Here is a 57671-nt window from a genome sequence, read left to right as displayed (position 1 = left end):
TGACTTGCGTTTCCGGCAGCATGGTCGGCATCAATCGGGCGCGCACAAAGGCGCTTTCTGCACTGAATATGGGCAGCGCATCGATGGGAACAATTTGAGTATGGGCGTCGGCAGCAAGAATAAGAGAGGGGTAAAAAGTAAGCGCCAACTCACCCGAAGAGGCCGGTGACGGCAGCGGCTCTTCTTTAAGAGCGGAAACCGCCCACTGCTGATAGTCCATCCCCTGAGCCCGATCACCCAGCAAGCGCTGCTGTTGCATCAACCATTGGTCAACACTATGGACCTCATGCCACTGCTGCTCTGCAACACGGATTTCCAGCATTGGCAACAGCATCCAGCTACGGATAACCCAATAGCTGGCCGCCAGTACCAATACCAGTACCAGCGACAGCAGTAATACCAAACGCTTTAAGGTCATCGCGCCCCCACACCCAAGCTCGTCTTAAAGTGTGGCAGCAAATGACAGAATTTACAGAGTTCTTACCTGATAGTAATCCTGATCCGCCAGCAAGTTGTCAGCAGCAAAGCCCGCCTCAGCCAATCGAGCTCGGGTTGCATCGACCATATTGGGTGAACCGGTCACCACCACCTTGGCGCGGCTGCGCTCTTTGGGAGTCATCCAGGTAAGGCCCTTTAAGGCGGTATCGACCACGGTGCCTTTAGCAAACGTCCACTCATCGCTTGGACGATCCAGGGTTAGGTCGGCCATAAAGCGCTTGTCTTTGCTCCATTGAGTAAGCTGCTCCAATGGAAACAGCTCTCGCTCATCACCGCCGCCCCAACACAGGTAGACCGGCTGTGCGGAACCAGACGCCAGTCTGGCTTCAATGAAGCTGCGCGCCTGACTGATGCCGCAACCTGCCACCAACAACACCAACGGTACCTTGTCCCACTCAGGGGTGTAAAAGATCTTGCCATTGGCAGCCAAGGTCACCTCGGCACCTTCTTGAGTGGCTTCAATTACCCGAATGTTGGCATCTCCTTCGGGAAGATGCTGCACGTACAACTCCAGTAATTGTGACTGGGTTGGGTCATTGCCCACGGAGTAAGGCACACACCAGCCGTTATCCAGACACACTTCCAGATACTGCCCTGGCTTAATGTCCACCTCAGTCAACGGCTTAAAGCCGATATGGTGCACATCATGATTTAGAGTTCGATGGAAGGCCACCACCGCAGGATACGTTTGCATATCAACCACACATGAGACTAGCGAAGCGGGCAGTCTACCCTACTCCTCATGATGCGACAGTGGACTGTGCCACAATTGCTAAAGGAGATTCAGGGTATACTGTGGCAAAACCCAGTGAATGGATCCCGAGATGATCGACGTATGTTGTGGCCTCATTATTGATGGCGACCAAATTCTATTGGCCCGGCGCCACCCCGAGGGTTCTCAAGGAGGACTGTGGGAGTTCGCCGGTGGCAAACAGGAACCTGGAGAGTCTTTAGCGCAGGCGCTGGCACGAGAGCTCAAGGAGGAGCTGTGCATCGACTTAAGCGTCGGTGACTACCTTGGTTACAGTGATCATCACTATGGTGATAAATCGGTGCGTCTCCATGGCTTTATCTGCCCTTGGTTGCCTCAAAAAATCGTCTTGACCGGCAGCCATGATCGCTACCAATGGCAAGCTATTACTCAGGTGGACACCACGACCCTAGCACCTGCCGACATTCCTCTGTTACACCGCTTGCAAAGCCAGCGAATGGCATTGACCTAACTCACTTTTCCTCCTAGCCTTGGGCAACTTGATTGATAAGGGGCTTATTATGACCAACGCCGTATCCGATATTTTTGATCCTAAATTGTGGGATGAGGTAGAGGGCTTCGACTTTGAAGACATCACCTATCACCGCGCCAAAGATCAAGGCACCGTGCGCATCGCCATCGATCGCGCCGACTGCCTAAACGCGTTCCGCCCCAAAACCGTGGATGAACTCTACATCGCTCTGGATCACGCTCGCCAATGGTCTGACGTTGGCTGCGTACTGCTGACCGGCAATGGTCCATCCGCCAAAGGCCAGTGGGCATTCTCCTCCGGTGGCGATCAACGTATCCGTGGCAAAGATGGCTATAAATATGAAGGCGCCGAAGCCGGTACCGCCGACATCGCTCGCATGGGGCGTCTACACATCCTTGAAGTGCAGCGCCTGATCCGCTTTATGCCCAAGGTGGTGATCGCGGTAGTGCCTGGCTGGGCCGTCGGTGGTGGCCATAGCTTGCACGTAGTGTGTGACCTGACTTTGGCGTCCAAAGAGCACGCCATCTTCAAACAGACCGATCCCGATGTGGCCAGCTTCGACTCTGGCTACGGCTCCGCCTATCTGGCGAAAATGATCGGTCAAAAACGTGCTCGAGAGATCTTCTTCTGCGGCTTTAACTACAGCGCCGATGAAGCCTTTGATATGGGCATGGTAAACCGTTCAATTCCTCACGCTGAGCTAGAAACCGAAGCCCTGCGCTGGGCCAAAGAGATCAACTCCAAGTCGCCAACGGCGATGCGTATGCTCAAATATGGTTTCAACCTGCCCGATGACGGCTTAGTCGGTCAACAGCTGTTCGCCGGTGAAGCCACACGTTTGGCCTATGGCACCGACGAAGCTCAGGAAGGGCGAGACGCCTTCCTTGAAAAGCGCGATCAGGACTTTGGCAAGTTCCCTTGGCATTACTAAGTCACGCCCAAAACCGAGGCAAAAACTAAAACTAAGTGCTGCTATTTGCAGCACTTTTTTTATGTTGGTAGGTTGGGGTTATTACAAATACTACGCAAGGACTGCTATGACCTCTCGCCCCTATTTACAGGCTGCTACGCTCGCCTCATTTTTTGGCCTTAGCCTTACAACTCAGGCTTCAGACATGCTGCTATTCGACCTAAGCCCGCAGCAGCAGCCTCACTCACCTGTCAAAGTGTCAGATCACAAGGGTTACAACAACCAACCGGCGTTCAGTCACGACAGCCAGTACCTGCTGTTCTCCAGTAATCGTTCCATGGAGCAGATGGACATCTATCGCCATAAGCTCGGTGAAACAGGGCTAACCAACCTCACTAACACCCCAACAGAGAACGAGTTTTCCCCTCAGAGCCCCAAGGCGGGGGTGATCACCTATGTGGTTCAGGAAGGGGTTCCTCACCAAAGCGTATGGCAGAAAAACCTTGGCGAACCCAGACGCCGAGGCATCAACAGCATGATTCCCGCAGGTTACTACGCCCAAAAGACCGAGGTTGGCACCCTAATCTGGGCACGCTATGGCTACAACCTCTATTTCGAACCACTAGGAGACGCTGCCGATGAGCGTCACTTTGTGCAAGCCAACGTTGGTCGCAGCCTGCACGTCATTCCAAACAGCAACCAATTCAGTTTTGTCCGCAAACAGGTAGACGGTACTTGGGTAATCAAAGCCTTCGATCCTGCTGAAAAGACAATGAAATCGCTGATCGCCATTAATCCCATCAGTGAGGATTACACTTGGCATCCCAATGGCAGCATCTTTGCAGGCCGAGGCAGCGAACTGGTGCGCTGGCAACCCGGTGAGAAGGATTGGTCGGTAGTGGCCGATCTGGCGCCGTTTGGGGTAAACAACATCGGCCGCTTGGCCATCAGCCCAGACGGGAAGCACTTGGCATTGGTGGATAAGAATTAGGGTCTGTTGACCTTTTGTGCTTACTTTTACACTGTAGATCGACGATCTCTGGCATAAAAAAAGCGCCCTATTGGGCGCTTTTTGATGATTTAGCCGTTGAGTTTACTCAACCACTTCCATCTCTTCGATCAGGTTTTCAGCACCGTCTAGGTACTTCATTACCCACAACATATAGCGGCTGTCTACGTGAATAGAACGGCTCTTCTCGATGTTGAAGTCCCAATCGGCAGTGATTGACTCATACACACCGTCAAACAACAGACCAACCAGCTCGCCACGGGCGTTCATGGTTGGGGAACCAGAGTTACCACCGGTGCTGTCCAGGTTAGTCAGGAAGTTAACTGGCACGCTGCCCAATACGTCACTCTTGTATGGACCGTAGATCTTATCTTTAATCAGCTTCAGCTGCTTCTCAGAGGCATCAAACGGCTCAACGCCGGTGGCTTTCGCTGCCAGTCCTTCCAGTGAGGTGAAAGGCACCGCAACCAAACCATCCTGCGGAGAGTAAGGAATCACACTGCCGAAGGTCAGGCGCAGGCTCGAGTTTGCATCGGCGTAGACAGGCAGGCCTTTGCTCTGGTTGTAAGCGATGATGGCGGCCATGTAGTCAGGGCGAACCTGAAGCATGCGACCGGCCAGGTCTTTGTCTTTGTGCTCTGCTTCCATGCGAGTGTCGTACATGGCAACCGCATAACGGATGAATGGGTCGTTGCTGGCTTTAAAGGCGTCAACGGACTTGTCCATCCACGCCAAACGGGTATCCAGATCACCCAGATCGGTGGTGGCGTACATGCTGTCCAGTTTGGTCGCCAACGCGTCAGCGTCGAACTTACCGCTCAAACCGAAGATGCGATCCAGCTCTTCAATGCGCTCAGACTGTGGCAGGGCTGCGTACTTCTCTAGCTGATGAGCCAGAATCGCTTTATCCACAGCGATGTCGAAACGACGGTCAACACGCTTCATGCTGGCTTCGATGCCATCCCAATCACGCTCCTGATAGCCAGGCTCACGATCCAGATCCGCTTTCTGCTTCTCATGAGCCAGACGGTACAGACGATTGGCAATGCCGGTCATCTGGTTGTAGCGCAAATAACCAAGGATGATGTCACGCTCGCCGTGGGCATTGCCCTCTTTAGCCAGCTCATTCACGCGCTCAATCACACCGCCATACTTGGCTGCGCGATCGCCTTCGCCGTCAACCCAGTCAGTCAGTGCTTTTTCGTCATCCAGCTTAGCCTGCAGGATGCCAGTTTTCTGGTAACCCTCAACCATGGATTGGAAGTTCTTAGCGTAGTTGGCCAAGCTGGCCAAAGTGCCTTCGTACTTGATGCGAGCATCGCTGCCATCGGGAGCGGTCTCTTTGATCAGTTCGATAAGCTCTTCACGGGCAACGCGAGATTTCGGGTAGGTAAACTCGAAGGCGTTCTGCACTTCGTAGCTGGTGCGATAACGGTTGGTACGGCCTGGGTAGCCTGCAACCATCACGAAGTCACCGTTTTCAACGCCCTTGGCACTCACTTTCAAGAAGCGCTTTGGCTCATAAGGGACGTTGTCTTCGCTGTAGTCCGCAGGGCGACCATCTTTGCCAACGTAGGCACGGAAGAAGGAGTAATCACCAGTGTGACGAGGCCACATCCAGTTGTCGATGTCGCCGCCGTACTTACCGACAGACATCGCTGGGGTGTAGGTCAAACGAACGTCACGAATCTCAAGCTCTTTGATCAGGAAGTACTGAGCGCCGCGGTGGAAGTTATAAACGCTGCAACGGTAGTCGTCGCTGACTTCACACTCGGCAACCAGAGCCTTGCGGTTGTTCTGAACTTGTTTGTAGTAAGCTTCGCCGCTCTGGCTTGGGGAGGTTCCCGCCAGCACTTTGTCGGTCACATCCACCATGGACTCGGTTACCCAGATCTTATAACCCGGAACCGGTTTCTTCTCTTCCCCTTTGGTCTTAGCCAGGAAGCCATTTTCCAGAATGTTGTCTTCTGGAGTGGAGTGATACGCAATGGCTCCGTAACCACAGTGGTGGTTGGTGACAACCAAGCCTTCTGGAGAAACGAAAGACGCAGTACAGCCACCAAAGTTGATGATGGCGTTCATCGGGAACGCATCTAGGTTGGACATGCTGTTGGCATCCAACTCTAGGCCCATCGCCTTGAGCTTATCTTCTAGGGCTGGCACCTGATATGGCTGCCACATCCCCTCATCTGCGATTGCGGTCATCGGCAACGTGATTGCTGCCAAAGCTAACCATTTTTTCATTATTATTTCCTTGAATATGGCCCGTCTTTCGCGGGCGATTTCTCGTTGCTTTCAGGTGTTACCAAAAAGTTATCCCGACAACTGTATCACAGCGGTCGGGATTCCTTGAGCGCCGTTACGGTGGTTTTCTCCCCTAACGACTTAAAAACCGTAATTATTTAATAACAAAATATTACAGCAGCTGAGCAATAACGATTAATCCCCCTGCAACGGTCGCCAGCGCCATGGCACCTTTCCCCCCAGCGACTTGATATCCTTGGCTTGCTTCACGGCTCTTCAGGGCCATCGCCACCGGCAAGAACACAATCAGTACCGCTAGCGGAATGGCGGCAAAACCCAGTACCGCAATGAAGCCTTTTGGCATTGCCAGCGCCAGTACCAGCGGCGGCGCGAAGGTAACCAGCCAGTTACCCACTCGACCCACTTCACCGCCACGCAGCTCTTTCAAGTACTCATACAGACTTAACGTCACGCCGACGAAAGAGGTGACCAACGCCAAGTCGGCAAACAAGGTGACCAAGGTGCCGATGCGGCCAGAGCCGGTCAGTTCTGTCATGGCGCCCACCAGATTGGCTAGGCCATCTCCTTGAGCCAGCAGCTTTAGTTGCTCGGCGCCTAGGGGCCCCATCACCGCCAGCAGCCACAGGCTGTAGCACAGCAGCGGCAGGCCACTTCCCAGCAAAAATGCCATGCGGATCTGCTTTAGATCGCCATCGAGGTATTTCACCAGCGGTGGAATACAAACGTGAAAACCAAAGGAGGTGAAGATCAGTGGCAACGCCGCCATCCACAGGGAACCATCGAAATAGGACAGGGCGAATTGAAGGTTAGCCACTTCGGTCTTAGGCACCAGCAGCGCCACTAGGATCATCAGGGCTACCATCTTCAAGGTGAAGAGACCTCGGGTCAGCAGATCCACATACTTCACCCCAAATGCAGCCACCAAGCCTAGGGTGCAAGCGAAGATTAAAGTGGAAGTCGTGGATTCCAGCTTGATATCCAATAGCGCTTGAGCCTTAACGCCAATCAAGGATGCGCCACCGGTCAGGTAGGCGGCGGTTAGGGCGTACAGCAGTGCAAGGAAACTGGCTGAACACAATACCTGGCCCACCGGCCCCAAGATATTGCCGACCATTTTGTGGAAATTCAGGCCCTTGCCTGTACGTAAGTTGGCTTCGGTAAGCAGCAGGGCGGTGTAACCAGACAGGCTCCAGATAAGCGCCATCAGGATCATCGCTGGCCAAAAGCCGATGTTCGCTACCGCGATAGGAAGGGCCAACATGCCAGCGCCGATACTGGTTCCGGCGACGATGAGGGTGGCGCCGATAAGCTTGCTATTCAAAATAGTGTTCCCGCAAAAAGTGTATGAGATAAATCTACAGCAGTCGGGGAAAAAAGAGAGGAAGGATTGCGCAGGTACACACACCACTTCGCCAATTGAATCCCGACGCTGCGTCGGTTCAATTAGCCCCAATGGCATATGGTTAACGAATTAGTTTACGCTCTCCAATGCCATTGAGGCTGGCAAAATCGAGCGATAAAACTGATGTAATGCATCATTTCTACCTGAATCAATCAAAAAGACAGCGGGATTCCGCTGCCTTTTTACGTTACCAATGGAGGGTAGCCAGAAACAAGGGATCCAGGTCACAGTTTTGTGAAACCCTGAATCCCATTTCCGATTAGCTTCGTTTCGCAATGGCTTGCTGAACACGCTCAGCGTAACCCGCATCCGCTTCAGCAAACTGAGCCAACATCCGCTGTTGCACCTCAACGGTCACCTGAGACAGCGTTGCCGCGATGGTATCTGCCAGCGCTTGCTGTTGAGACTCATCCATCAATCGATACAGATCACCGGCTTGAGCAAAGTTCTCTTCGGCAAAGCGGTCGTAACGGTCAAGGTCGCCACTTAAACGCAGTGGTGGCTCAGCGTATTGAGCGCTCTGCTCTGGGCCGCCCTGAGTATTTGGACCATAGTTCACCCCACTCTCTTTACTGTCGCCGTGATAAGGGCACGCGGTTCCGGCGAAGGCACCAGCACGCTGGTAGTGGTTAGCCTGACTGGCGTGTGGGCAGTTCACGGGCAGTTGGTTGTAGTTCGCACCGATGCGATAACGCTGTGCATCCGCATAGGCAAACAAGCGAGCCTGCAACATCTTGTCCGGAGACGCCCCCACACCGGGAACCAGATTGGACGGAGCAAAGGCTGCCTGTTCAATCTCATTAAAGTAGTTTTCAGCGTTACGGTTTAACTCCAGCACTCCAGCTTCAATCAATGGGTAGTCTTTGTGAGGCCACACCTTGGTGAGGTCGAAGGGATTGATGTCGTACTTCTCCGCATCCAACTCCGGCATGATCTGCAGATACAGGGTCCATCTCGGGCTATCGCCATCCTGAATTGAGCCATACAGATCCCGCTGAGCGTGGTCCGGATCGATGCCCTTAAGTTTATCCGCCTGCTCATTGCTGAGGTTTTGGATACCCTGCTGAGTTTTAAAGTGGAACTTAACCCAGAAACGTTCGCCGTTGTTATTCCACATGGAGAACGTATGCGAGCCATAGCCGTTCATATGACGGTAGCTGGCTGGAATGCCGCGGTCCGACATCAAGATGGTCACCTGATGCAGAGCTTCCGGATTCAGTGACCAGAAGTCCCACATCGCCTGAGGATCTTTAAGGTTAGTCGCCGGATTGCGCTTCTGGGTGTGGATAAAGTCTGGGAATTTGATGCCATCACGCAGGAAAAATACGGGAGTATTGTTGCCCACCACATCGTGGTTACCATTCTTGGTATAGAAGCGTACCGCGAAACCGCGAGGATCGCGCTCGGCATCTGCACTACCCGCTTCACCGCCTACGGTGGAGAAACGCACCACCACTTCGGTCTGCTTACCCACTTGTTGGAAATGGTCAGCGATGGTGTACTGAGACAGATCATTGGTGACGGTAAAGGTACCGTAAGCGCCGCTTCCCTTAGCGTGTACTACTCGCTCTGGAATGCGTTCGCGGTTAAAGTGAGCCAATTTTTCAATTAGATGCCAGTCTTGAAGAGCAACTGGGCCACGGGCTCCTGCGGTCAAACTGTTTTGGTCGTCGCTAATAGGTGCGCCATTTTGAGCTGTCAGTCGGTGAGTCATAATTGTTCTCCTGAGCGCTTACGCGCTGTTCAATCCATTCATAAAGGCCTTGCCACATAAGCGCCTCCTCAATCGTTGAAATCGATTATAGGGGCACCAGTCAATCGACGAAAACAAATAAGATAGACTGTGTTAATTAAACTTTCCGATTAAGAATCTCTAGGTTCAAGACACCATCTTCCATTGGCCACCCCACAGTTTAATGAGGAGAGAAACCCTAAAATACTCAGCAAATTATGCCTTTACATTGATTTACACCGCCCCATCACACGTCCGATATCGTTCCAATTACATTACTTTGGCGACGTTGACTGTTGTTTCAGCCAACGCCAGCAGATTCAACCAGTCATGCCGATACACACTTTGAAACCTCTATCACGCTCGTAGATTGCCTCCCTGTCCTAGGTTGAAAGAGAACCCATTTAAGAGGATCACAACATGAAACTGACTATCGCAACGCTATTGCTGGTAAGCACTCATACCTTTGCCATAGGAGGGCTAGGAGGCAATCCTGGTGCTGCTTCGGGCGCAGTTCAGGTTCGAGCAGCCCACTGTTTTAACGCCGAAGGGGTGCCGATTTATGGTTCAGAAGTCCTTAAAAAGCAGCGACAGTGCCCCATTACCGGGGTATTGAATGTGGATATCATCAATTCGGACAACTACTATGGCAATGAACCTAAGGGAGAAACCCTTAGCGATCTGCGCCGTCGCAGATGAACATCAACCCCAAACCAAGCAGGGAGTGACTATGCAGTTAGTGATGATGCATGGGCTTTATATGCACCACACCATCATGAAACCCCTATCCGCATTAATGGAAACTCTGGGGTGGCAAATTGAAGGGCTGAGCTACAACAGCTTAAACATCGATCTCAATGGGCTATTTGATCGCATCGAAGCACTGTGCTCCCCTGATACCCCTTGCTATCTGGTGGGCCACAGTCTTGGGGGCGTACTCGCCAGACAATACGCCGAGCAGCGCCCTCTACCTGAAGGCTCTCGCATCGTTAGCCTTGGCTCGCCCCATCAAGGAGCTCAGGTGGCCAAGCAACTGGCACAGTGGAATCTGCAGGGCTTTATGGGCAACGCCCATGAACACGGACTTATCAACGATGGCGAGCTTACCTACGGCGGCACGGCAGCCTTAGGTAGCTTAGCGGGAGATGCTGGAGTGGGGGTAGGTAACCTCTTCAATCAACTGCAAGGACAGCCCAATGACGGCACCGTCTTGGTTAGTGAAACCCAGATTGAAGGGATGAGCGATCATCTGGTGCTGCCGGTGAGTCACACCAGCATGCTGCTGTCGCCACAGGTCGCTCGACAGACCGACCACTTCCTTCGATACGGCCGCTTCGATCAAGGTTAGGGGCTGTTGAAATGAGTCGGTTCTCAGACAAGGCACTGCAGCGAAGCGCCAGTGGCCCTAGCCATTGCTATGACTCAGCGCTCAGCTTGTACGGCGTCTCTCACCCGTTGTCGCAGCTTCTGATGGCTGGGGTTCTGCTGCAGCGAACGATGGTACAACATGGAGATCGGTGCCATCTTCATCGGCATCGGGCATTCCAGTAACTTAACCCCAAGCTGCTTAGCAAAACGCGCCATCCGCTGCGGCACAATGGCAATGGCTTCGGAGTGAGCCACGTAAGCCAATTGGGAGACAAATGACGTTGCCGTATGGGCAATCACTCTGGGTTTCGGCTGTTCACACAGCAAGGTAAACAACACCTGTTTCTGATGACGGCTAGTGACCGCCACATGACGCTCACGATAAAACTGCGTCTCGCTGAGGTCATCCAAAATCCTTGGGTGCCCCTTCGCAACCGCCACCATGATCTTCTCCTCTAGCAACGGCTCGCAGATCACATTGGCGTCGATGGTGGTCACCAGATCCAGCACCAGGTCCACCTGACGGTTGCGAATATCAGCAAATACCTGCTCTTGCTCCGCCGGAGGAATGGCAACGTCGATGTCGAACTTAGCCAGCTCATAAGCCAACAGATCTGGGGCGTACACCCGATACTCCACCTTATGCAACGCCTCATTGAGCAGACCAAACGCAGGCTCCAATTTGGTCATCATGTAGTTGGCGTGAGCCGTGGCTTCAATCGAGCGTCCTTTGCGAACGAACAGCGGCTGCCCTAAGCTCTGCTCTAGCTGTTTAATGCGCATGCTCACCGCCGCCTGACTCAAGCCAAGCTGCTCCGCGGCCCGCGTGTATGACTTCAATTGATAAACCTTCACCAAGGTCGACAGCAGGTTCAAATCCATTATTCCCCCCCTAATTCATAAGCGCTACTGATGTTTTATATCAGTTTCAGGGCATTTATCCCAAACCGTGCTTATCTATACTGAGTGAAGTTCAAAAATCGACCAGGTCAACGCCGTACTAATGACGCTAGTGGGACATGAGGTCTCCACTCTGGTTGCCAACAGACAGTGAGGTCATCATGAATTCAACCAGAACTGGGGCTGCCGCTCTGCTGAGCACCGCACTTTTTATCACGCTCTCGCCATCCGCAATGTCAGACACCCATCATGACAAAGGCGGTGATGAACATGCGCTGACGCAAAGCTTTAACTACCAAGGCAAGCCCGCGACCCAAGCCACCATTGAAGCCAATCGCAAGTTTGCCAAAACCCTAGATTTCAGCAATCAAGACGGCTTCAAGCAGACTCGAAACAATCTGATCGCCAAATTTGATGCGAAAACCGCCGACATCCTATGGAACGACTATCGCTTCCTAGAGCAGGATGCACCAGACAGCGTCAACCCGTCGTTGTGGCGGCAGGGACAAGTCAACCACGAAGCCGCAGGGCTCTATCGAGTGACCGATGGCATCTATCAGATTCGCGGCACCGATCTGGCCAACATGAGTTTGATCCGTGGCGACAGCGGCTGGATCCTTCTTGATCCGTTAACCAGCCTAGAAACCGCTAAGGCCTCCCTGGAATTTGCCCTTAAACACCTGCCAGAAGGGAACGACCTGCCCGTTGTCGCCATGATCTACTCCCACTCTCACGGCGATCATTTTGGTGGTGCCAAAGGAGTGCAAGCACTGTTTCCCGAGGTGAAAGTCTACGGCTCAAAGAACATCACCAAAGAGATCGTCGACGAGAACGTCCTCGCTGGTAATGCCATGACCCGCCGAGTGAGCTACCAATACGGTACCGTGCTGCCCATCGGCGCAACTGGCATCGTTGATGCGGCGCTGTCTAACGGCCTGACGCCAGGTACCGTCAGTTACATCAAACCCATAGAAACCAACCACAACGCCGACATTGAGAGCTGGAAGATCGATGGCATCGAGTTCATCTTTATGGACGCATCTGGTACCGAAGCCACCTCAGAAGCCGTTGCCTATCTGCCGAAGTTCAATGCCATCTGGGGAGCAGAGCTCACCTACAAAGGGATGCACAACGTCTACACCCTTAGGGGCGCCAAAACCCGCGATGCTTTGAAATGGTCGAAGACCATCAACCGGGTGATTCACGAGTTTGGCGGCGATGCCGAGATTTTGTTTACCGCTCACTCGGCACCAATCTGGGGCAACCGCGAATTGACGCAGTTTCTCAAGCTGCAGCGCGACAACTACGGCTTTGTCCACAACCAGTCCCTTCGCTTAGCCAACAACGGGGTGGTGATGCAAGATATTGGCTGGGAGATTCAGAAGCTGCTGCCAGAAACCATCCAAAAAGCGTGGCATACCAACGGCTACCACGGTACCTACAGTCACAATGCCCGAGCGGTCTATAACCTCTATCTGGGCTATTTCGACATGAACCCCGCCAACTTAAATCCACTGCCTACCAAGGCTGAGGCCGTGAAGTTCGTTGAGTACATGGGAGGCAAACAGGCGGTGCTAGACAAAGCCAAGGCCGATTTCGATCAAGGGGAGTACCATTTTGTTGCCACCGTACTCAATAAGGTGGTCACCGCCGACCCCGACTTTGCCCCAGCTCGAGCGCTGTTAGCCGATACGTTTGAACAACTTGGCTACCAGAGTGAAGCCGCCGGCTGGCGTAATGTTTATCTCAGTGGCGCATTCGAACTGAGAAATGGCATCCAGAAGACCCGCATTAAAACCAATTCTCCAGACCTGCTCGGAGAGATGGAGGTCGGTGCCCTATTGGATTATCTAGCGGTAAGGGTGGATGCCACCGTAGCGCAGCATCTGAGTTTCAGTCTCAACCTGGTGCTGACGGACTTAGAAGAGACCTACTTTGTGGAGATGAGCAACGGCAACCTAAACAACATCAAGGTGGCAAAACCCCAACAGGCCGACGCCACTCTGACCTTGAGCAAACCCGCATTGTTTGCACTCAACCTAGGGCTGGCAACGCTGCCAGAGCTTATCAAAGGGGGCAAGGCAAAACTGGACGGTGATGCAGAAGTACTGACTAAACTAAACCGCTCTTTGACCGAGATGAACGACTCTTTCGCCATCGTCCCCTCCACTAACACGCTTTGATTTTGCTAGCGCCGCGCCAACTCGGAACCCACTCCAGTTGGCGCACCTTCACTTTGAATCTGAGTCTGAAGAGGGCACATCCGCAGGCATGCGGTAGATCTGAATCAAGTAGTAGATGTTGACCACCACGATAAAGGCGTTCACCAGCAACACAGGCAATGCCCAGATGGCCCAAGCATAAGCCACAAACAACGCCGCACCGGTGAGATTCCACCACCGCAACGCTTTGATATTAGACATGGTTAAGGAGATGGCCACCGCTATCGAGGCCGCATAGCCCACATACTCCCAATTGATCTCCATCCGCACTTCCTAAGCTGAGTTTTGTGCTTTTGAGTGTGGACGCCTGACACCAAGTTGCCAACTAAAAATGGTTAGCTTCCAACCAGTTTACGATTACAACCATCAAAATTACGTCAAAAAAACCGTCAAATATTCGGTTTTGCCGACCAGTTTTCAGTTTGGAATCCCGTCTGTTTACGGTTCAATTTTCGCTCAGTAGAGTAACGCCAACTTCCCATAGACCGATTTCAGGAGTGGCCAATGGAGCGCACCGTCCCAACCCAAATTCAGCCTGTCATCGACAGCTACCAAACGGCACTGAACCACTTAGGTATTCAGGGATTCTGGTATCAGGGCATTGCCAACAACAGCTACCATGACCTCAGTCAGCCCAGTGGCGGTGGCCTGTTCTCACTCACCGGCTTTAAGCACAATCGCGGCGTCATCTGCTCCTCTGATTTTGTGCATCAGCTATACAATACCTACGCGGCCCACTTCTTCAGACTGGACCCGAACTTTGTGCCAGCCTTAGAGCTATCTGGCCCCTACTGCTACCAATTCGATCTGCAGCCTCAGGCCGCAAAAACGCAGCGACTGTTTCAACAGCATGGTTATAGCCACATCTTAAGCTGGCCGGTGGTCATCGCCGACACTCCCCATTGGCAAGGGCGCTTCACTCTGCTGAGCAGCAAAGCCATCGAAGTACAGCAATATGAGCAGCTTACCCCGCTGCTGCAACGGATGCAGATGGAACTGCTGTTCTATGGCCGCGATTACGTCAATCCATTTCGGCAGCAAAAGCTGTTTAACCCTGTGAGTTTAAAGGTGCTGCAGATGACCGCCGATGGTCTGCACAACCGCGAGATTTCCGATCAGCTTCACATCACCATTCGTGGAGTCGAGTATCATCTGGAATCACTACGCACCAAGCTTGCGGCGAAAAATCGCGCCAACCTGATCCATCAAGCCCACCGACTCGAGTTGATTTAACATGCTGGTACTCCTTGTTGAAGACAATTGGCCCCTAGCCAATAACATCGTGCGCTATCTGGAGCTGAATCAGATCGAGTGCGACTACGCCGATTGTGCCCAACAAGCTCTGCGCTTGGCGGCCCAGCAGCAGTTTGATGCCATCATCCTCGATCTCAACCTGCCTGACGGCAACGGCATCGAGTTATGCCAACAGTGGCAGCGTGAAGGTAAGGGTACCCCCATCATCATGCTCACCGCTCGAGGCAGTCTGGACGAACGCCTCGAAGGCTTTGAGGCTGGCGCCGACGATTATCTGGTTAAACCCTTTGCCCTGCCGGAGTTGGTAGCTCGCCTGAAAGTGGTAAGCCAGCGTAAGCCGGCTCCAAAGTTGCTGCAACTGGGGGATCTGAAGCTGAACCTGGGCAGTCATCAAGCCCAGCGCCAAGGCCAATCATTGCCACTGTCTCGCACCGGTTGGCAAATTCTGTCTTTGCTGGCCAAGCGCCATCCTCAGGTGGTTACCCGAGAGGAGCTGGAGCGCAGCCTGTGGCCCGATACCCCTCCAGACAGTGACAGCCTGAGAAGCCATGTGCACCTGCTGCGCCGAATCGTGGATAAACCGTTTTCCAGCCCGATAATCAAAACCGTACGCGGTGTCGGGCTCACTCTGCATATCAGTGATAATGAAACCTGAATTAAGCCTTAAACGCACCTACCAGAAATATGGCTTGGCCTTTCTCGCCATCACCTTACTCATTAACAGCATTATTCCGTTATGTATGATGTGCACCGGCATGTTCAGCATGAATGAGATCACCATGAATAATGCCGCTCAAGGTGGCGTAAAATATTTAACGGATACTGGATTTGATTATTATCAAACGGAAAACATCGTGGTCGCTCCCCGTTGGAACCAACTGCCAAAACGGGTTCGAGATCTGCATCAAAATACCCCACTAACACCAGACCAAGGTATTTTATATTCCCATACGGACGGCCTCTATATTGACAGCTTAATGGCCTACCGCAGCAGTAATGATCGTATCTACTACGTGTGGCTTCACTATAACGCCACTCACGATCTGGTGTTCGCTCCGAAAAACATGACCGCCATTTTGCTGCTGGTGATCATGACTTTCACGGTCTCCGCCAGCTTGGCCTATTACATGCAGCGCCAAGTGATTCGGCCGGTACATCAGATCAGCGCCGCCATCAAACAACACGATTGGCGCACCATGCGTCACTTTGACTTTCCAACCCAATGTTACGCCGAGCTGCAGTCCATCGTCGATGCCCTAGACAATGCCCTAGAAAAGCTCAAGCAGGCCCAGCAGCGGGAGCTGGATTTCCTTCGCTATGCCAGTCATGAGCTACGCACTCCCATCGCCGTGTGTCAGTCCTCATTCGAGGTAATGAGCCTAGAACAAAATGGCCTAACTGGACCGGCACTGCACGCCAGTCGCGCCACGGAACAGATGCGATCCATCACAGAAACCTTGCTGTGGCTCACCAACAAAGACAGCACTGTCATCGAGAAAGAGTGGGTAACGCTAACACCACTGCTCCGAGAGGTGTGCGACTCCCAACAGCAAGCCCATGGACGTCAAGACGACATCCTCATTCGTGGTGACGACACCCAGGTATTAGCCGCCAGAGAACCCTTGGCCATCCTACTGACTAACTTGGTCCGCAACGCCCTACAGCACGGGGCGGGCGAGGTTCATATTGAGCAGCGCGGGCATCAAATAGAGATACGTAACTCCATTGCCAACCGAGCGACGACGGGGTTTGGGTTGGGACTCAGTTTGGTACAGCGACTGGCGGCCCAACTTAACTGGCAATACCAAAATGAGCAGATAGACGGGCAATTTGTCTCTAAAGTCACCATCTCAAAATAAACGGCTTCGGCCGTTTTTTTGATCTTTATCTAATAAAGTGAAATGCAGTTTTGACCTAATTTTGACAATGGGGTTTATCAGAATAAAAAAGTACTATCCCACAGAGGAAAAACTGCTAACCAATCTATATTAGCCAACCAAAAAAGTAAGATTTATTCGTTATTTTCCTAATACCACAGCATTACAACAATAAGCGTTCCAGACCGCTTTAGGTCACATTTATCTTAATAGAAATTCGTATTCTGACGCCTGACATAATTACGTTAGGGAATGAAGATGAAACGCACACTCTTGGCCGCCTCTTTGGCGCTACTCACTGGCTCTGCCTTTGCTGGCACCACGTTGGATCTGGGCTACAAGGCCCACACCTCCAGCACCAAAGATGATAACGGCGGCGCCTACGATCAGCCGTTTGTAAAGATCACCCATTTCAACAAAGCCGATTGGGGCACCCTACTGGCTTACCTGAAACTGGAAAACCCCGGTGAAATCGCCGATGCCCAGCACGGTAAAGACGGCAAGCTGACGGTGAAAAACTTGATGATCATCGACAAGCAGATCGGTGACAGCGCCTATAACTGGTGGCTACAAAACTTCTTGGTCAGCAACCGCACCGTCATGGAAGATAACCTCTACTTGGGCCTGACCACCAACCGTAAATTCGACAAACTGTTTATCAATGCTGGGGCTGGGCTCAACTACAGCGCCGCCCATTTTGACCCTACCGGTGCCAGCTTCGATGGCATCAGCGGTGGTGCCGTGGTGATCAACGCCATCTATCCAATGCAGGCGTTCAACCTAAAACACAGACTCAGCGTCAACTACGAAGGCCAGTTTGCTCGGGATGACGAGCACAAAAGCACATTGGGTTATGACAGCTACGGCCATCAGATCATCACCACCTTGAAAACCAGCTTAACCGACACCGTCTACACCAAGCTGCACCTGACCCACTTTGACAGCTGGGGCTCCAGCCCTAATGACGGCATCGAGTACGGCGTAGCCATCGGCTTCAATTTCTAACAGAGAGACCACAACATGCTTAAGAAAACCCTTATCGCCAGCGCCATGATGGCTCTGGTGGTTGGCTGTAGCGCCCAGCAAACGCCATCAACCGTTACCTCTACCGGCTCAGCCTTCGGTAAACACGGAGAAATTCAGGTTCAAACTGAGGTCACCGATGGCCAGCTCACTGACATTCAGGTGCTAAAGCAAAAGGAAAATAAGATCCTAGCCGCTTCGGTATTTACCGAAATGAAGCAAGCGATGATCGATGAGAACCGCACCGATGTGGATGGCATCAGTGGTGCGACCGTCACCTCAAAAGCCTTCAAAGAGGCGGTAGATAACTCCCTATCTGCAGGTGGTGCGGTGCTACTGGCTGGCGCTGCCAAAGCCAAAACCGACAAAGATTCCGTCAAAGCCGAACAGAAGTTTGACGTGGTCGTAGTGGGTTCCGGCGGTGCCGGCTTCAGTGCCGCCATTACCGCTAAGAATGCCGGTGCCAACGTGGTGATCATCGAGAAGATGCCAACCGTGGGCGGCAACAGCCTTATTACCGGCGGCCAGATGAACGTACCGGGCAACTGGGTTCAAAAGAAGATGGGCATCGAAGACAGCATCGACCAGTTCGTGAAAGACACCCTCAAAGGGGGCGACTATCTGGGCGATCCTGAAATGGTGCAGATTCTAGCAGAGCAATCTTTGCCTGCTGCGCAGTGGTTACGGGACTACATTAAGGTCGACTTCTATAAAGATCAGCTGTTCCAATTCGGCGGTCACAGCGTCAAGCGCGCCTTGATCCCGAAAAACCACACCGGTGCTGAATGGATCAGTAAGTTCATGGCCAAAGCGGACGAGCTACAGATCCCAATTCACACTCGCACTACTGCTAAGGCACTGATTCAAGATCAAAGTGGCCGCGTTATCGGTGTAGAAGCTGAAAAGAACGGTAAAACCATCACTTACCTGGCTAAAGACGGTGTGATTTTGGCTACTGGAGGTTTTGGTGCCAACGTAGAAATGCGTACCAAATACGTTCCTGAGCTGGACAGCCGTTATGGCACCACCAACGCTCGCGGCATCCAAGGTGACGGCATCAAGATGGCTGAAAAGCTGCATGCGAAGACCCACAACATGGAGTCAATCCAGACCTACCCGGTGTGCCACGTCGACTCTGGCGTTATCGCCCTAATTGGTGACTCCCGCTTCTTCGGTGCCATGCTGGTAAACAAAGAGGGCAACCGCTTCGTTGAAGAGCTGGAACGCCGTGACGTCATTAGCCGTGCCATTTTGTCGCAAACCAACCAACAGGCCTACCTGTTGTGGGGCAACGAGATTGAGCAGATCGCCGACGTCGTCAGCATCCACAAGGATGAGTTCAACGAGCTAAACCGTAAGGGTCAGATGTTCAAAGCCAACAGCATCGAAGAGCTAGCCGACAAATTTGGCATCGATAAAGCCCAGCTGATGGCTCAAGTTGAACGCATGAATGGTTTTGCGAAACAGGGCAAGGACACTCAGTTTAACCACCGCGGTAAACTGCAAACCATCATGCAGCCACCGTTCTACATGCTGGTGGCGAAGCCTTCCGTTCACCACACCATGGGTGGACTGGTTACCAACACCAAAGCTCAGGTTTTGGACGTAAACGACAAGATTATCCCAGGTCTATTTGCGGCGGGTGAAGTGACTGGTATGACCCACGGCTCGAACCGTTTGGGCGGTAACGCCATCACCGACGTGACTGTGTTTGGCCGCATTGCCGGTAAGCAAGCTGCCAACAACTAAAGCCTCGGCAATTTATCATCGCCCAAAGGCCAGCCTTCGCTGGCCTTTTTTAATGAAGACACTTTGGAGAGAACATCATGCGCTCCACACTCATTCTGGCTCTGCTGTTCGCGGCCTTATCGGTCGTAAGCGCCTGTGCCATGAACTCTGGGAGCCCCTTGGTACAGCTAACGGGTGCCACCATGGGAACCAGCTACGCCATCAGCTATGAACCCACAGCAAAAGCCGCAGATGCCAAAGCCGTGAAGCAGGCGGTCGAAGCCACCTTAGCGCGCATCAACCACAGCATGTCGGTGTTTGATCCGGCGTCGGAGATCTCGCTACTAAACCAAGCTGCCGAGCACCAAGCTATGGTTCTCAGCCCTGAGCTCTATCGATTGCTGGCATTGTCGGTGAAAGTGCATCAACAAACCCAAGGCGCTTTTGATATCAGCCTCGGCCCATTGATCGAGTTTTGGGGGTTCGCCACCCAAAAGCGGGATCTGGCCCATAAAGATCGTGGCCAGTTAGAGATGGTGCGCACCAAGGTTGGCCTTGATGGACTAACTCTGGATGCAACAACCACATCAGCAACCAAAACTGTGTCGGGGCTGCAACTGAACCCATCCGCCATCGCCAAAGGAGATGGCGTTGATGCCATCGCCCAAACCTTAAAAACGCTTGGCATCAACAATGCGCTGGTCGAAATCGGAGGCGAAATAAAGGCCATGGGCTTTCCCCCTCACAGAGCCCAGTGGCAAGTGGCAATTACTCAGCCCCAGGCCCTAAACCTTAAGATTCAAACCCTAGTGCCATTGACCAATCAGGCGATGGCCACCTCCGGCAATTACGCCAACTTCTTTGAGTCCAACGGTCAACGTTTTAGCCACATCATCGATCCGCGGACTGGCTATCCCAGTCAAAGCCCTATGGTGTCGGTCAGTGTCATTCACCCTAGCTGCGCCATCGCTGATGCTTATGCCACTGCACTGATGCTTTTTCAGCCAAAGCTGGCGCTGGCGTTTGCGAGTCAACATCGGCTGGCCATCAGCATTACCTTCCACACACCCACAGGGCTAAAAACCGTAACAAACCCAGAGTGGCCAAGGGTTAGAGCAAACATTGAATAAAAAAGTTTGGGTTCAAGATCCCACAATTAAGGGGGGTAACCATGTTAGATTTACTAAAAATTGATAATTGGATTCACTCAATCTCGAACAAAACGAGATCAAAACGGAGATGCCAGCACTGTTGGCACCATCATGGACAATATAAAACTGCAGGACCTGAAGATCTTCCTCACTGTCTATGAGCTGGGCAATTCCAAAGCCTGTGCCAAGACATTAAAACTGTCTGAAGCCAAGGTCAGCCGCTCCCTCAATGAACTTAGGCAGTGGTATGGCGACTCATTGTTTATTCGCAAACGCCACGGTTTTATTGCCACTGAAAAAGGCAAACTGATCTATCAGAACGTCAAACAGGCGATGCAACTGCTTGAACAGCAACAGCCAAAAGCCAATGGCGGTAAGCGGGTCATTACCGTGGGCATCTCAACCACTCTGTCGGTGGGTTTGCCGGAATACCTAAATCAATGTCTAAAAGGCCAGCTGGATAACTACACCATCGAAGTTCAGCCTCACCAGTTGATGGCTTGCAAAAAAGTCGCCAATGGCGAACTCGACATCACCTTATCCCACCGCCAATGTCAGCAGATGAAAGAGTGTTTGAGCCAACACAAATCCATTGTCGAATTCCAAAACATCGGCTCGGGGAATTTCCTTTACGTTATTGCAAGAGAAGACCACCCAGTCTGGCAACAGAGCCTGCTGCTTGAGAACATCACCCCCTACCCCTTTGTTGTCACTCAGGTCAGTGGTTTTAATAACCAAGTGGATCCCATGGAGATTTTCGCCGAAGAGAATCAACTGCCCTTTGAGATATCAACTAAGGTCACCAACCTGGCTAGCCTGATGGAGTGCCTGCTCTCATCCGATGGCGTTACCTTTTTAGGAACCCGTTGTGCCGCCGATTTTATGAACCGCATTAGCGGCTTGCGCGCAGAACGGTTGCCCGATGATCAGTATGAGCTGTTGCACCAATACGCCCCTCGCCCCCACTACGCCATCGTCAACCGCATCGACCCGATAACGTCGAAACTCAAAGACGACTTGGTTGCTTTTATTGAAAGGCAGATTCGTTAATAGGATTAAAGCGAAAATAAAAAAGGCCTGCAGATGATGAGTATGCAGGCCTTTCGCAGGGAAATTATCGATCTCTGGCTCAACCTCTAACTTCATCTTCCGTTATAAAGTTGCAAGCTGTTCAATGGACCGTCGCCAATACGTTTTTCAGTACGACCGAGCCTGAAAAAGGGCATATAACAAGGCGCCAGCTATCGATGGGGTAAGAGTAAAATATCGGCAAAATTAAAGAAAGATTCTTCAATTAAAGTCGAGAGTCTTGCAGTAATTCTCAAACTTGCATAAGAGAATTTTAAATTCTGCAATTCTCATCATGCGATTAATTTATATGACTTTTTATAGGAAATTGTAGCGTTAACGCCTTGTGAATTCGACTGGGCATCTCCCAACGTGGCTCGTATACTAAGCGCGAATAAAACAGATAAGAGAGCAGAACCATGGCCCACACCTACCCCATCGGCACCCCAGGGCAACCCTGGACTCACACCGAACGTCTACAGTGGCTAAACCACACCAAAATCAAGCGCAGTTATTCGCAGCAAGTACTTCAAAAACTGGACGCCTTGCACGAGCAATTTGATGCGGTTCAATACGGAGCACTGCCCATCGATTCCGAACGCTACCCACTGTGGGCCTTTAAAACTCGCCACTGGGATTCGACCAAACCCATTGCGCTGATTACCGGTGGCGTTCATGGCTATGAAACCAGTGGTGTTCATGGTGCGATTCGCTTTCTTGAAAACAAAGCCAGCCATTACAGCAGTAAATTCAACATTGTCGTGGCGCCCTGCGTCAGCCCTTGGGGCTATGAAACCATCAATCGCTGGAACCCCAACGCCATCGATCCCAACCGCAGTTTCTATGTGAATAGCCCATCGGAAGAGTGCGCCTACCTGCTGCAATTCTTGAGTGAGTTAGAGGGGGAGATCCTACTGCACGTGGATCTGCACGAAACCACCGACACCGACGAACAAGAATTTCGCCCCGCGCTGGCCGCAAGAGATGGCAAAGACTATATCCCAGGCAGTGTGCCAGATGGCTTTTATCTAGTGGGCGATACCGAGTTGCCGCAGCCAGAGTTCCAGCGTCACATTATCGACGCAGTGAAGCAGGTCACTCACATCGCCCCTGCTGATGCAAACGGCAACATCATCGGTAGCCCAGTGGTGCAGCACGGCGTCATCAACTATGCCACCAAGGCACTGTTCCTGTGTGCCGGAATGACCAATGCTCAGTATGTCACCACCACCGAAGTGTATCCCGATAGCGCCAACGCGACCGATGAACAGTGCAACGCCGCTCAGGTGGCCGCGGTGACCTCAGCACTGGAGTTTGTAATGGGTCAGCACAACCTCTGATTCTGACAACAAAGCTCAGGCGCTGAGGCGACTCAGCGTCTTACTTAAAATGCTGCACTCGCTCTTGATAGAGTTTTTCCAGAGCTTGGTGCACACTCAGCTCCTGATCTCTTTCCATGTATCGTTTGACCGCATTCACCACATAACGGCGAGACTGATTGTGCTCTTTGGCAAACGCCCCACACAAACGCCCCAGTTCTCGTTCCAATGACGCCTGCTGCTGCTCCCGCTGCAGATGAAGAATGACCGCCTCTAAATTGTTGTTGTGAAGCTCGAGCCCTTGGGCCAATTTACCCTGACTCAAGCCATAAGTTTTGCTGGCGTGAACCAAGGCGGCTTTCAATCCTTCAAACCGCTCACCAAACACCACCACCGCCTGAGGTTTGATCTGCTCAACCGGGTAAACGGTGCCATCCACGTCATAGGGAAAGCCGGGGTAATTGCTGCGGCGGTGAGACTCTTGGCCCAATTGCAAACCGGCATCAATACTGTGCTTTAGGGAGAAATCCAGCTCTGCCAACTCGTCTTCACTCCAGCGAAGATACACATTGATGGCTTTCTGATACTTACGAGTTAACTTGGTGTGCACCACCTCTCGGCGCTGCTGCACCAAGGCCATGGTGCAACCTTTCAAAAGAGTTAGGCACTCTTTACAGCTTGGAACCTGAAGGTTATCCGCGCTTTGTCCATGGTTTGCATAAGCTCCCCAATGGTCCTGAGGCGGCGCAAAATCGGTCTCAGTGGCGATGCAGCCGCAATAGAAACAGGTGTGGAAGTGGGCTTCTGAGGCAGCTCTTAATTGGCGGTATCTGGGATCCAAAGGAAACAACGACTCGATTGCTAACACGTATAACGCCGATTTTAGCCCAGCGTCACCATCAAGATCGACCCTGCATCTAAAATGAAAACGCCCCTCATTAAGGGCAAGCCATCTTCATGACTGGAATAACCTTAATGAGGGCGCGATGAACAAGACTTGCGCCGCTCTGCTCAATCGCCATGTCACGATAAGCAGAGCGAAGTCCATGAGGATGGCTCAAGACTCGGTGGCTTTGTCTTTTCCTAAAGACAGCAGCCAAATGCATACTGCGGCGACGGCCACAAACCCCGACAAGATAATCACTGGCATGGCGGCATAACCCAAGACATGCCAGATGATCGACTCTAATGTACTCATAGTTGCTCCTACTGCCAGCCCTCAACGCCTTCCATATCCGGCAATTGGTGGGCGATGCCTTTATGGCAATCCACACAGGTTTTATCACCGGCAGCCAATGCGGTGGAGTGCTGCTTCACCGCACGTCCCCGCTGCTCAGAAAAGTCCATAAATTCAAAGTTGTGGCAGTTTCGGCACTCCCTTGAATCGTTGTTTTTCAGGCGGTGCCATTCCCGCTCAGCCAGATGGCCACGACGCGCCTGAAACTTCTCGTCAGTACTGATGGTGCCCATGGCAAATGCCACCAACTCTTTTGATGCTTGCACCTTACGCACAATTTTATCGGTCCAGTTGTGAGGCACGTGACAATCGGAACAGATCGCCCGCACGCCAGAGCGGTTCGAGTAGTGAATGGTCTCTCTGATCTCTCTAACGATGGGTTCATGGCAACCGGAACAAAACTGCTCAGTATTGGTGGCTTCCATTCCAGTGTTAAATGCCCCCCAGAACAGCAGCCCCCCCATGAAGCCCATAAACAGCACAACGCCTACCGCCGCTTTGCTGGGGGCGGTTAACCGCTGCCAAAAGACTCGTAATAATTTCATGTTCGCCCCTTAGTCCTGCGTTAGCGCAAGGCGTCCACTCGTTGAAATTCATTGTCGATTAAGGCCGTTGCATCGGCTTGCGGCACGTGGCATTGCAAACAGAAGTAGCGCCTTGGTGACACGTCGGAAAGCACCTGCCCCTCTCGGGTTTGGTAATGCGTTACGCTGATCTTGGTCGCGCCGGACTCCTTCGCATTCTTCCAACTGTGGCAAGACAGGCACTTATTGGCGTTCAGTGACATCTCGTAGTGGCGAATGGTATGGGGCACCAGCGGTGGTTGGTAGACGTAATCGCTCTCAATAGGCCCACTCTGTTCAGGGAAGTTTTTAAGAGGATCCGCCTCTCGGGTGACATCAAGTTCAGTGGCCCCTCGAAGAGAGTGCACCCCTCCGTTACCTCCTGGGTACTGGGATGGTTTTTCATTTGCGTGCAATGTGCCGCCAACAGCAAGTAGTGCTATCACAACGGCGAATGTGGATCGTTTCATGATGATTCTGCCTCTAATTTGTTGTTAGAAGAGGCTCGAGTTCGAGCCTCTCTGCGCCGTTACACCTTGATGAGCTTCACTGGACACTTCTTAAAGTCGGTCTGCTTGGACAGCGGATCCGTGGCATCCAAAATCAACTTATTGACCAAAATACGGGCATCAAAGAAGGGCACAAACACCAAACCTTCTGGTGGTCGGTTTCGACCTCGGGTCTCGACTCGGCAGCGAATCTCGCCGCGCCGAGACTGCAGCATCACCTCTTCACCACGGCGCAAATTGCGCTTCTTGGCATCTTCTGGGTGGATGTAACACAGGGCATCTGGCACCGCTTTATAGAGCTCCGGCACTCGGCGAGTCATGGTGCCGGTATGCCAATGCTCTAGAACTCGACCGGTACACAGCCACATGTCGTACTCGGAGTCCGGCTGCTCAGGAGCAGGCTCAAAGGGCGCAAAAATGATGTTGGCTTTACCGTCACCGTGGCCATAAAATTTAAAGCCCGCTCCTTTAGGCACATAGGGGTCTGAGCCTTCTGCGAAGCGCCACAATGTCTCTTTACCCTCGACCACCGGCCAGCGCAGCCCGCGCTCTTGGTGATAGCGATCATAAGGGGCAAGGTCATGACCATGGCCACGGCCAAATTCGGCATACTCCTCAAAGAGGCCTTTTTGAACATAGAAACCCTGCGCCTGAGCATCGTCATTGAGCTTTTGCGCCTCATGCAGTGGGAACTTGTCCACTTGGCCGTTTTTATACAGCACCTCAAACATCGTCTTACCGCGATATTCCGGCATTTGCGCCAGCAACTCTTCGTCCCAAATCTCCTCCATTTTGAAGCGCTTGGAGAACTCCATCAGTTGCCATAAATCGGACTTTGATTCCCCCGGCGCTTTCACCTGCTGATACCAGGCTTGGGTGCGACGCTCGGCGTTACCATACGCGCCCTCTTTCTCAACCCACATCGCCGTTGGCAAAATCAGATCCGCCGCTTGTGCGGTTGCGGTTGGGTAAGGGTCGGAACACACAATGAAATTGTCGGGGTTACGGTAACCAGGCAAACGTTCGGTATTGACGTTAGGCCCCGCCTGCAAATTGTTATTGCACATCACCCAGTAGGCATTGAGCTTGCCATCGTGAAGCATGCGATCTTGCAATACGGCGTGGAAGCCTGGCTTAGGTGGAATGGTGCCATCGGGCAGCTTCCAGATCTTCTCTGCAATGGCGCGATGTTTCGGATTGGCCACCACCATATCCGCCGGCAGACGGTGTGCAAAAGTGCCCACCTCTCGGGCGGTACCACAAGCCGATGGTTGCCCTGTCAACGAGAATGGACTGTTGCCCGGCTGACTGATCTTGCCGGTCAACAGATGAATGTTATAGATGAGGCTGTTGAGCCAAACGCCACGAGTGTGCTGGTTTACCCCCATGGTCCACAGCGACATCACCTTGATGTTGGGATCCGCGTACTGCTTGGCCATGGCAATCAATTTCTCTTCCGATACCCCAGACATCTGTGCCGCTTTTTCGACGGTGTACTCTGCCACCGAGGCTTTGTACTCGTCGAAATTCATCGGATTCATTTTGCCCACATTGGGGTTTTTGGCTTGCTTTTGAATGGGGTCGTCGTCGCGCAGCCCATAACCGATGTCAGTGGTAGCGCGCTTGAAGTTGGTGTGCTTGTTGACGAACTCCCAGTTCACCGCATCGTTCTCAATGATGTAATTTGCGATGAAGTTGGCGATGGCCAGATCCGTTTGCGGAGTAAACACCATACCGCTATCCGCCAATTCAAAGGAGCGATGGTAGTAAGTGGAGAGCACGTTCACTTTCACGTGCGGATTACTCAAACGGCGATCGGTGATTCGAGTCCACAACACCGGGTGCATCTCCGCCATGTTCGAGCCCCAAAGCACGAACACATCGGCGTTTTCAAAATCGTCATAGCAACCCATGGGCTCGTCAATACCAAAGGTACGCATGAAGCCACCTACCGCAGAGGCCATACAGTGACGGGCGTTAGGGTCGATGTTATTTGAACGAAAACCGGCTTTCATTAGCTTGGAAGCAGCATAGCCTTCCATGACCGTCCATTGGCCAGAGCCAAACATACCGACGCTGGTGGGCCCCTTATCTTTCAGAGCCGCCTTCCACTTTTCCGCCATGATGTCGAACGCCTGATCCCAACTGATGGGAGTAAAATCGCCATCTTTATGGAACTTGCCATCTTTCATGCGCAACATCGGCGTTTGCACCCGATCGGCGCCATACATGATTTTAGAGAGAAAATAGCCCTTAATGCAGTTAAGGCCTCGGTTCACCGGAGCATCAGGATCCCCTTGTGTGGCGACCACTCGGCCATCTTGACTGCCCACCAGCACCGAACAGCCAGTACCACAAAAACGACAAGGTGCTTTGTCCCAGTGAATCTTGGTTTGCGCAGAATTCACAATTAAATTGGTCGCCGACGCGGGCAGGGTTACCCCGGCAACTGTGGCAGCAGCGGCCGCGGCGTTCGCTTTCACGAACTCCCGTCTTGTCATTTTCATGAGTGATCCTCAGCTAAATTTTCGAAAGGTTCGATCTGGTGGTAAACCAAAAAAGTCATTAACACGTAAGGAAGGTTATTGATGGCATCGATGGCTTTGGTAACGCCGGTCTCCGTTGAGGTTTCCAGCACCACGACCAACTTACCGATGGCGTCTTCACCGTGGATTTCAGCCCCGGGCAGATCCAAGATCTGCGCCTTGACCACACCAAGGTGTTCAGGCTGAACTTGCACAACAACACTGGAGATATGAATTTCTTTCTGAGTCATGTCACTCCTTATGATCGCCCACCGAAATGAACTGGATTCATATCACTTTAAGTTAATAACATGTAACGAAAAAGCAAACCTGACATCAATACTCCTCAAGAGATAGATGAACGACGTCCATGATCAAGATCAACATTGAGACTTAAATTATAGATAAGCGCGGGGAATCTGCTTGAAGTAAGAAACTGCGAGAGGATTTGAATTAAATGCTTATTTTAAAAAGAAAAATGCGCCATAAAGGCGCATTTTTTATAAGAAGGTTCGAACTAAGGTTGTTTAGAACCAGGAAACCACCTGATCCATAGTGCGACGAGTTTTTTCAAAAGGAGGCTCGTCGGCTCGGTAACCCAAAGCCACCATCACTGCAGGTTGATACACCTTAGGATCGATACCAAAGTGCTGTTCCAGTACCGCTGACGTTTTGTCCATCTCAAAGCCTTCAATTGGGCAGGAATCGATGCCCATCAACGCCGCCACACTCATCACATTACCGGCAGCAATGTAAGCCTGCTTACCGGCCCAATCGGTGATCTGGCGCTGACCTTCAATCTTAAAATCATGCTCTTGGAACTTCTGGAACGCTTGATTAATAAAGCCAATTACATCGTCCGGAAGCTGCTTCACCTCTTTCATGAACTTCTGCTGATACTCAGAGTTATGAGTTTGATTAACGTCGGTGTGGGCGAGGAAAATCAAGAAGTGGCTTGCGGTACCCAACTGGCCGGCAGTGCCATTGAACGCACCATTGGCGCCCCAAGCGAAATCTCGGAACAGTTCGCGCTTTTCTGGAGTTTGTACCACCAGAATCTGCCAAGGCTCAAAACCAAAAGAGCTAGGGGAAAGGCGTGCCGCCTCCAAAATGGTGTTGAACTCATCGTCCGCAATCTTCTTAGCCGGATCAAATACCTTGGTGGCGTGACGGAAATTAAACGCTTCCAGAATCTTTGACTGCATCTCTTGGTTGTTGATAGCCACAGGCTTGTCTCCTAAAACTAATTCAAACGATAAAAGCGATACCGAGGTGCATAACCACAGAGCACCGCCCCATTCAATGTAGCGCAGCTTAACAATGCCGCATCATCAGAAAAAGGCCAACACAAACCAATCACTATGGACAATAATACCCACAATCATCCAGATAACAGGATCAAAAAAGCGAGCACCGATAGCTCGGAGCTCGCTTTCAAATTTCAGCTTAGATTACGCGCTAACGAAACTTACTCCTCGTAAGCGCTCATCGGCACACAGGCGCAGAACAGGTTGCGGTCACCGAACACATCATCGATGCGGTTCACGGTTGGCCAGAACTTGTTGTCCTTGGTCGCCTGAGTCGGATAAGCCGCCAGCTCGCGGCTGTATGGGCGCTCATCAAAGCTGCCATCCATGATGTCAGCTTGAGTGTGAGGCGCATTGCACAGCGGGTTGTTGTCCGCTGGCCACTCGCCACGCTGCACCTTATCGATCTCGCCACGGATGTTAACCATGGCTTCGATAAAGCGATCCAGCTCCACCTTAGACTCCGACTCGGTCGGCTCAACCATCAAAGTTCCCGCAACAGGGAAGCTCATGGTTGGCGCATGGAAGCCGTAGTCCATCAAGCGCTTGGCCACGTCCATTTCGGTAACACCGCTAGCCTCTTTCAGAGGGCGTAGGTCGATGATGCACTCGTGAGCCACTCGGTCATTACGGCCGGTGTACAGCACCGGATAGTGCTCACCCAGCTTCTTAGCCAAGTAGTTACCAGACAGCATGGCTACCTGAGTAGACTCCGCCAATCCACGATCGCCCAACATGGCGATGTACATCCAGCTAATCGGCAGAATGCTAGCCGAGCCATACTGAGCCGCAGATACCGCACCGTTGTTGTCACACTCAAAGCCCGGCTTCACTACCGCATGGCCAGCCACAAATGGCGCCAGATGCGCTTTCACGCCGATAGGTCCCATGCCTGGGCCACCGCCACCATGTGGAATGGCGAAGGTTTTGTGTAGGTTCAAGTGCGACACGTCAGAGCCGATGAAGCCTGGGGCGGTAATGCCCACCTGAGCGTTCATGTTGGCACCGTCCATGTAAACCTGACCGCCGTGCTCATGCACCACATCGCAGATCTCACGAACGGTCTCTTCGTACACCCCGTGAGTGGATGGGTAGGTGATCATGATGCAAGACAGACGCTCAGCATGTTCCGCCGCTTTGGCTTTCAGGTCGTCCATGTCGACGTTGCCGTCGTTGTCACAGGCCACAACCACCACTTTCAGGCTCGCCAGCTGAGCAGAAGCTGGGTTAGTACCGTGGGCCGATTGTGGGATCAGGCAGATATCACGGTGACTTTCACCACGGGACTCATGATAACCCTTGATGGCCAACAGACCGGCGTACTCACCTTGAGCACCGGAGTTTGGCTGCATGCACATGGCATCGTATCCGGTGATGGACACCAGCCATTCGGCCAAGTTATCCACTAAGTTACGATACCCTTGAGCCTGCTCTTGAGGGCAGAACGGGTGCATGTTGGCAAATTCAGGCCAGGTGATTGGCATCATCTCAGCGGTCGCATTGAGCTTCATGGTGCAGGAGCCCAGAGAGATCATGCTGTGGTTCAGCGCCAAATCCTTGCCTTCCAAGCGGCGGATGTAACGCAGCATCTCGGTTTCGCTGTGATAGGCGTTAAACACCTCATGCTTTAGGATCTCATCGCTACGCAGCAGCTCATCGCTGATGCCTGCAGCGGCAACGCCATCTAGGCCTTCCACGTCCAATTGCGATTCAGTAATCACTGCAAACAGAGTCTTAAGCGCCTCGATGGTGGTGGTTTCATCCAGAGACACGCCGAAACAGTTGTCGCCATCGTGGCGCAGGTTGATGCGAGCAGCTTGAGCTCGGGCCTGCAGGGCATCGGCATCGCTAACCTCAAAGGTCAGGGTGTCGAACCAGCTGCTGTTCACCAAGTTCACGCCTTCGGCTTTCAGGCCGTGGGCCAAGATGGAGGTCAGACGGTGGACTCGATCGGCAATGCGCTTCAGCCCTTGTGGGCCGTGGTACACCGCATAGAAGGAAGCCATGTTGGCCAGCAGCACCTGTGCAGTACAGATGTTGGAGTTGGCTTTCTCACGGCGGATGTGCTGCTCGCGAGTCTGCATCGCCATGCGCAGTGCAGGCTTACCACGGGTGTCTTTGGACACGCCGATGATGCGGCCAGGCATAGAGCGCTTGTAGGCGTCACGAGTGGCGAAGAAGGCCGCGTGAGGGCCGCCATATCCCATGGGCACACCGAAGCGCTGGGCGCTGCCCAGAACCACATCGGCACCCAGCTCAGCCGGGGCTTTCAAGGTCACTAGGGCCAACAGATCCGACGCCACACAGACAATGCCCTTCTTGGCTTTGATCTCAGCGGCGATGTCGGCGAAGTTGTTCACCGCACCGGTGTTATCAGGGTATTGCAGCAGCACACCAAACACGTCGTGATTGACGGCATCGGCAGCACTGCCCACCAGCACTTCCAGACCTAGATGCTTGGCACGGGTTGCCACCACATCGATGGTCTGTGGAAATACACTGTCGGCGATGAAAAACAGATTGGATTTCTTGTTTTTGGAGACACGCTTGGCCAGCGCCATGGCTTCGGCGGCAGCGGTGCCCTCATCCAGCAGTGAGGCTGACGCCAAATCCAGACCGGTCAGGTCCATGGTCAGCTGCTGGAAATTCAGGATCGCCTCTAGGCGACCTTGAGCAATTTCGGGTTGATACGGGGTATACGCGGTATACCAGCCTGGGTTTTCCAGCACGTTGCGCTGAATAACGTGAGGCACATGGGTGTTGTAGTAGCCCATGCCGATGTAGGAGGTAAAGACCTGGTTTTGGTTAGCAAAACGCTTAATGGCTGCTAGGGCATCCACTTCACGCTGGGGGGCGCCAATGCCCAGATCGCGATCCAAGCGGATCGACTCAGGCACAATTTGGGCAGTCAGATGTTCTAAATTATCGGCACCGATCTCATTAAGCATCGCTTGACGCTGGTCGGCAGAAGGTCCGATATGACGGGGAAGGAACTCATCACCATTAAACAGTTGGCTTAGAGTCTGTTGCTCTCTCATGTTGTCAATCCTTGTTATTCCGCCTAGGCAGGGTACCGGCGGATAAGAGGCAAAAGCCCCTCTAACGGGGGCTTTAATACGATTAGGCTTCTTCGATGTGCGCTTGGTAATCCTCGGCACTCTTCAGTGACGCCAGTTCGCCCTCGTCACTGATTTTGATTTTGAAAAGCCAGCCATCACCGAAGGGGTCTTTGTTAACCTCTTCAGGGGCATCTTCCAGTTCTTCGTTGATGGCAACGATCTCACCGGAAAGCGGTGCATAGATATCAGAAGCGGCTTTCACAGACTCTGCCACAGCACAGTCTTCGCCAGCATCAACGGTGTCGCCAACGTCAGGCAGATCAACGAATACCATGTCACCCAGCAGCTCTTGAGCGTGCTCAGTAATGCCCACGGTGTATACGTTGTCACCCTCAGGGCGGATCCATTCGTGAGACTCGGTGTATTTCAGGTCCGCTGGAATGTTGCTCATTGATTGTTCCCCATCAATTTTCTTAAAACGCTTGTTTGCCATTACGTACGAAGCAAGGCTTGATCACTTGGACCTGTACTCGCTTCTTACGCATCTCAACTTCAACTTGTTCACCGACGGATTTAGGCACTCGCGCCATGGCGATGGAGTAACCCAGTGTCGGAGAGAAGCTGCCCGAGGTGATCACCCCTTGCTGCTCATTGCCGTCGGCATCGGTGAAGAACACATTCAGGCCGCCGCGAAGCACGCCCTTATCTGTCATTACCAAGCCTACTAGTTTTTCGGTGCCCGCTGCTTTGAGATCAATCAAAGCTTGGCGACCAATAAAATCGCGCTCCGCCGGTTCCCAGGCGATGGTCCAACCCATGTTGGCCGCCAGAGGGCTGACGGTTTCGTCCATGTCTTGACCATAAAGGTTCATGCCCGCTTCCAGACGCAGCGTATCACGAGCACCGAGGCCAGCTGGTTTAACCCCTGCCGCCAGCAGCTTGTCCCACAGTTGTGGGGCTTGCTCAGAAGGTACCATGATCTCAAAGCCCGCTTCACCGGTGTATCCGGTAGTGGCAATAAAGAGATCGCCCGCCTGCACACCGAAAAATGGCTTCATGCCATCGATGGCCTGACGCTGAGCGTCATCTAATACCTCGGCGGTTTTGGCCACTGCGTTCGGGCCTTGAACGGCGATCATCGCCAGCTCTGGCAGTTCGGTAACGCTCACTTCAAAGCCTTCGGATTGAAGGCCAATCCACTCAAGATCTTTAACGCGGGTTGCGGAGTTCACCACCAGGCGGTAGTGGGTGTCGGAAAGGAAGTAGGTAATCAGGTCGTCGATCACGCCGCCCTGCTCATTGAGCATGCCGCCGTACAGCGCTTTACCGGAAACGGTCAGCTTGGCAACGTCATTCGCCAGCAGGCGACGCAGAAAGGCTTTAGCATCGGTGCCGGTGATGTCGACAACGGTCATATGGGATACGTCAAACATGCCGGCGTCGTTACGGACCTGATGGTGTTCCTCCACCTGAGAACCGTAGTTGATTGGCATGTCCCACCCGTGAAAGTCCACCATCTTGGCATTGGACTCCAGGTGCTTGGCGTAGAGTACAGTTTGGTTCGCCATTTGTGTTCCTTGTACTGGCTGGCCCCGATAGACTCGGGGTCTATTTTATGAGATTGGGCGCATTATACCCAACGCTTGCAATTTGTATACAATTTCACCGCAGCTCGTTGGTGCTTACGCCTAACGCCTGCTCAATAAACTTACGTTTTAAACCGGGAATGCGGTTAACCAAAGCCAATCCGATGTCGCGCATGCCCTTCTTGACAGGATGATCTCCTGCAAACAGCCACTTAAATCCAGACATGGCGGCGATCATCTCCTGCGCCGCGGCTTTACGCGGACGAGCATAACGCTGAAGCAGCGTCAGATCGCCAAGGTCGCGACCACTCTCCTGACCAGAGGCCAATACCTCGATCAGCAATTTGGCGTCCATCAATCCTAGATTCACCCCTTGGCCTGCCAGTGGATGAATGGTATGGGCGGCGTCGCCAATCAAAGCAAGGCGAGGCAACACAAAGTCACGGGCGTAACGCATGGTAAGAGGAATGGCGGCGCGTTCGCTGACCACCTCTAACTTAGATAGCACCCCTTCGCTGGCCAGCGTAATGGCGTCACAGAATTCGCTACCACTGCACTCAGTTAGCCCCTTGGCCTGCTCTGGCGGCAATGACCACACGATGGAGCACAGGTTATCCTCCGCTAACGGCAACAGTGCCAAAGGGCCTTCAGGCAGAAATACCTGACGAGCCACTTTGTCGTGACCGTGAAGGCTGCGAACCGTTGCCACCAAACCGGAATGGCCGTAGTCACGGAAGCTGATCGGCACGTTCATCTGCTGACGTAGCCACGAATTGGCGCCATCGGCGGCCACCAACAGGCGGGCACTGAGCATGCTGTCGTCAGCCAGCGTCAACCAAGCTTCATGCTCACCGAAGGCCACCGATTTTGGCGCCCCTAGGATGCAGCGAATCAGTTTGTGCTCAGATACCTGCTGCCACAAACCGTAAGCAATGACACTATTCTCGATGATGTGGCCCAGATCCGGCTGCTGATAGTCTTCGGCGGCAAAATCTATGTTACCTAAGCTGTCTTTGTCCCACACCTTCATGCCGGTATAGGCAGCGATACGGCTGTGATCCATACGTTGCCACGCGCCCAGCTCTTTGAGGAAACTCTCGCTAGCCCGATTGATGGCGCTGACTCTAAGATCAAACTCACCGGACGCGGGTTTCGGCTCCTCTCGGTCGATCAGCGCCACAGAGATGCCACACTGCGCCAAACCTAATGCCGCTGACATGCCAACCATGCCGCCGCCAACGATGGCCACTTGGACCGATTGTGCCATTACCACGTTGCACTCCTTTGATGATGTTGGCCCATGGTCTGCCGAATCAAGCCTTGTCCTAAGGTCGGCGCCAAATCCATGGCAAGTAGGCCCATATTGCGACCTAGCTGTAAAAATGGGTTGTTATTCGAGAACAGTTTCACCAAGCCGTGGGTCAAGCCCAAGGTGGTGTTCACGTCCGGCTGGCGCTGCTGCCAATAGTCGTCCAGTAGGGTAAATAGTCCGGGATCGGCCCCCTGTGCGCTCGCCAAGCATTCCGCCAAGGTTACAGCGTCTCTGAGCCCCAGATTAAACCCCTGCCCCGCAATGGGGTGCAGCGACTGGGCGGCGTTGCCCACGAACACCACTCGGTGATGGAAGGGCCGACTCAAATGGGTTCTAAAGAGGGGATAGTGATGTCGCTTACCGGCCCTTAAAATCTGGCCGCAGCGATAACCAAACTCCTGTTGCAGCGCTTCAATGAAGGCGGCATCGTCCATCGCCATGACCACATCGGCCTTATTGCGGTCACAAACCCACACCAAGGAATAGCGATCTTCGGTCATGGGCAGCAAAGCGATGGGGCCTTGATCGGTGAAGCGTTCAAATGCCGTGGTGCCGGGCTTGCTGGTTTCAAGGTTGCTGATGATGGCCGTCTGGCCATAATCATGGCGCTGAGGCTCAAACGGCATGGAAGCCAGCAGCGGCGAGCGACCACCATCGGCGCCAACCACCAGTTTGGCGCTAAGCTCAGCACCGGAGTTCAGGGTCAGATGCACCGACTCTTGCTGCTGTTCACAGCGGGCTAAGGTGTCTGGGCAAAATAGCTGAACCTCGGTGTCTGCCAGCTTGGCAAACAGGGCGGGGCCAGCCCGCTCCAATTCGATCACCTGACCAAGGGCATCAACCAGATGCTCATCGGCGTGCATCCACACTTGACCCATGTGGCCACGATCGCTCACCTGAATATGCTCGATCGCTTTGGCCATTGGCGCCAAGGTAGACCACAAATTCAGCTTTGATAGGCTCTGCACCGAACCCTGAGCCAGAGCGATGGCTCTGGCATCAAAACCAGGATGGCTCTGCGCTTTGGGCTCAAACGCCTCAATCAGAGCCACCTTATAATTGGTGCGCTGGCTGAGGGCCAGCGCCAATGTGGTTCCCGCCATGCCGGCACCGACAATGGCAATATCCACCTGTTGCATGTTTTACCCCGCCATTAAGGCTTCGATCTCATCCAACTCTTTGGCCACTGCGGCAGTCAAGTTGCGATGGCCGGTTTCGGTAACCAAGATGTCGTCTTCGATGCGAATGCCGATGCCTCGCCATTTCGGATCCACATCCGCATCTGGGCCGATGTAAAGGCCCGGCTCGATGGTCAGCACCATGCCTGGCTCTAGCGGCCGGCTGCGATCCGGTGTGTGATAGTCGCCCACGTCATGAACATCGATGCCAATCCAGTGACCTAAACCGTGCATGTAGTAGGCTTTGTAGGCCTCCTCTTCGATGAGGGTTTGCACCTCACCTTCCATGATGCCCAGCTTCACCAGGCCACCCACCATGATCTCCAGCACCTTCTGGTTGGCTTCCTTAATCGAAACCCCAGGCTGAATCATCTCGATGGCGGTCTTCTCTGCTTCCAGCACGATGGCATACAGTTGACGCTGGGCTTCACTAAAGCGGCCATTTACCGGGAAGGTACGGGTGATGTCTGCGGCGTAGCCTTCCAACTCGCAACCAGCATCGATCAGCACTAAGTCGCCGTCTTTGAGTTCGCTCTCATTTTCGGTGTAGTGCAGGATACAAGCGTTGTCGCCGCCACCCACAATGCTGTTGTAAGCCATAAAACGAGCGCCTTGCATGGCACACTCGTGAGCAATTTCCGCTTCCAACTGGTACTCAAACAACCCAGGCTGACAGCGCTGCATGGCTCGAACGTGGGCCTTGGCAGAAAGCTCACCGGCGCGAGCCATCACTTCTATTTCGGCATCAGATTTATGCAGACGCATCTCATGAACGATGCTACGCAGATCCAAAGTCTGGGTCGGCGCTTTGAGCTTTTTCTTAGCGCCGTTACGCAGCGTGGTCATCATGGCGTTAACGATGCCATCACCACGCTCACATTGACCCGGCAGATACGCCAGCGTGGTGGCACCATTGACCAACTCCGCCAGCGTTTGCTCAAGATCATCAATGCTGCGGGCTTCATCCACCATCAATGCTTGCGGTGCCGCGTCTACACCTAAGCGGCGACCATGCCAGATCTCTGCCAGCTTGTCGGTAGGGCGAACGTAAACAATGGACTCAGGAGACTGGCCCGGACGCAGCAGCAACACCGCATCCGGCTCATTGAAACCGGTCAGATAGAAAAAGTCGCTGTTTTGGCGAAAGTGATATTCAGTGTCATTGGAGCGAGTGCACTCTTGAGCGGCAAACAGCAACGCCACACTGCCTTGTGGCAGGGCTTCCATTAACTGTTTCCGATGCTGGCAAAAATCCTTGATTTCCATCTGCCTTAGGTTCCTATTGTTATCGTTTTTATACCGATCTGATTGGGGTCATTGGTCAATGTAATACGCTGGCACAGCAGGTTCAATCAAGAATTTTCTCGCCCCCTCATACACATTGGTGGCAGATTGAACCAGAGTGAGCCTGCTTTAGCTTGCGTTCATGAACAGAGGTTTTATCTGATTGGGACTAATGTATGGTCTTGTCATCAGGGAGAGTGCCAAACTCCAGTAAGCATTTCCAGCAGGTATCGATGACGTGCTCTTTAAGCACCTCGAAACCTTCTAGGTTCTCGGCACTGTCATCAACGTCAAACTCCACGTTAGTAATCTCACGCAGATCCCCCAGCATTTCACCCAGCTCGCCTTTGGTATTGGCAAAGGTCGGTTGCAACTTGGCTAGGCCTAAGAAGAAGCTTTGAATCCACTCAATTAAGGCTTCCAAGCGCATGGCCAAAGATTCGTCGTCATCCGGCAATAACAGCTCGAACCCCTGCTCCGGGTTTTCAGACAATGCCTTATCAATGCTGCGATACAGATCCTTGGTTACCCCTTCCAGATCGGCATCAAAAGGTTTGCCGTCATTGGTCAACTGCAGGAAGGTTTCTTGCCAGCCTCGCTTATCAAAACGAATGCCGCCACATACCATGCCGGTCATCAGTCCATGAAATTCGCTGGGTAGCATGGTCAGGCCAGCTTTCTCTAAAGCGCTTTCCAACTTGCTAAATAACAAAGGAGAGTTCGATTTCATCAGAATGGTGTCCTAGAAGAAAATTAGCCTAATGCTATCACGCGCCAGAATGGGCTCCAAACCTACTCAGCAATTGCTGCTGTTTCCACCATTGGCTCAGGAAAACCGCGAATAAGCTTACTGAATTTGCATTACCCGCCCTATTCAGGCATAACAGCCTTCAAAGCTCCATTGAGCACTGGCTAACCCTCTGAATCTCCGGATATCACATGAGCTCGAACACCATAGAAATCACGCTGCTGGATAAGGTCTACACCATCAACTGCCCTGAGGGCGAAGAGGCCACACTCCAACATGTCAGCCATCTGCTGAATCAGCGTTTTCTCGAACTCAAACAACGGAATGGCCTACTTAGCCCAGACAAAATTGCGGTCATGGCTGCGCTGAACTTGACCCATGAATTGATGCAGAGCCAGTCACAAATTCAACAAGAGCAACAAGTTACCGCCAAGCGCATTGAGATGCTGGAACAGACCATTGCCCAAGCATTGGTCAGTCGCACTGAAAATGCTTCAAAACGGTTGAGATAAGCCTAACCTCGGCATAGACTGGAGTTACATCAGAGAGGCAACCCAAGCGGGTTCTCCTCGATGCTGAATCTATGCTCCCTGAGATGTTCGCCAGTAGGTTATGTCCCTGGCCGATGCTAAAGATCCAAGGGATTGTTGCTCACTGCTATTGCGCATGCTTGGCACGTACCAAGAAGCCTACGGTAGAGACAGCAGTTCCGCCCTGAACCTACGGTTCACGGGCTTACACCTGCAACGGCATCTTCGGGGAGCGCCCTTCCCCCCGCTCCCATTTTGTTCTAGCCTGTCGCTAATCTTTGCCTTAAAACTCAGAGCGATATGGACTTCCGCCAGCAACTAAGAAACCAGCTTCGCCAATCTCGCCGAGCGCTTACCGTTTCCGATCAGCAACAAGCGTCGGTCGGGATAGCCGCATTACTCAATCAGCATCTTGGTGACTCACCAATTAAAGGCTATGTGGGTCTCTATCTGGCTAACGATGGCGAACCTAATCTGCGCTCTTGGGCTCACTGGTTGTGGCAGCAACAGATCCCAACGGCCTTACCCGTTATGCACCCATTTAGCCGCAACCATATGCTGTTTCAGCACTTTGATCAGCGTACCGAACTTAGCCACAATCGATTTAAGATTCAGGAGCCCTGTCTCAATAAATGCGCCATGGTGTTGCCATCACAACTGGAACTGATTTTGACGCCGTTGGTGGGGTTTGATGGCAAAGGCAATCGTTTAGGAATGGGAGGAGGATTTTATGACCGCTATCTGGCCCACTGCCCTCAGGCCATAAAAATTGGCGTCGCCCACGATTGTCAGCAGGTCGACGCCATTCCGGTAGAGCCTTGGGACATCGGGCTCAATTACATTGTTACGCCCACACAGTGGTTAGAAATTGTAGCTTAGCATCAACGTCAGCAAGTTAGCGTAGGTAGACTCCCCCACCGACTGTGGCGGCATCACGAACTGCCCCTGATTACCATCGAAGGCTTCACTCCACAGGTATTCCGCATTGATAGAGAGGTTGTGCATCATATCGTAACGCACACCAAACATGACCGACTGCGACTGACGCCATTTCCAGGTGTGCGCGTACATGACATAAGGGTGCCAGCGATCCAAATTCAGCGCCGACGCGATGTAGCCGGTGTGCTGATTCTCATCTTTCTCAAACTCCGCCCACAACTCCCAAGTATCAAACTCGTAGCGACCACCTACGGAATAAGCATTGAGCTCGGCTTGAACATCATTAAGGGTGTAATCGGCAAACAGATAAGAGGCATTAACGACATAGTTGGGCCCATTTAGCTTGATACTAAGGCCGGTTTGAACGTCGGTCTCAATCTCAAAGTCCATCACACCTAGGTCAACATCTTCATGGTTATGGCGGCCGTAAAATGGTTGAACGGAGAGCTGCATCTCATCATTGATGTTGTAGCTATACAGAAAATCGATGCCATTAACCGAGTTCACCCCCAGCATGGCGCCATAAACCTCTAATGGTGGGCGAGCCCATGGATAACCGTTGCCCACATAAAAATACTCAGATGCCACGAACATAGGCACCCTCAGGCGGCCACCTCGCACTTCGAGGTTATCACTGGGTCGCCATCCCACATAGGCCCACTCCAAACTCGGATCGGAAAAGGTATCTTGCGGTCGCTTGGCCACCTGAACCGAAGACCAGATGCTATCGGTTAAACTCAAATCCAACTGCAAGCCAACGGTGGTGTCACAGTCATAACACCAGTCATCTTCAAACTGGTACAGGGCATATAACGGCACGGAGTTATCGGTTTTGGTGGCCGAGACCGAGGCAAATCCACTTAAAGACAAACGATCTTCGATCAATTCAACTGCCGCAAAAATAGGGCTGCTCGCCAACATCAGGACCAGCCAAAATAGATAGCGTTTCATCGGCCTGCTCCTTGTTCAATATCTAATATCACTTTGGCACCTGGGGGAATCTGCTCCCTTGAGACATACGCAATCCCTCGAGGATTATCTTGAAGCCACTGACCTAACGCCTGAACCGTCGCCTCATCTAATGATTCGGGTGGCTTTCCTTTGCCAGAAAACGCCAAACGCGCCCAGCGGCTGTTAATTTGAGGAATGGATTTTTTAAGGAAGGATTTATAGAAATCTTGTTTCTCATTGCTGCCTTCAGGCCAATCAAGCAGTACCACGCGCCCGAAATCGTCAATGGACTTCAGCTTTCCCAAATAAAGCATTTTGGCTTTGCTTTCGCTGATGGCAGGCATGTCATTGTTCATGCTAACAAGCACAAAGTCTTGGCCAAAGGCATGGCTATTAGACAACCACCCCATAAACAGCAGCGCGCACAGCAGGCATCTTTGCCGCAATCCGGTCATTTTTAATCATCCTTGAAAAGCAAAAACTGCAATCATTGCTAGGCTTTAAGAGCTTAGTATAGAAACTCCTGCAAAAATTGCCGCTTTGAGAAGGGATGCTCAATGACCATAGATCTGTCGTTACGTTCGCGTATCCGCATGCTGGTAGCTGTACCGATTCTATTTTGTTCCATCATCTTTGGCCGCTACCTATTGTGGCAGTATCAAGAGCTGCAAGATCTCAAGCAGATCAATTCTCGCTATCAGTTGCTGTCTGAGTATCAACTCGCCACCAAATCCATCGACAAACTTAGGCAAGGGTTTGTCACCGAAGTGGGCCTGAACAAATTGGCAACCCTACTGTCAGAAAGTCACCTCGCCAGCAGCCATCTAGGCGATACTCAGTTTCAAACCCTGATGCAAGAGAGCAATGGCGATTACAGCATGCACCTCGAAGAGTTGGAGATGCTTCTGGGAGAACTGCCAGACAGTCAAGCGGATCACGACACTAAATTAGAGTGGCTGACCTTAGTCAATGATTGGCAAACCACAGGGCTAAGATTGATTGAGTCGCTGCCAGTAGAGGTAGAAAATCGAGAGATTCGCGAAGGCATTCAGGCTTATCATAGCTTGCTGTTTATGCAGGAATACGCGCGGGAAGAGCAAGCGATCGTCAAAGATATTCTGGTCACCAACATCCTGGAAGAGGAGTACCGCTCTCGCCTGCTGGAGCTGTCACTATTGCAACAATCGGTATTGGAAAAATACCTAACTATTTATGCCTCTGAAGCACAAATAAACCTCTTGTTAGAGGCATTTACCAATCCCGCCTTTACCCACAGTAATGAACTGCTTCAGCAAATTCTTAGCGGCGAAATTGGGGTATTAACCAACAAAAGCCTGAATGACGCCGACACCCGCATGGCGCAGCTAGACATGGTGCTCAACCAAGTTCGTCAAGACATCTTGGACGCCGCCAGCGTCACCTACAAACAGAGCCAAACCAACTTCATCAGCAACATTGCTACGTTAACCGTAATGATGCTAGTACTGGCTTGGATGGCAATTCGGCTCTCCAAACACATTCATCAGGGCATCCATACCATTGGCTCAACCATGAGTCAGGTGGAGCACACTCGGGATTACCAAACCCGAATTAGTCTACCTGGACGAGATGAGCTCACCCAGCTCAGCGATACCTTAAATCGGCTGATTCAGGAACGGGGGGAGTTTGAAGCCACATTGATCGACGCCAAAGAGGAGGCGGAGAAAGCCAATCACGCCAAAAGTATCTTCCTAGCCAATATGTCCCATGAGATTCGTACTCCCCTCAACGGCATCATTGGCATGACCGACATCCTAAATTCCACCACTCTGGACGGCGAACAGCGAGAGTACCTACACACGGTGCAAAACTCATCCAGAGCACTGCAGTCGATCATCAACGACGTGCTGGATCTCTCTAAAATCGAAGCTGGCAGTTTGGTGATCTCACCCATCAAAACAAAGCTGGCAGAACTGTTTTATGAAGTGGCTAGTGTCATTGCCCCCAAGGCGATGGAAAAGCAGATCTACTTTGATGTGGACTTCCCAACAGACATTCCGGCTCAGGTGATGATCGACGGCCATCGTCTCAGGCAGGTGTTGCTCAATCTACTGTCTAACGCAGTAAAATTTACCGCTGAAAACGGCGAAGTAATCCTGTCATGTCGCGCTAAGGTCACCCCGGATAACAACGTTACTCTGACCCTATCAGTCAAAGACGATGGCATCGGTATCGATGGCGACAAATTGGAAGACATCTTCCACCCATTCAAGCAAGAAGACGGCTCCACCACCCGAAAATTCGGTGGCACAGGGCTGGGACTGAGCATCTGTCGCCAGCTCACTGAACTGATGGGTGGTGAGATTCTCGTTACCAGCCAAAAAGGCCAAGGCAGCTGCTTTACCGTGAAACTTAAGTGTGAAATCAGCGAGCAACACCCAATCGTCAATGCCAAGCTCAAACACACCAAAGCCCTATTGGTAGACAGTCACCCTAAGTCATCGCTCCTATACCAGAACGAGCTCAGTCGGTGGCAGATTCAAGTTACCCATGTCGATACTTTGGCCGCGGCGGCCAGCCACCTTGAAGACACCTCTCACTCCTATGCTTTGGTGATCGTCCGCTACTCTATGCTGGATAAGGGAATTGAAACCTTGAAGTCCCTGTTGGAACGAACTGGCAGCAACACGCCGGTTTTGCTTCTCAATGATCTCTCCGCAGGCGTCACCCTTTCGAGCATCAAATCCCCGGCCCAACTTCTGATGGCGCCGATTCGAGGCGAGCGACTTGAGCGAAACCTCATTAAATTGCTGCAGCAAGCAGAACAGTCCGATAAGCCGAAACCAACGCCACAACGCCGGGTTACCGACAATCCAGAACCCGGCACATCAAGCTTCCCTGAAATCAAAGGACATCTGCTGTTGGTGGAGGACAATAAAACCAATCAACGGGTCGCAGAGATCATGCTAAAAAAGGCGGGATATAAGATCGACGTGGCAGACAATGGTCAAATAGCCACCGAAAAGGTGTTCGACAAAGAGTACGACCTGATTTTAATGGACTGTATGATGCCAATCATGGATGGCTTTGAGGCCACCCGTCAGATTCGTCACCTTGAAGAGAAACAGAAGCGTCGCCGAGTACCGATCATCGCGCTGACCGCCAGCGTTTTGGACGATGATGTGCGCGCTTGCTACGATTCTGGAATGGACTACTACGTCCCAAAACCCTTTGATAAAAATCAGCTTTTAAGCGCAATCAGCCGTCTTAGTAACGCAGAAGAAAGGGCCTTAGTGTAATTTTTTTAAGCTAAAGGCTTGAAACCAAAATACGCAGCCCCATCTATTAATTGTCAGCCGAGGATGCTCAAGAGAGGTCCAAGGCGGCAAACCAATTATCTATTTTTGTTGCTCAATTGAGGACAGCTATTATGCGTACTATTGATTTCGCCCCCCTATACAAAACTGCCATTGGTTTCGAGCGTTTCGCCAAGCTGATGGATGAAGCCCAGCGTGCGGAAAACCACAACGGTTACCCCCCATACAACATCGAACTGCTCGATGAGAACAACTACCGCATCACCATGGCTGTTGCCGGGTTCAGCGACAGCGAACTGGAGATTGAGGTGGAAGGTGACACGCTGCGCATTGACGGCACCAAAGCCAAAAATACTGAAGAACGTAAGTTCCACTATCAAGGCATCGCCGAGCGTAACTTCAAGCGCCGCTTCAAACTGGCCGACCACGTTAAAGTGCATAACGCCAGCATGGAGAATGGCCTACTCCACGTCGACCTAGTCCGTGAAGTGCCAGAAGCAATGAAACCGAAGAAGATCGCCATTAGCGCCCAAGGTCGCTTAGTCGAAGGCTGAGCAGCCTAAAACTTCTCATCATCATTCTCAGCAAAGGCTGCCTTCGGGCAGCCTTTTGCTATTCTGAGAACAATAATGCCAATTTGTGGCGCAAAAATAATCACGGAAGGTCAACAGCCTCTGATACTGCCGTAAAACAATCGCCCTAAGTGAGATCGCACCCCGATGCCAATCCACCGAAGCTTCCGGTATAATTTCGGTCAGAATTCAAGGAGATTACCCAAATGACACAAGACGAACTAAAGAAAGCCGCTGGCTGGGCTGCTCTAGAGTACGTGGAAAGCGGCACCATTGTTGGTGTGGGCACCGGCTCTACGGTAAACCACTTTATCGATGCCCTAGCGACTCGCAAAACTGAGATTGAAGGCGCGGTATCCAGCTCCGAAGCCTCAACGGCGAAAATGAAAGCCCTGGGTATTCCAGTGTTTGATCTGAACAGCGTTGACGCCCTGTCTGTTTATGTTGATGGCGCAGACGAGATCAACCCAAGCATGGACATGATCAAAGGTGGCGGCGCAGCACTGACTCGCGAGAAGATCGTTGCCGCCGTTGCCAAACAATTCATCTGCATCGCCGACGAAACCAAAACCGTTGACGTACTGGGTGAATTCCCACTGCCTGTGGAAGTGATTCCAATGGCTCGCAGTTACGTGGCCCGTGAAATCGTGAAATTGGGCGGCAGCCCGGTATACCGCGAAGGCGTGGTTACCGATAACGGCAACGTGATTCTGGATGTATACGACATGAAGATCACCGACCCGAAAGCTCTAGAGATCAAACTCAACGCCATTGTTGGCGTGGTGACCAATGGCCTGTTTGCCGATCGCGGCGCAGACGTGCTACTACTGGGCACCAAAGATGGCGTAAAAACCATTAAATAACTGATCCGGCTGCGCTCAGCAGCCGTATCGTCAGGGACAAGGCTTGGCCAACACCAACCTATAAGGACATTTATCATGCGACTCATCATGAGCGCGCTGGCACTGACCTTCAGTGCCAGCCTTCTTGCCGACAGCTGCCCTGCGTGGCTGGACACCACTAAACGCAAACTGCATGCCTCCGAGCAGGTGGATCTGTGCCAACTGACCGCTGGCAAAGCTGTACTGATCGTGAATACCGCCAGTAACTGTGGCTACACACCGCAGTTCAAGCAGCTTGAGCAGCTTCACAAGGAGTACAGCGACCAAGGGCTCGTGGTTATTGGCATGCCGTCCGATGACTTTTTCCAAGAGGAAGATGACGAGTCCAAGACCGCGGATGTGTGCTACCGAAACTACGGCGTCAGCTTCACCATGCTGGCACCTGGCGCAGTGCGAGGCAGCGATGCCGACCCCATTTTCAAAGAGCTTGCCAAGCAGGGAGGCGCGCCAAAATGGAATTTCTACAAGTACTTAGTTGACTCCAAAGGCAACCTCGTCGATTACTGGTCTCCAAGAACCGAGCCCACTGACGAAGAAATAACTAAAAAAATCAATGAACTTCTTTAATTATTCTTTTTAGACATAAGAAACTTAGGGCACCGACTTGACGGTGCCTTTTTTTCACCCAATAATCAGACCGACTAATCAGTCGGTTTTTATTTGGAGGCTCCATGACCGAGCAACAATCAACAACTCTTAGCCCTGAGCACAGCCAGATGCTTAACCATTTTCAGTTGCAAAAGCAGGCCTTCAATGCCAAGCCGATGCCGAGTCTAGATGAGCGTCATAAGCTGTTGGATAATCTTCGCGAGGCACTACTCAAGCACAAAGACGCCCTGTGTAACGCATTGGATCAGGACTATAACGGCCGTAGCCACCAAGACACGCTCATCTCAGACATCCTTCCCTGCTTGATGAACATTAAGTACACCAAAAAGCGTCTGAAAAAATGGATGCGAACCGAGCGTCGCCACGCAGGGTTACTGCTGGCGCCAGCAAAGATAGAAGTGCATTACCAGCCTCTGGGTGTGGTCGGTATTGTCGTACCGTGGAACTTCCCAGTGATGCTGTCTATCGGCCCCTTGATTACCGCTCTGGCGGCAGGTAACCGAGCCATGATCAAGCTCTCCGAATTTACGCCGAGCACCAACAAGGTTCTTATCGCCATGCTGGAGGAGGCGTTCGACACCGAACAGGTAGTATGCATTGAAGGGGAAGCGGAATTGGCGGCGCAATTCACTAGCCTGCCGTTTGATCACCTGCTGTTTACTGGCTCCACAACCGTCGGCCGCCACGTCATGCGCGCCGCCGCCGACAACCTAACGCCTGTTACCTTGGAGTTAGGGGGCAAATCCCCCGCCATCGTGGGGCCTGATGTGGATATCGACAACGCCGTCGATCGCATGATTCTTGGAAAGAGTCTAAACGCCGGTCAGATCTGCGTGGCACCGGATTACGTGCTGGTTCCAAGAGCCAAACAAGATGCCTTTGTTCAAGCTTATAAAGCCAAATTCGCCCAGATGTACCCACAAGGAGTAAACAGCGATGATTACACCTCCGTGGTTAACGAGCGTCAGTATCAGCGGCTGTTATCTTGGCTAGAAGATGCCAAACAGAAAGGGGCAACCGTCAATATCTGCCTAGAAGGTAAACACCTGGACGATCAGCGTCAGCGCCTCACGCCGCACCTGCTAACGGATGTAAACGATGACATGACCGTGCTGCAGGATGAGATCTTTGGCCCACTGCTGCCAATCATTCCTTATGACAGCATTGACGATGCCCTGCAGTACATCACCGCCCGTCCTCGGCCTCTGGCACTGTACCTGTATAGCTATGACCAAAAACTGCAGCAGCGGATAATTAGCCAAACCCACGCCGGCGGCATGTGCATCAACAATGCCTTGTTCCACGTGGCTGCAGACGATGCACCTTTCGGTGGCGTTGGCCCATCAGGAATGGGACACTATCACGGCATAGAGGGCTTCAAAGTCTTTTCTAAAGCCAAAACGGTATTGAACCAAGGCAAGTTCTCCAGCGGTGCGTTTATTCAGCCCCCCTATGGAACCGCGATTCAGAAACTGATTTTTAAGCTCTTTCTGCGCTAACCCAACTCAAATTGGGTAGGTGTTTTATCAAGTACGACGGAAAAATCAGGTCGACTAGAGTGCGGGGCTTATTGGGGGGGGATTCTCGCAATAAGTCTCGTAGCGACGCCTAGGCTTTGAAACTGGGCGATAAGCCTCAGCGACCAGATAGTTTTCCAGATATTGATATGACTCTTTTTTACCGGAGGCTTGCCCTCCGGCTGATATTGCGAGACCCGTGTGACTCAATCCAAACGACAACAAATTATTGATGCCGCCCTCACTCTGTTTGTAGAGCAGGGGCTAGAAGGAGCGGCAACCTCAAAAATCGCCAAAGCGGCGAAGGTGGCCAACGGCACCTTGTTTCACCACTTTGAAAACAAACAAGAGCTGATCTCAGAGCTGTATCTGCAGATCAAACAGCAGATGGCTGATGAGATCAATTTTGACGCCGAAGGCAGCCCGATTCCCGAACAGGCTGAAAAGATCTGGCATCAGGCGATGCGCTGGTCTCTCGATAACCCTGACAAACTCCGATTCCTACTGGCCTACTATCAGTCGCCTTTCTTAACCTCTCAAGCGAAAAAGAAAGCCAAATTCGAAACCCTATCGATGGTGTGGGACATGATTGAGCAGGGGCAGAAACAGGGCATCATCGCTGACTACCCGTTAGAGCTGATGATGGAGGTGTGCCACACCCTATTTATGACCAGTGCGGCTTACCTCATTGACCATCCAGATGCTGCCAACGACCCTCGTCAGCAGCATGCGGCACTGAGCCTGTTCTGGAATGCAATGGCCAAAACTAATTAGGGTGAATAACCTCAGTGAGTTGACGGTCGTGCAGCTTAGCCAAGGTCAACTGCGACAGCATCGCCCCCAACATTGCCCACATCATGTCTGATTGGGTATCCCACTGATACCCTTGAGTGCCAAGGAAGGCCTCAGCTGACTCACCGGTTGCCGCAGCCACCCACCATTCAATCAATTCGTAGAAGGCGGAAAACGCCAGCGAAAAACAGACACACAGGAAGAACAACCAACCACGGCCGGATACCACCTGGTTGCGGATGAAGATCTCCCGCGCCAACATCGCCGGAATAAAGCCCTGAGCCAGATGGCCAACCTTATCGTAGTTATTGCGCTCCCAGCCAAACCAGTCTCCCAGAGTGTCAAATAGGGGGACTTCGGCGTAAGTGTAATGTCCACCCACCATCAAGATGATGCAGTGCAGCAGAATCAGCTGATAGGCAAGAGGCGTCAACGGGTAGGACTTCAGGGTCGCCAGCAAAATGGCCGCGCCAATCATCGCTGGCAACACCTCGAGAAACCAAGTAAAGGTATCTTTGGGCTCAATGGCGGACCAGATCATTACCAGCGAAAAAATGACTGCCCACAGCAGTCGATTCATGTTCACAGTCATTAATACTATCTAACTAATCAATAAGAAAATTAAGCCTTAGTATAACGCTCAATAAGACGGTTCACTCAAAAAAGAATTCCGGTAAGCTGGTTAACTTACCTCGGCGCTGTATGGAACCCGACCCATGACCCACTACTCTCTAGACAAAAGCAAAATTAAGATCCTGTTATTAGAAGGGGTGCACCCTAAAGCCATCGAAAGCTTTAAGCTGGCTGGCTACGACAATATTGAGTCCCTCAAAACCTCCTTAAGTGAAGCGGAGTTGATGGAGCGCTCCAAAGATGTCCACTTCATTGGCATCCGTTCCCGCACTCAATTGACTGACGCAGTGATCAACAATGCAGACAAGCTAGTGGCCATCGGTTGTTTCTGTATCGGCACCAACCAGGTCAACCTGGAAGCGGCAGCTCGCCGTGGTATTCCAGTCTTCAATGCGCCGTTCTCAAACACTCGCTCTGTGGCGGAGCTGGTCCTAGGTGAAACCCTACTGCTGCTACGCGGCATTCCAGAAAAGAACGCTCTGGCCCATCGCGGCGGCTGGCTTAAAAGTGCCAGCGGCAGCTTCGAAGCCCGAGGCAAAGTGCTGGGCATCGTCGGCTATGGTCACATCGGTACTCAGCTCGGCGTACTAGCAGAGAGTTTGGGGATGCAGGTGATCTTCTATGACATCGAAAACAAACTGCCCCTGGGCAACGCTCGCCAGATCCCAACCTTGCCACAACTGATGGCACAATCGGATGTGGTCAGCCTGCATGTGCCAGAAACCCCATCCACTCAGAATATGATCAACGCCGATACTCTGGCTCACATGCGTCAAGGCAGCATTCTGATCAACGCCTCTCGCGGCACCGTGGTGGACATCAACGCCCTGTGTGCAGCGCTCTCTAGCCAACGCATTCGCGGCGCCGCCATCGATGTGTTCCCAGAGGAGCCTAAGTCCAACGACGAAGAATTCGTTTCTCCCCTACGTGAGTTCGACAACGTTCTGCTGACGCCCCACGTCGGTGGCTCAACTCAGGAAGCCCAGGAAAATATTGGTCGAGAAGTGGCGGCGAAACTGGCCAAATACTCCGATAACGGCTCAACCCTATCGGCAGTTAACTTCCCTGAGGTATCCCTGCCTCAGCACACCAACGCCAGTCGTTTGCTGCACATCCACACCAACGTGCCCGGGGTGCTGAACCAGATCAACCAAGCTTTTGCCGCGAAAGAGATCAACATTGTGGCTCAGTTCCTACAAACCAGAGGCGATCTCGGTTACGTAGTAATGGACGTGGAAACGGCTCACGCCGATGAAGCCCTGAAAGAGCTAGCCAGCATTGAAGGCACCATCCGTGCCCGCATCCTCCACTAACGCGAACGCCATTCAATGAAGTTGCCGCTAATCCCCTATAAAAAATGGGGGCTTAGCGGCATTTTATTAGCCCTCGCCTTGGCTTAAACTGGAGCGGTTTTCCCTACTCGAACTCTAGGATCTACCATGGCGCAGCTCATTCCGCTCTCCCACCTTGGCATCATTCGACTCACCGGCCCAGACACGGATCTTTTCCTGCAAGGTCAGCTCACTTGCAACATGAATACCCTGACCGCCGAACGCTGGAGCTGGGGTGGTCACTGCGATCCTAAAGGAAAACTGCTGGCCAGCTTCCGAATTTGCCGCCACGGAGACGATGTGCTGCTGATTATGCCAAAAGATCTGATCGCCGTTGATCTGCCACAAATGGCCAAATACGCCGTCTTCAATAAAGTTGAGCTTACCGACGAGTCCAACAATATCGCTGTGCATGGTCTATTAGGTGAAACTGACGCACTGCCCGCGCTGGAAAGTGGCGCCCAGCAAGTCATAGACGCAAGCCTGCTGTTAAAAGATGACGGAGCTACCCTGATCATTGGTGAACTGCCGCAAAGCCTAGCCTCGTTAGAGGAAGCAAGCATTGAAAGCTGGAAGCAGCATGAAATTGCCCAGCAATGGCCGATGATCGATGCCGCTAACAGCGGCCAGTTGGTGCCTCAAATGCTCAACTTGGATGCGGTTGGCGGCGTTCAATACGACAAAGGCTGCTACATTGGTCAGGAAACCGTAGCTCGCATGCATTTCCGTGGCGGTAACAAACGTGCCACCTACACCTTGATGGCGGAATCAGCCAGCACATTAGATGGTGAGCTGGAGATGGCCGTAGGGGAAAACTGGCGTAAAAGCGGCACGGTCTTGAATAAGGTAATGCATCAAGATCAACTGTGGCTTACCGCCGTACTACCTAAAGATCTCGACGCCGACGCCCAGTTCCGTTTCGGTGACGCCATCCTGAGCATACAAGCTCGCCCCTACCCGCTATTCGGCGAATAAAATCAAACATTCAAAACCAAAAACGCCCGCATAATGCGGGCGTTTTGGTTATTGAAAAGCACTAAATTCTCTAGATCCGATGACGATAACCTAGGGTAAAGGCGATGTCGGTGCTGTTGTCCATATTGAACACGTTCTCAATCATGGTGAACTCAATGGCGCCGGTTTTCATGCTGTAACGGTAGCCCAGCAGAAACTCATGGGAGATCTCGTCTAACTCATCGACCTCTTCGGTCTCGCCACTGTAGGCGTGATACTCCACCAACACCGCATGTTTAAGATTAAAGCGATATTCATACCCCACCGCCCCCATCCAGGCCCAATCACTACGTTCAATGCCACCAGTTAGCTCGGCATCATCACTATGAGAGGTTCCTAGGGTCCCGTAGACTCGGTGCGGCCCAGCAGGGCGATACAAGTAGTTGATCTGCGCCAACTGCTCAAAATCGGACGTTTTAAAGTCTCCAGAGCCGACGTAGTTGTATGACATCCCTACCCCAATGGATAGGGCATGCTCATCGGTATCAATCCATTGGTAGGCGCCATAAAGGCTTAGGACATTGTTCAGTGTATCCCCTTCAAAGTCAGAGAACTCAACCCCTTGCTTTGGTGCAGAAATATAGAAGCGATGCTTATCAACCTGCTCTCGGCCATTTTGGCTCAGGCCGAACAGGTCGTGAAACCCTTCGGTGACGGAATCTAGGCCATTATCTCCGGCAAAACGGTGCTGAAAATTAACCTCCAACTCCCACTTTTGCCGTGGTGCCCAACGTACACCCAGATTCACCTCATTATGGTAATAATCCATGGTGTAATCCGGCGTCTGTGCCCACACGCTGGCGATGGTGCCAGAAGCAAACCACTCCACCTGCCCCTGCTGTAGCAACTGGCCGCTTCGAAGCATCGGCGTTAGATTTTGCGCCTGCAGCGGCGACTGCGCCTTAACCATCAAAGGCCCATACTCGTTACCCTGAACCTGAGTCGCCAACAATCCTAGGGCAACTGGAACCAACCACCTCATAAATCACCACACTTCAATAACATCCCAGCTCAGTGTGCCGATTTCATCCAAGCTTGCCAATGGAGCAAACCATAAAACTGTTTTTCACTAATTTAGAGAGATAACAGAGTCGAAGATAACAGAGCAGATTGAACTATATTTACAGCACACCAACGACTGGGAGGCGGTATGAATATCGAACATCCAGAACGACTACAACCCGCAATTTTACTGGGCATTGTCAATGAACGGTTGCGCCATCACTGCAACAACATGGCCGATTTAGAGGAGGATCTGGGGCTCAGTCAGATCGAGATAGAAACCAAACTAGAGTCCATCGGTTTTCACTACCAATCTGCATTAAATCAGTTCAAAACCACCCCGAAATAGCCACAAAAGGGTGATCGAGATCAGCCAATTTTACCGTTATTACTTTCTGGGTATGGGGTAGAGATAGGGCAAATAAGATACTGAATTGGAATTTAATATTTTGGAAAAAACATGAGTCAGGACTACCAAGTCGTCAGCCTGGTGGTACACGCCAAGGCCGAGAAACAAGGGCAGATCGAGCAAGAAATTGCCCAGATCGCCGGAGCCGAAGTAGTGACAGCCACCGATGACCACAAGCTAATCGTGACCATTGAAGGTGAAAGTCGACAGGCTGTCTTAAACGGCATTGAAGCCGTAAACCAAACCGAGGGCGTTATCTCTTCTGCTCTCGCGTATCACCAAGTTGATCCGCTCGAAACTCAGGAGCCATCATGAGCATCAGTCGTCGTAAATTCCTAAAAGCCAATGCCGCCATGGCAGCAGCCACCGCTGCGGGCGCAACCCTGCCAGTCAAATTCGTAGAAGCCGCCGAACAGGGCGACCAATCCATCACCTGGCAAAAAGCCGCCTGTCGTTTCTGTGGCGTCGGTTGCTCGGTTATGGTGGGTACCCAGAACGGCCGTGTAGTGGCCTCTAAAGGTGATACCGAAAGCCCGGTCAACAAGGGGCTAACCTGCATTAAAGGTTACTTCCTGCCTAAGATCATGTACGGACAAGATCGCCTGTCTCAGCCACTGCTGCGCATGAAAGATGGCAAATTCAACAAAGGCGGCGAACTGACCCCGGTTTCATGGGACAAAGCCTTCGACGTCATGGCTGACAAATGGAAAGGCGCCCTGAAAGCCAAAGGGCCAACCTCAGTCGGTATGTTTGGCTCTGGCCAATGGACCATCTGGGAAGGCTACGCCGCCTCCAAGCTGATGAAAGCCGGTTTCCGCTCGAACAACATCGATCCTAACGCTCGCCACTGTATGGCCTCTGCCGTAGTGGGCTTTATGCGTGCCTTCGGTATCGATGAGCCAATGGGCTGTTACGACGACATCGAACACACCGACGCCTTCGTACTTTGGGGCTCAAACGCCGCCGAGATGCACCCGATCCTGTGGGCTCGCATGTCTGACCGACGCCTGACCGACGCTGGTACCAGCATGCATGTGCTGTCTACCTATGAGAACCGCAGCTTCGATCTGGCCGACAACAAGATGGTGATGAAGCCTCAGTCTGATCTGGTGATCCTGAACTTCTTGGCCAACTACATCATCGAAAACGATGCGGTTAACAAAGACTTTGTTAACAAGCACACCAAGTTCGCCGAAGCTACCCCAGACATCGGTTATGGCCTGCGCCCAGAGCACCCGCTGGAGAAGAAAGCCAAGAACCCAGGCAATGGCAAGATGACCGCCATGAGCTTCAAGGACTACGCCAAGTACGTCTCTAAATACACCCTGGACTACGCACACCAGATGTCCGGAGTGCCAAAAGAGAACCTGCTTGAGCTGGCCAAAGTCTACGCCGATCCAAACAAGAAGGTGATGAGCCTGTGGTGCATGGGCATCAACCAGCACGTACGTGGTGTGTGGGCCAACAACTCCATCTACAACCTGCACCTGCTGACCGGTAAGATCTCTGAGCCGGGCAACAGTCCATTCTCACTCACTGGCCAGCCATCCGCTTGCGGTACCGCCCGTGAAGTGGGCACCTTTGCTCACCGTCTGCCTGCAGACATGGTGGTGAAGAACGCCAAGCACCGTGAAATCGCTGAAAAGAAATGGCAGCTGCCTGCTGGCACCATTCCTGCGAAACCAGGTTTCCACGCCGTGGCGCACAACCGCGCCCTGAAAGATGGCAAGATGAACGTCTACTGGACCATGTGCACCAACAACATGCAGGCCGGTCCAAACACCAACGAAGAAGCGCTGCCGGGTTATCTCAACCCTGAAAACTTCATCATCGTGTCTGATCCATACCCAACAGTAACGGCCATGGTGGCTGACTTGGTTCTACCGACTGCCATGTGGGTAGAGAAAGAGGGCGCAACAGGTAACGCCGAGCGCCGTACCCAGTTCTGGCACCAGATGGTTAAGCCTCAGCCGGGCGCCAAATCTGACCTGTGGCAGCTGATGGAGTTCTCCAAGCGCTTTACCGTGGATGAAGTGTGGCCACAGGAGCTGATCGCTCAGAAGCCTGAATACGCCGGTAAGTCACTCTACGACGTGCTGTTTGCCAACGGTGTGGTGAACAAATTCCCTCGCTCTGAGTGTAAGTCGCCACTGAACGACGAGTCCGAACACTTTGGTTACTACGTTCAAAAGGGCCTATTTGAAGAGTACGCCGACTTTGGTCGTGGCAAAGCTCACGATCTGGATACCTTCGATGCCTACCACGAAGTTCGAGGTAAGCGTTGGCCTGTTATCGATGGCAAAGAGACCCTGTGGCGCTTTAAAGAGGGTGCGGATCCTTACGCCAAGAAAGGCAGCGATTTTGACTTCTACGGTAAACCCGATGGCAAGGCGCTGATCATCGCCTCGCCGTATGAGCCACCTGTGGAAGAGCCAAACGAAGAGTTTGACCTGTGGCTATCCACCGGCCGTGTTCTTGAGCACTGGCACACCGGCACCATGACCAACCGCGTTCCTGAGCTGCACAAAGCTCAGCCGAACGCCAAGTTGTACATGCACCCAGAAGACGCTACCCAGCGTGGCCTTAAACGTGGCGATGCGGTGGTGATCTCCAGCCCTCGTGGCGAAGTTCGCACTCACATCGAAACTAAGGGCCGCAACAAGCCGCCTAAAGGCTTGGTATTCATGGCGTTCTTCGATGCGCGTGCTCTGGTGAACAAACTGCTTCTGGATGCCACCGACCCGCTGTCCAAAGAGACAGACTTCAAGAAGTGTCCAGTGAAAGTAGTGAAGGCTTAAGGGGAGAATGACCATGAAAGCATTAGTATTGGCAACTGCCCTATTGGGCCTGAGCATCAACGCGGTAGCCGCAGATTCTGTGGAATCTCTACGTGGTGCCAACCCTGCTGCTGACAACAACAGCGCCGAAGCCATCGCCACCTATCCGAAAAAAGGCAAGGCGATGGAACGCTCCATGTTGCATCAACCGCCGCTGATCCCCCACAAGGCCAGCTACCCGATCACCTTGAAGAAAAACGGCTGTGTCACCTGCCACGCCCCGAAAAAGGCCAAACGCATGAAGACCACCGCCATTCATGAGTCTCACTATGAGTCCGAAGGTAAGCTGGATAACATCTACTACAACTGCAATCAGTGCCACGTACCACAGGCCAGTAATGCAGAGCCTTTAGTGGGGAACAACTACTCCAACTAAGGCATAAAAACAGCAAGGCGACCCGAGGGTCGCCTTTTGTTTGCCTGTGTTATCTCGGCCAATGACTCTATTGTGGCCGCGTCGCAATCAAACTGGCGCGGTCATGATTGGCCTCATGCCAGGCTTTGAGTTTGTCGAAGCGCTTGCGCCAGCCAAAATCAGGGTGCCGAAAATCCAAATACTCCAGCAAGCAGGCTAACTTAATGTCCAGTATCGCCCACTCCTCTGGCAGCAATGACAAGGATCTTTCCACCTCCACTAGACCCGCTTCCAACCCATTGAGATAACGTTGCTGCCAAAAATCAGAAGACGTTCCTTCATCGGCGCGGGTGTGCTCCACTCGCAGCGCCACCGCCGCATCCAGCAAGCCTTGCAGTACCATGTTGAGGTTTTGTCTCCCCCAATGCTGCGCCAGAGGTAGATGCAGGGTGTGATTACCAAATTCGCTGTCTAGGTAGTGGCAAATCAACTGACTGTCCACCAAGGTTTGACCGGAACCCAATAGCAGAAAAGGCACCTTACCAAGGGGATTCGATTGGCGTATTTCGTCATCGAATGGCGAACAACACACCTCATTTAGGCCGTCTACCTCAAGTTCACGAGCGGTTACTCGAACCAATCGAGCGTAAGGCGATGCATCGGAGTAATAGAGCAGCATTACCAGTACTTTTCCATGGTGATCTGACCGGGAGTGCGGCGTAGGTTTTTCCGCAATTTCATCTTTTCCAACACTTCCACGGTGTCACGAATCATCTCTGGGTTACCGCAGACCATCACTTGGCTACGAGAGGGTGTGATGGGCGTATCCACAAACTCTTGGATCTTCTCCTCTTTGATCAGCGCAGGAATGCGCCCCTGCAACATGCCATCCACCGACTCCCTACTGACCACAGGAACCAGGCGGAACTGTTTTGGATGGGTCTTTTCAAGCTCTCTAAGCTCGTCTAGATACGCCATATCTTCAAGGTGGCGAACGGCGTACACCAGATTAAAGGTCTCGAACTGATCCCAGGTGGACTCGGTTCTTAAAATGGAGATAAAGGGGCCAACGGCGGTTCCCGTTGCCAGCATCCACATGTCACGACCGGCGGGAATCTCATCCAATACCATAAAGCCGTTGCCTTGCCCCGCCAGCATCACCTCGTCCCCAACCTTAAGATCCTGCAACCTTGGGGACAGCTGCCCCTCCTCTACCGAGACCGCCAGAAACTCCAGTGTCGACTCGTTGGGCGAGTTAACAAACGAATAGGCGCGCTGTACCCGCTCGCCATCTTGCTCCAAAGCCAGCTTGGTAAATTGGCCAGCAGTAAAGGGCGCCATCTCGGCATCAACCTTCAAGGTAAACAGTTTGTCATTCCAGTCGATCCGCTCAACCACTGAGCCAGTAATCCAATTGCTCATCCCCATCCCCTAGGTCAAAAACTGAACTTATTTAGAAGTTAATACTAGTCCAATTTTGGCAAAACTGCTTGATTTACTGTAGAAAAAATATCCATTTCTCAATAACTATCTGATGGATTCTGTTGTAAGCCTTACCCCAAGCTTCCCCCTAAGAGAGTGTGTCGTCCTGAAATGCGTTGACACTTTTCAGTTAGAGCCAGTTGCATCAGCAACTGGCTTTTCCATGCACCTCGTTTGGGGTTTTCATTCCCAGGCTAAGGTGCGGTCTCAAGTTGTTATAGG

At 52.3% G+C, this 57671-nt stretch carries 55 protein-coding genes and 1 other RNA gene (1 of these 56 running past the window's edge); 29 read left to right on the top strand and 27 right to left on the bottom strand.

The genetic code is table 11. The features are described from left to right. A protein-coding gene (locus tag FCL42_RS19090; protein ID WP_136865029.1) for a GGDEF domain-containing protein crosses the window boundary here: on the bottom strand, positions 1 to 418 show its beginning. 1130 nt of this gene lie to the left of the window's left edge; only the first 418 of its 1548 coding nucleotides appear in the window; it begins with the start codon at positions 416 to 418; its stop codon lies beyond the left edge, outside the window. A gap of 51 nt (positions 419 to 469) precedes the next feature. Further along, complete coding sequence (locus tag FCL42_RS19085; RefSeq protein WP_136865028.1) at positions 470 to 1192, bottom strand: ferredoxin reductase domain-containing protein; 723 nt, start codon at positions 1190 to 1192, stop codon at positions 470 to 472. Positions 1193 to 1322: 130 nt separating this feature from the next. On the opposite strand from FCL42_RS19085, the gene FCL42_RS19080 reads away from it, so the two are divergent. The 3 genes from FCL42_RS19080 (at position 1323) to FCL42_RS19070 (ending at position 3643) form a co-directional block, all read left to right on the top strand. Continuing rightward, a complete protein-coding gene (locus FCL42_RS19080) occupies positions 1323 to 1721 on the top strand; it encodes a (deoxy)nucleoside triphosphate pyrophosphohydrolase (RefSeq protein WP_169308459.1) in 399 nt (132 codons plus the stop codon). A gap of 49 nt (positions 1722 to 1770) precedes the next feature. Beyond that, entirely contained in the window at positions 1771 to 2673 is a 903-nt protein-coding gene (locus FCL42_RS19075; RefSeq protein ID WP_136865026.1) for a 1,4-dihydroxy-2-naphthoyl-CoA synthase, read from the top strand. 106 nt (positions 2674 to 2779) lie between these two features. Further along, positions 2780 to 3643: a TolB family protein gene (locus FCL42_RS19070; protein ID WP_169308458.1), complete on the top strand. Its 864-nt coding sequence runs from the start codon at positions 2780 to 2782 to the stop codon at positions 3641 to 3643. A 102-nt stretch (positions 3644 to 3745) separates the two neighbouring features. Here FCL42_RS19070 and FCL42_RS19065 read toward each other — a convergent pair whose 3' ends face one another. The 3 genes from FCL42_RS19065 to FCL42_RS19055 form a co-directional block, all read right to left on the bottom strand. Then, entirely contained in the window at positions 3746 to 5905 is a 2160-nt protein-coding gene (locus FCL42_RS19065; RefSeq protein ID WP_136865024.1) for a S46 family peptidase, read from the bottom strand. Positions 5906 to 6077: 172 nt separating this feature from the next. Beyond that, the gene (locus FCL42_RS19060; protein WP_169308457.1) at positions 6078 to 7247 is read right to left on the bottom strand and encodes an amino acid permease; all 1170 of its coding nucleotides are present in this window, start codon (positions 7245 to 7247) and stop codon (positions 6078 to 6080) included. Between the two features lie 340 nt (positions 7248 to 7587). Beyond that, complete coding sequence (locus FCL42_RS19055) at positions 7588 to 9042, bottom strand: catalase (RefSeq protein ID WP_136865022.1); 1455 nt, start codon at positions 9040 to 9042, stop codon at positions 7588 to 7590. 438 nt (positions 9043 to 9480) lie between these two features. On the opposite strand from FCL42_RS19055, the gene FCL42_RS19050 reads away from it, so the two are divergent. Further along, positions 9481 to 9759, top strand: coding sequence for a hypothetical protein (locus FCL42_RS19050; protein WP_136865021.1), 279 nt, complete (start codon positions 9481 to 9483; stop codon positions 9757 to 9759). Between the two features lie 31 nt (positions 9760 to 9790). Beyond that, positions 9791 to 10408 (top strand): esterase/lipase family protein, encoded by a 618-nt coding sequence (locus FCL42_RS19045; protein WP_169308456.1) that lies wholly within the window; start codon positions 9791 to 9793, stop codon positions 10406 to 10408. Positions 10409 to 10482: 74 nt separating this feature from the next. Here FCL42_RS19045 and FCL42_RS19040 read toward each other — a convergent pair whose 3' ends face one another. Further along, positions 10483 to 11310 (bottom strand): LysR family transcriptional regulator, encoded by an 828-nt coding sequence (locus tag FCL42_RS19040; RefSeq protein ID WP_136865019.1) that lies wholly within the window; start codon positions 11308 to 11310, stop codon positions 10483 to 10485. Between the two features lie 179 nt (positions 11311 to 11489). Between FCL42_RS19040 and FCL42_RS19035 the strand changes: the two genes are divergently transcribed. Next, positions 11490 to 13511 carry an alkyl/aryl-sulfatase gene (locus tag FCL42_RS19035; RefSeq protein ID WP_229359910.1) on the top strand — a complete coding sequence of 674 codons (2022 nt, stop codon included), beginning with the start codon at positions 11490 to 11492 and terminating at the stop codon, positions 13509 to 13511. 48 nt (positions 13512 to 13559) lie between these two features. Here FCL42_RS19035 and FCL42_RS19030 read toward each other — a convergent pair whose 3' ends face one another. Then, positions 13560 to 13814 (bottom strand): hypothetical protein, encoded by a 255-nt coding sequence (locus FCL42_RS19030; protein ID WP_407644382.1) that lies wholly within the window; start codon positions 13812 to 13814, stop codon positions 13560 to 13562. A gap of 240 nt (positions 13815 to 14054) precedes the next feature. On the opposite strand from FCL42_RS19030, the gene FCL42_RS19025 reads away from it, so the two are divergent. The 8 genes from FCL42_RS19025 (at position 14055) to FCL42_RS18990 (ending at position 22991) form a co-directional block, all read left to right on the top strand. Continuing rightward, positions 14055 to 14783 (top strand): helix-turn-helix domain-containing protein, encoded by a 729-nt coding sequence (locus FCL42_RS19025; protein WP_136865017.1) that lies wholly within the window; start codon positions 14055 to 14057, stop codon positions 14781 to 14783. Position 14784: 1 nt separating this feature from the next. Further along, positions 14785 to 15459 carry a response regulator transcription factor gene (locus FCL42_RS19020; protein WP_136865016.1) on the top strand — a complete coding sequence of 225 codons (675 nt, stop codon included), beginning with the start codon at positions 14785 to 14787 and terminating at the stop codon, positions 15457 to 15459. Then, complete coding sequence (locus tag FCL42_RS19015; protein ID WP_324612890.1) at positions 15449 to 16663, top strand: sensor histidine kinase; 1215 nt, start codon at positions 15449 to 15451, stop codon at positions 16661 to 16663. Before FCL42_RS19020 ends, FCL42_RS19015 begins: the two co-directional genes overlap by 11 nt. 276 nt (positions 16664 to 16939) lie before the next feature. Continuing rightward, positions 16940 to 17686, top strand: a complete 747-nt coding sequence (locus tag FCL42_RS19010; protein WP_136865015.1) for an outer membrane protein OmpK — start codon at positions 16940 to 16942, stop codon at positions 17684 to 17686. Between the two features lie 15 nt (positions 17687 to 17701). Next, the gene (locus FCL42_RS19005; protein WP_136865014.1) at positions 17702 to 19453 is read left to right on the top strand and encodes a flavocytochrome c; all 1752 of its coding nucleotides are present in this window, start codon (positions 17702 to 17704) and stop codon (positions 19451 to 19453) included. Positions 19454 to 19530: 77 nt separating this feature from the next. Continuing rightward, the gene (locus FCL42_RS19000; RefSeq protein ID WP_136865013.1) at positions 19531 to 20562 is read left to right on the top strand and encodes an FAD:protein FMN transferase; all 1032 of its coding nucleotides are present in this window, start codon (positions 19531 to 19533) and stop codon (positions 20560 to 20562) included. 132 nt (positions 20563 to 20694) lie between these two features. Next, positions 20695 to 21633 (top strand): LysR family transcriptional regulator, encoded by a 939-nt coding sequence (locus FCL42_RS18995; protein ID WP_136865012.1) that lies wholly within the window; start codon positions 20695 to 20697, stop codon positions 21631 to 21633. Between the two features lie 437 nt (positions 21634 to 22070). Next, on the top strand, positions 22071 to 22991 hold the full coding sequence (locus FCL42_RS18990; RefSeq protein WP_136865011.1) for a M14 family metallopeptidase: 921 nt from the start codon (positions 22071 to 22073) through the stop codon (positions 22989 to 22991). Between the two features lie 40 nt (positions 22992 to 23031). Here FCL42_RS18990 and FCL42_RS18985 read toward each other — a convergent pair whose 3' ends face one another. The 14 genes from FCL42_RS18985 to FCL42_RS18920 all read right to left on the bottom strand — a co-directional run bounded on the left by FCL42_RS18985 (position 23032) and on the right by FCL42_RS18920 (position 38260). Next, positions 23032 to 23838: a hypothetical protein gene (locus tag FCL42_RS18985; RefSeq protein WP_136865010.1), complete on the bottom strand. Its 807-nt coding sequence runs from the start codon at positions 23836 to 23838 to the stop codon at positions 23032 to 23034. Positions 23839 to 24027: 189 nt separating this feature from the next. After that, the gene (locus tag FCL42_RS18980) at positions 24028 to 24168 is read right to left on the bottom strand and encodes a TIGR02808 family protein (protein WP_136865009.1); all 141 of its coding nucleotides are present in this window, start codon (positions 24166 to 24168) and stop codon (positions 24028 to 24030) included. 8 nt (positions 24169 to 24176) lie between these two features. Further along, a complete protein-coding gene (locus tag FCL42_RS18975; RefSeq protein ID WP_136865008.1) occupies positions 24177 to 24752 on the bottom strand; it encodes a NapC/NirT family cytochrome c in 576 nt (191 codons plus the stop codon). Positions 24753 to 24772: 20 nt separating this feature from the next. Then, the gene (locus tag FCL42_RS18970) at positions 24773 to 25243 is read right to left on the bottom strand and encodes a nitrate reductase cytochrome c-type subunit (protein ID WP_407644383.1); all 471 of its coding nucleotides are present in this window, start codon (positions 25241 to 25243) and stop codon (positions 24773 to 24775) included. A 56-nt stretch (positions 25244 to 25299) separates the two neighbouring features. Next, positions 25300 to 27786, bottom strand: coding sequence for a periplasmic nitrate reductase subunit alpha (napA, locus tag FCL42_RS18965; RefSeq protein ID WP_136865006.1), 2487 nt, complete (start codon positions 27784 to 27786; stop codon positions 25300 to 25302). Beyond that, complete coding sequence (locus FCL42_RS18960; RefSeq protein ID WP_136865005.1) at positions 27783 to 28055, bottom strand: chaperone NapD; 273 nt, start codon at positions 28053 to 28055, stop codon at positions 27783 to 27785. Before FCL42_RS18960 ends, napA (FCL42_RS18965) begins: the two co-directional genes overlap by 4 nt. 276 nt (positions 28056 to 28331) lie before the next feature. Beyond that, entirely contained in the window at positions 28332 to 29030 is a 699-nt protein-coding gene (locus tag FCL42_RS18955; protein WP_136865004.1) for an NAD(P)H-dependent oxidoreductase, read from the bottom strand. Between the two features lie 242 nt (positions 29031 to 29272). Next, a complete protein-coding gene (gene gcvP, locus FCL42_RS18950) occupies positions 29273 to 32149 on the bottom strand; it encodes an aminomethyl-transferring glycine dehydrogenase (RefSeq protein ID WP_136865003.1) in 2877 nt (958 codons plus the stop codon). An 82-nt stretch (positions 32150 to 32231) separates the two neighbouring features. Beyond that, a complete protein-coding gene (gene gcvH, locus FCL42_RS18945; protein ID WP_136865002.1) occupies positions 32232 to 32621 on the bottom strand; it encodes a glycine cleavage system protein GcvH in 390 nt (129 codons plus the stop codon). Positions 32622 to 32643: 22 nt separating this feature from the next. After that, complete coding sequence (gene gcvT, locus FCL42_RS18940) at positions 32644 to 33738, bottom strand: glycine cleavage system aminomethyltransferase GcvT (RefSeq protein ID WP_136865001.1); 1095 nt, start codon at positions 33736 to 33738, stop codon at positions 32644 to 32646. A 94-nt stretch (positions 33739 to 33832) separates the two neighbouring features. Further along, positions 33833 to 35029, bottom strand: a complete 1197-nt coding sequence (locus FCL42_RS18935; RefSeq protein WP_136865000.1) for an FAD-dependent oxidoreductase — start codon at positions 35027 to 35029, stop codon at positions 33833 to 33835. After that, positions 35023 to 36207, bottom strand: a complete 1185-nt coding sequence (gene ubiH, locus FCL42_RS18930; protein WP_205729300.1) for a 2-octaprenyl-6-methoxyphenyl hydroxylase — start codon at positions 36205 to 36207, stop codon at positions 35023 to 35025. Before ubiH ends, FCL42_RS18935 begins: the two co-directional genes overlap by 7 nt. A gap of 3 nt (positions 36208 to 36210) precedes the next feature. Continuing rightward, entirely contained in the window at positions 36211 to 37512 is a 1302-nt protein-coding gene (gene pepP, locus FCL42_RS18925) for a Xaa-Pro aminopeptidase (protein WP_136864999.1), read from the bottom strand. A 187-nt stretch (positions 37513 to 37699) separates the two neighbouring features. Continuing rightward, positions 37700 to 38260, bottom strand: a complete 561-nt coding sequence (locus FCL42_RS18920) for a UPF0149 family protein (protein ID WP_136864998.1) — start codon at positions 38258 to 38260, stop codon at positions 37700 to 37702. Between the two features lie 209 nt (positions 38261 to 38469). Between FCL42_RS18920 and FCL42_RS18915 the strand changes: the two genes are divergently transcribed. From FCL42_RS18915 to FCL42_RS18905, 3 genes are all read left to right on the top strand, one after another. After that, positions 38470 to 38790: a cell division protein ZapA gene (locus FCL42_RS18915; RefSeq protein WP_136864997.1), complete on the top strand. Its 321-nt coding sequence runs from the start codon at positions 38470 to 38472 to the stop codon at positions 38788 to 38790. A 72-nt stretch (positions 38791 to 38862) separates the two neighbouring features. Next, positions 38863 to 39044, top strand: a non-coding RNA gene (gene ssrS, locus FCL42_RS18910) — 6S RNA. A gap of 64 nt (positions 39045 to 39108) precedes the next feature. After that, positions 39109 to 39687: a 5-formyltetrahydrofolate cyclo-ligase gene (locus tag FCL42_RS18905; RefSeq protein ID WP_136864996.1), complete on the top strand. Its 579-nt coding sequence runs from the start codon at positions 39109 to 39111 to the stop codon at positions 39685 to 39687. Here the strand turns inward: FCL42_RS18905 and FCL42_RS18900 are convergent. Together FCL42_RS18900 and FCL42_RS18895 are read right to left on the bottom strand one after the other, a co-directional pair. After that, complete coding sequence (locus FCL42_RS18900) at positions 39670 to 40698, bottom strand: hypothetical protein (RefSeq protein ID WP_136864995.1); 1029 nt, start codon at positions 40696 to 40698, stop codon at positions 39670 to 39672. The genes FCL42_RS18905 and FCL42_RS18900 overlap by 18 nt on opposite strands. Then, a complete protein-coding gene (locus FCL42_RS18895) occupies positions 40695 to 41153 on the bottom strand; it encodes a hypothetical protein (protein WP_136864994.1) in 459 nt (152 codons plus the stop codon). Before FCL42_RS18895 ends, FCL42_RS18900 begins: the two co-directional genes overlap by 4 nt. 102 nt (positions 41154 to 41255) lie before the next feature. On the opposite strand from FCL42_RS18895, the gene FCL42_RS18890 reads away from it, so the two are divergent. The 6 genes from FCL42_RS18890 (at position 41256) to FCL42_RS18865 (ending at position 48368) form a co-directional block, all read left to right on the top strand. Next, entirely contained in the window at positions 41256 to 43976 is a 2721-nt protein-coding gene (locus FCL42_RS18890; RefSeq protein ID WP_136864993.1) for a hybrid sensor histidine kinase/response regulator, read from the top strand. A gap of 131 nt (positions 43977 to 44107) precedes the next feature. Beyond that, positions 44108 to 44548 carry an Hsp20 family protein gene (locus FCL42_RS18885; protein WP_136864992.1) on the top strand — a complete coding sequence of 147 codons (441 nt, stop codon included), beginning with the start codon at positions 44108 to 44110 and terminating at the stop codon, positions 44546 to 44548. Between the two features lie 224 nt (positions 44549 to 44772). Further along, positions 44773 to 45429 carry a ribose-5-phosphate isomerase RpiA gene (rpiA, locus tag FCL42_RS18880; RefSeq protein ID WP_136864991.1) on the top strand — a complete coding sequence of 219 codons (657 nt, stop codon included), beginning with the start codon at positions 44773 to 44775 and terminating at the stop codon, positions 45427 to 45429. A 75-nt stretch (positions 45430 to 45504) separates the two neighbouring features. Continuing rightward, entirely contained in the window at positions 45505 to 46035 is a 531-nt protein-coding gene (locus tag FCL42_RS18875; RefSeq protein WP_136864990.1) for a glutathione peroxidase, read from the top strand. Positions 46036 to 46139: 104 nt separating this feature from the next. Further along, the gene (locus FCL42_RS18870; RefSeq protein ID WP_136864989.1) at positions 46140 to 47576 is read left to right on the top strand and encodes a coniferyl aldehyde dehydrogenase; all 1437 of its coding nucleotides are present in this window, start codon (positions 46140 to 46142) and stop codon (positions 47574 to 47576) included. Between the two features lie 219 nt (positions 47577 to 47795). After that, positions 47796 to 48368 carry a TetR/AcrR family transcriptional regulator gene (locus tag FCL42_RS18865; RefSeq protein WP_136864988.1) on the top strand — a complete coding sequence of 191 codons (573 nt, stop codon included), beginning with the start codon at positions 47796 to 47798 and terminating at the stop codon, positions 48366 to 48368. Here FCL42_RS18865 and FCL42_RS18860 read toward each other — a convergent pair. Then, positions 48361 to 48966, bottom strand: coding sequence for a DUF2238 domain-containing protein (locus tag FCL42_RS18860; protein WP_136864987.1), 606 nt, complete (start codon positions 48964 to 48966; stop codon positions 48361 to 48363). The genes FCL42_RS18865 and FCL42_RS18860 overlap by 8 nt on opposite strands. A gap of 136 nt (positions 48967 to 49102) precedes the next feature. Here FCL42_RS18860 and serA point away from each other — a divergent pair, with 136 nt between their 5' ends. Beyond that, a complete protein-coding gene (gene serA, locus FCL42_RS18855) occupies positions 49103 to 50332 on the top strand; it encodes a phosphoglycerate dehydrogenase (protein WP_136864986.1) in 1230 nt (409 codons plus the stop codon). 126 nt (positions 50333 to 50458) lie between these two features. After that, on the top strand, positions 50459 to 51325 hold the full coding sequence (gene ygfZ / locus FCL42_RS18850) for a CAF17-like 4Fe-4S cluster assembly/insertion protein YgfZ (protein ID WP_136864985.1): 867 nt from the start codon (positions 50459 to 50461) through the stop codon (positions 51323 to 51325). Between the two features lie 70 nt (positions 51326 to 51395). Here the strand turns inward: ygfZ and FCL42_RS18845 are convergent, their stop codons facing one another. Further along, positions 51396 to 52346, bottom strand: a complete 951-nt coding sequence (locus FCL42_RS18845) for a DUF3187 family protein (protein WP_136864984.1) — start codon at positions 52344 to 52346, stop codon at positions 51396 to 51398. Between the two features lie 168 nt (positions 52347 to 52514). Here FCL42_RS18845 and FCL42_RS18840 point away from each other — a divergent pair, with 168 nt between their 5' ends. The 4 genes from FCL42_RS18840 to FCL42_RS18825 all read left to right on the top strand — a co-directional run bounded on the left by FCL42_RS18840 (position 52515) and on the right by FCL42_RS18825 (position 55988). Next, positions 52515 to 52715 carry a DUF4250 domain-containing protein gene (locus FCL42_RS18840; RefSeq protein WP_136864983.1) on the top strand — a complete coding sequence of 67 codons (201 nt, stop codon included), beginning with the start codon at positions 52515 to 52517 and terminating at the stop codon, positions 52713 to 52715. Between the two features lie 111 nt (positions 52716 to 52826). Continuing rightward, a complete protein-coding gene (locus FCL42_RS18835) occupies positions 52827 to 53090 on the top strand; it encodes a chaperone NapD (RefSeq protein ID WP_136864982.1) in 264 nt (87 codons plus the stop codon). Next, positions 53087 to 55573, top strand: coding sequence for a nitrate reductase catalytic subunit NapA (gene napA / locus FCL42_RS18830; RefSeq protein WP_136864981.1), 2487 nt, complete (start codon positions 53087 to 53089; stop codon positions 55571 to 55573). Before FCL42_RS18835 ends, napA (FCL42_RS18830) begins: the two co-directional genes overlap by 4 nt. Before the next feature lie 13 nt (positions 55574 to 55586). Further along, the gene (locus FCL42_RS18825; RefSeq protein WP_136864980.1) at positions 55587 to 55988 is read left to right on the top strand and encodes a nitrate reductase cytochrome c-type subunit; all 402 of its coding nucleotides are present in this window, start codon (positions 55587 to 55589) and stop codon (positions 55986 to 55988) included. A gap of 67 nt (positions 55989 to 56055) precedes the next feature. On the opposite strand, the gene FCL42_RS18820 is transcribed toward FCL42_RS18825, so the two are convergent. Together FCL42_RS18820 and FCL42_RS18815 are read right to left on the bottom strand one after the other, a co-directional pair. Then, positions 56056 to 56646, bottom strand: a complete 591-nt coding sequence (locus tag FCL42_RS18820) for a glutathione S-transferase N-terminal domain-containing protein (protein WP_136864979.1) — start codon at positions 56644 to 56646, stop codon at positions 56056 to 56058. Next, positions 56646 to 57389, bottom strand: coding sequence for a ferredoxin--NADP reductase (locus FCL42_RS18815; protein WP_136864978.1), 744 nt, complete (start codon positions 57387 to 57389; stop codon positions 56646 to 56648). The genes FCL42_RS18820 and FCL42_RS18815 overlap by 1 nt, the downstream gene beginning before the upstream one ends. Positions 57390 to 57671: the final 282 nt, after the last annotated feature.

This window comes from Ferrimonas aestuarii (assembly GCF_005116665.1).
Lineage (GTDB): Bacteria > Pseudomonadota > Gammaproteobacteria > Enterobacterales > Shewanellaceae > Ferrimonas > Ferrimonas aestuarii.
Note: the sequence above shows the minus strand (reverse complement) of the source record. Positions and strands in the feature narration are given on the sequence as shown.

Coding starts and splice junctions, on each gene's coding strand:
- FCL42_RS19020 (WP_136865016.1), top strand. CDS start 14,785: ATGCTGGTACTCCTTGTTGAAGACAATTGGCCCCTAGCCAATAACATC.
- FCL42_RS19030 (WP_407644382.1), bottom strand. CDS start 13,814: ATGGAGATCAATTGGGAGTATGTGGGCTATGCGGCCTCGATAGCGGTG.
- FCL42_RS19010 (WP_136865015.1), top strand. CDS start 16,940: ATGAAACGCACACTCTTGGCCGCCTCTTTGGCGCTACTCACTGGCTCT.
- gcvT (WP_136865001.1), bottom strand. CDS start 33,738: ATGGCGAACCAAACTGTACTCTACGCCAAGCACCTGGAGTCCAATGCC.
- ygfZ (WP_136864985.1), top strand. CDS start 50,459: ATGGCGCAGCTCATTCCGCTCTCCCACCTTGGCATCATTCGACTCACC.
- FCL42_RS18990 (WP_136865011.1), top strand. CDS start 22,071: ATGGCCCACACCTACCCCATCGGCACCCCAGGGCAACCCTGGACTCAC.
- FCL42_RS18815 (WP_136864978.1), bottom strand. CDS start 57,389: ATGAGCAATTGGATTACTGGCTCAGTGGTTGAGCGGATCGACTGGAAT.
- FCL42_RS18895 (WP_136864994.1), bottom strand. CDS start 41,153: ATGACCGGATTGCGGCAAAGATGCCTGCTGTGCGCGCTGCTGTTTATG.
- FCL42_RS18890 (WP_136864993.1), top strand. CDS start 41,256: ATGACCATAGATCTGTCGTTACGTTCGCGTATCCGCATGCTGGTAGCT.
- FCL42_RS18995 (WP_136865012.1), top strand. CDS start 20,695: ATGGACAATATAAAACTGCAGGACCTGAAGATCTTCCTCACTGTCTAT.
- FCL42_RS18960 (WP_136865005.1), bottom strand. CDS start 28,055: ATGACTCAGAAAGAAATTCATATCTCCAGTGTTGTTGTGCAAGTTCAG.
- FCL42_RS19065 (WP_136865024.1), bottom strand. CDS start 5,905: ATGAAAAAATGGTTAGCTTTGGCAGCAATCACGTTGCCGATGACCGCA.
- FCL42_RS18820 (WP_136864979.1), bottom strand. CDS start 56,646: ATGCTGCTCTATTACTCCGATGCATCGCCTTACGCTCGATTGGTTCGA.
- FCL42_RS19040 (WP_136865019.1), bottom strand. CDS start 11,310: ATGGATTTGAACCTGCTGTCGACCTTGGTGAAGGTTTATCAATTGAAG.
- FCL42_RS18840 (WP_136864983.1), top strand. CDS start 52,515: ATGAATATCGAACATCCAGAACGACTACAACCCGCAATTTTACTGGGC.
- FCL42_RS18980 (WP_136865009.1), bottom strand. CDS start 24,168: ATGAGTACATTAGAGTCGATCATCTGGCATGTCTTGGGTTATGCCGCC.
- napA (WP_136865006.1), bottom strand. CDS start 27,786: ATGAAAATGACAAGACGGGAGTTCGTGAAAGCGAACGCCGCGGCCGCT.
- pepP (WP_136864999.1), bottom strand. CDS start 37,512: ATGGAAATCAAGGATTTTTGCCAGCATCGGAAACAGTTAATGGAAGCC.
- FCL42_RS18975 (WP_136865008.1), bottom strand. CDS start 24,752: ATGAAATTATTACGAGTCTTTTGGCAGCGGTTAACCGCCCCCAGCAAA.
- serA (WP_136864986.1), top strand. CDS start 49,103: ATGACCCACTACTCTCTAGACAAAAGCAAAATTAAGATCCTGTTATTA.
- FCL42_RS18920 (WP_136864998.1), bottom strand. CDS start 38,260: ATGAAATCGAACTCTCCTTTGTTATTTAGCAAGTTGGAAAGCGCTTTA.
- FCL42_RS19075 (WP_136865026.1), top strand. CDS start 1,771: ATGACCAACGCCGTATCCGATATTTTTGATCCTAAATTGTGGGATGAG.
- FCL42_RS18885 (WP_136864992.1), top strand. CDS start 44,108: ATGCGTACTATTGATTTCGCCCCCCTATACAAAACTGCCATTGGTTTC.
- FCL42_RS18845 (WP_136864984.1), bottom strand. CDS start 52,346: ATGAGGTGGTTGGTTCCAGTTGCCCTAGGATTGTTGGCGACTCAGGTT.
- rpiA (WP_136864991.1), top strand. CDS start 44,773: ATGACACAAGACGAACTAAAGAAAGCCGCTGGCTGGGCTGCTCTAGAG.
- gcvP (WP_136865003.1), bottom strand. CDS start 32,149: ATGAGAGAGCAACAGACTCTAAGCCAACTGTTTAATGGTGATGAGTTC.
- FCL42_RS19050 (WP_136865021.1), top strand. CDS start 9,481: ATGAAACTGACTATCGCAACGCTATTGCTGGTAAGCACTCATACCTTT.
- FCL42_RS18900 (WP_136864995.1), bottom strand. CDS start 40,698: ATGAAACGCTATCTATTTTGGCTGGTCCTGATGTTGGCGAGCAGCCCT.
- ubiH (WP_205729300.1), bottom strand. CDS start 36,207: ATGCAACAGGTGGATATTGCCATTGTCGGTGCCGGCATGGCGGGAACC.
- FCL42_RS18825 (WP_136864980.1), top strand. CDS start 55,587: ATGAAAGCATTAGTATTGGCAACTGCCCTATTGGGCCTGAGCATCAAC.
- napA (WP_136864981.1), top strand. CDS start 53,087: ATGAGCATCAGTCGTCGTAAATTCCTAAAAGCCAATGCCGCCATGGCA.
- FCL42_RS18915 (WP_136864997.1), top strand. CDS start 38,470: ATGAGCTCGAACACCATAGAAATCACGCTGCTGGATAAGGTCTACACC.
- FCL42_RS18835 (WP_136864982.1), top strand. CDS start 52,827: ATGAGTCAGGACTACCAAGTCGTCAGCCTGGTGGTACACGCCAAGGCC.
- FCL42_RS19025 (WP_136865017.1), top strand. CDS start 14,055: ATGGAGCGCACCGTCCCAACCCAAATTCAGCCTGTCATCGACAGCTAC.
- FCL42_RS18875 (WP_136864990.1), top strand. CDS start 45,505: ATGCGACTCATCATGAGCGCGCTGGCACTGACCTTCAGTGCCAGCCTT.
- FCL42_RS19085 (WP_136865028.1), bottom strand. CDS start 1,192: ATGCAAACGTATCCTGCGGTGGTGGCCTTCCATCGAACTCTAAATCAT.
- FCL42_RS18905 (WP_136864996.1), top strand. CDS start 39,109: ATGGACTTCCGCCAGCAACTAAGAAACCAGCTTCGCCAATCTCGCCGA.
- FCL42_RS19015 (WP_324612890.1), top strand. CDS start 15,449: ATGAAACCTGAATTAAGCCTTAAACGCACCTACCAGAAATATGGCTTG.
- FCL42_RS19005 (WP_136865014.1), top strand. CDS start 17,702: ATGCTTAAGAAAACCCTTATCGCCAGCGCCATGATGGCTCTGGTGGTT.
- FCL42_RS19080 (WP_169308459.1), top strand. CDS start 1,323: ATGATCGACGTATGTTGTGGCCTCATTATTGATGGCGACCAAATTCTA.
- FCL42_RS19035 (WP_229359910.1), top strand. CDS start 11,490: ATGAATTCAACCAGAACTGGGGCTGCCGCTCTGCTGAGCACCGCACTT.
- FCL42_RS19000 (WP_136865013.1), top strand. CDS start 19,531: ATGCGCTCCACACTCATTCTGGCTCTGCTGTTCGCGGCCTTATCGGTC.
- FCL42_RS18860 (WP_136864987.1), bottom strand. CDS start 48,966: ATGAATCGACTGCTGTGGGCAGTCATTTTTTCGCTGGTAATGATCTGG.
- FCL42_RS18870 (WP_136864989.1), top strand. CDS start 46,140: ATGACCGAGCAACAATCAACAACTCTTAGCCCTGAGCACAGCCAGATG.
- gcvH (WP_136865002.1), bottom strand. CDS start 32,621: ATGAGCAACATTCCAGCGGACCTGAAATACACCGAGTCTCACGAATGG.
- FCL42_RS19070 (WP_169308458.1), top strand. CDS start 2,780: ATGACCTCTCGCCCCTATTTACAGGCTGCTACGCTCGCCTCATTTTTT.
- FCL42_RS19045 (WP_169308456.1), top strand. CDS start 9,791: ATGCAGTTAGTGATGATGCATGGGCTTTATATGCACCACACCATCATG.
- FCL42_RS19055 (WP_136865022.1), bottom strand. CDS start 9,042: ATGACTCACCGACTGACAGCTCAAAATGGCGCACCTATTAGCGACGAC.